General features: G+C 66.6%; 57 protein-coding genes and 1 pseudogene (1 of these 58 running past the window's edge). 28 read left to right on the top strand and 30 right to left on the bottom strand.

The genetic code is table 11. The annotated features are described in order from the left end of the window. Positions 1 to 20 precede the first annotated feature (20 nt). From K3U96_RS03615 to K3U96_RS03595, 5 genes are all read right to left on the bottom strand, one after another. Positions 21 to 1046: an NADP-dependent oxidoreductase gene (locus tag K3U96_RS03615; RefSeq protein WP_220692103.1), complete on the bottom strand. Its 1026-nt coding sequence runs from the start codon at positions 1044 to 1046 to the stop codon at positions 21 to 23. A gap of 72 nt (positions 1047 to 1118) precedes the next feature. Beyond that, positions 1119 to 1532, bottom strand: a complete 414-nt coding sequence (locus tag K3U96_RS03610; protein WP_220692102.1) for a hypothetical protein — start codon at positions 1530 to 1532, stop codon at positions 1119 to 1121. A 77-nt stretch (positions 1533 to 1609) separates the two neighbouring features. Then, on the bottom strand, positions 1610 to 1948 hold the full coding sequence (locus K3U96_RS03605; protein ID WP_220692101.1) for a hypothetical protein: 339 nt from the start codon (positions 1946 to 1948) through the stop codon (positions 1610 to 1612). Positions 1949 to 2367: 419 nt separating this feature from the next. After that, positions 2368 to 2880: a MarR family winged helix-turn-helix transcriptional regulator gene (locus K3U96_RS03600; protein ID WP_069407279.1), complete on the bottom strand. Its 513-nt coding sequence runs from the start codon at positions 2878 to 2880 to the stop codon at positions 2368 to 2370. A gap of 652 nt (positions 2881 to 3532) precedes the next feature. Further along, on the bottom strand, positions 3533 to 4801 hold the full coding sequence (locus K3U96_RS03595; protein ID WP_220692100.1) for a spinster family MFS transporter: 1269 nt from the start codon (positions 4799 to 4801) through the stop codon (positions 3533 to 3535). Positions 4802 to 4854: 53 nt separating this feature from the next. On the opposite strand from K3U96_RS03595, the gene K3U96_RS03590 reads away from it, so the two are divergent. The 3 genes from K3U96_RS03590 (at position 4855) to K3U96_RS03580 (ending at position 8048) form a co-directional block, all read left to right on the top strand. Further along, a complete protein-coding gene (locus K3U96_RS03590; protein ID WP_069407281.1) occupies positions 4855 to 5220 on the top strand; it encodes a hypothetical protein in 366 nt (121 codons plus the stop codon). Between the two features lie 220 nt (positions 5221 to 5440). Next, on the top strand, positions 5441 to 7570 hold the full coding sequence (locus K3U96_RS03585) for a glycoside hydrolase family 183 protein (protein WP_220692099.1): 2130 nt from the start codon (positions 5441 to 5443) through the stop codon (positions 7568 to 7570). A gap of 4 nt (positions 7571 to 7574) precedes the next feature. Beyond that, complete coding sequence (locus K3U96_RS03580) at positions 7575 to 8048, top strand: hypothetical protein (protein WP_220692098.1); 474 nt, start codon at positions 7575 to 7577, stop codon at positions 8046 to 8048. Here K3U96_RS03580 and K3U96_RS03575 read toward each other — a convergent pair. Then, the gene (locus K3U96_RS03575) at positions 8045 to 8743 is read right to left on the bottom strand and encodes a M15 family metallopeptidase (RefSeq protein WP_220692097.1); all 699 of its coding nucleotides are present in this window, start codon (positions 8741 to 8743) and stop codon (positions 8045 to 8047) included. The genes K3U96_RS03580 and K3U96_RS03575 overlap by 4 nt on opposite strands. Positions 8744 to 8923: 180 nt before the next feature. Here K3U96_RS03575 and K3U96_RS03570 point away from each other — a divergent pair, with 180 nt between their 5' ends. The 5 genes from K3U96_RS03570 (at position 8924) to K3U96_RS03550 (ending at position 14532) form a co-directional block, all read left to right on the top strand. Further along, a complete protein-coding gene (locus K3U96_RS03570; protein WP_220693382.1) occupies positions 8924 to 10045 on the top strand; it encodes an XdhC family protein in 1122 nt (373 codons plus the stop codon). A 147-nt stretch (positions 10046 to 10192) separates the two neighbouring features. Further along, positions 10193 to 12499: a xanthine dehydrogenase family protein molybdopterin-binding subunit gene (locus tag K3U96_RS03565; RefSeq protein WP_220692096.1), complete on the top strand. Its 2307-nt coding sequence runs from the start codon at positions 10193 to 10195 to the stop codon at positions 12497 to 12499. Positions 12500 to 12507: 8 nt separating this feature from the next. Beyond that, complete coding sequence (locus K3U96_RS03560; protein ID WP_069407285.1) at positions 12508 to 13197, top strand: SRPBCC family protein; 690 nt, start codon at positions 12508 to 12510, stop codon at positions 13195 to 13197. Further along, complete coding sequence (locus tag K3U96_RS03555; protein ID WP_220692095.1) at positions 13194 to 14069, top strand: FAD binding domain-containing protein; 876 nt, start codon at positions 13194 to 13196, stop codon at positions 14067 to 14069. Before K3U96_RS03560 ends, K3U96_RS03555 begins: the two co-directional genes overlap by 4 nt. Further along, on the top strand, positions 14062 to 14532 hold the full coding sequence (locus K3U96_RS03550; RefSeq protein ID WP_220692094.1) for a (2Fe-2S)-binding protein: 471 nt from the start codon (positions 14062 to 14064) through the stop codon (positions 14530 to 14532). The genes K3U96_RS03555 and K3U96_RS03550 overlap by 8 nt, the downstream gene beginning before the upstream one ends. Positions 14533 to 14551: 19 nt before the next feature. Here K3U96_RS03550 and K3U96_RS03545 read toward each other — a convergent pair whose 3' ends face one another. Together K3U96_RS03545 and K3U96_RS03540 are read right to left on the bottom strand one after the other, a co-directional pair. Then, positions 14552 to 15376: an SDR family oxidoreductase gene (locus tag K3U96_RS03545; protein ID WP_205870977.1), complete on the bottom strand. Its 825-nt coding sequence runs from the start codon at positions 15374 to 15376 to the stop codon at positions 14552 to 14554. A gap of 39 nt (positions 15377 to 15415) precedes the next feature. Further along, positions 15416 to 16351 carry an enoyl-CoA hydratase gene (locus tag K3U96_RS03540; protein WP_069404437.1) on the bottom strand — a complete coding sequence of 312 codons (936 nt, stop codon included), beginning with the start codon at positions 16349 to 16351 and terminating at the stop codon, positions 15416 to 15418. A gap of 165 nt (positions 16352 to 16516) precedes the next feature. On the opposite strand from K3U96_RS03540, the gene K3U96_RS03535 reads away from it, so the two are divergent. From K3U96_RS03535 to K3U96_RS03515, 5 genes are all read left to right on the top strand, one after another. Further along, positions 16517 to 16867: an intersectin-EH binding protein Ibp1 gene (locus K3U96_RS03535; RefSeq protein WP_230982356.1), complete on the top strand. Its 351-nt coding sequence runs from the start codon at positions 16517 to 16519 to the stop codon at positions 16865 to 16867. 63 nt (positions 16868 to 16930) lie between these two features. Continuing rightward, positions 16931 to 17278 (top strand): hypothetical protein, encoded by a 348-nt coding sequence (locus K3U96_RS03530; RefSeq protein WP_069404435.1) that lies wholly within the window; start codon positions 16931 to 16933, stop codon positions 17276 to 17278. 73 nt (positions 17279 to 17351) lie between these two features. Beyond that, positions 17352 to 17741: an intersectin-EH binding protein Ibp1 gene (locus tag K3U96_RS03525; protein ID WP_308206788.1), complete on the top strand. Its 390-nt coding sequence runs from the start codon at positions 17352 to 17354 to the stop codon at positions 17739 to 17741. A gap of 50 nt (positions 17742 to 17791) precedes the next feature. Beyond that, positions 17792 to 17956, top strand: a complete 165-nt coding sequence (locus K3U96_RS03520; RefSeq protein ID WP_110917271.1) for a hypothetical protein — start codon at positions 17792 to 17794, stop codon at positions 17954 to 17956. Further along, complete coding sequence (locus K3U96_RS03515; protein ID WP_220692093.1) at positions 17957 to 19429, top strand: alpha,alpha-trehalose-phosphate synthase (UDP-forming); 1473 nt, start codon at positions 17957 to 17959, stop codon at positions 19427 to 19429. Here K3U96_RS03515 and K3U96_RS03510 read toward each other — a convergent pair. The 12 genes from K3U96_RS03510 to K3U96_RS03455 form a co-directional block, all read right to left on the bottom strand. Continuing rightward, positions 19416 to 19898 (bottom strand): Rv1363c family protein, encoded by a 483-nt coding sequence (locus K3U96_RS03510; protein ID WP_220692092.1) that lies wholly within the window; start codon positions 19896 to 19898, stop codon positions 19416 to 19418. The two genes, K3U96_RS03515 and K3U96_RS03510, sit on opposite strands and share 14 nt — an antisense overlap. Next, entirely contained in the window at positions 19898 to 20590 is a 693-nt protein-coding gene (locus K3U96_RS03505) for an Rv1363c family protein (RefSeq protein ID WP_220692091.1), read from the bottom strand. Before K3U96_RS03505 ends, K3U96_RS03510 begins: the two co-directional genes overlap by 1 nt. After that, entirely contained in the window at positions 20591 to 22312 is a 1722-nt protein-coding gene (locus K3U96_RS03500; protein WP_220692090.1) for a virulence factor Mce family protein, read from the bottom strand. It abuts the gene before it with no gap. Continuing rightward, the gene (locus tag K3U96_RS03495; protein WP_220692089.1) at positions 22313 to 23473 is read right to left on the bottom strand and encodes an MCE family protein; all 1161 of its coding nucleotides are present in this window, start codon (positions 23471 to 23473) and stop codon (positions 22313 to 22315) included. After that, positions 23470 to 24870, bottom strand: a complete 1401-nt coding sequence (locus K3U96_RS03490; RefSeq protein ID WP_220692088.1) for a virulence factor Mce family protein — start codon at positions 24868 to 24870, stop codon at positions 23470 to 23472. Before K3U96_RS03490 ends, K3U96_RS03495 begins: the two co-directional genes overlap by 4 nt. Continuing rightward, positions 24867 to 25925 (bottom strand): virulence factor Mce family protein, encoded by a 1059-nt coding sequence (locus tag K3U96_RS03485; protein WP_220692087.1) that lies wholly within the window; start codon positions 25923 to 25925, stop codon positions 24867 to 24869. Before K3U96_RS03485 ends, K3U96_RS03490 begins: the two co-directional genes overlap by 4 nt. Beyond that, positions 25918 to 26955, bottom strand: a complete 1038-nt coding sequence (locus tag K3U96_RS03480) for an MCE family protein (RefSeq protein ID WP_220692086.1) — start codon at positions 26953 to 26955, stop codon at positions 25918 to 25920. Before K3U96_RS03480 ends, K3U96_RS03485 begins: the two co-directional genes overlap by 8 nt. 64 nt (positions 26956 to 27019) lie before the next feature. Then, positions 27020 to 28219 (bottom strand): MCE family protein, encoded by a 1200-nt coding sequence (locus tag K3U96_RS03475; RefSeq protein ID WP_220692085.1) that lies wholly within the window; start codon positions 28217 to 28219, stop codon positions 27020 to 27022. Between the two features lie 9 nt (positions 28220 to 28228). Next, positions 28229 to 29071 carry an MlaE family ABC transporter permease gene (locus K3U96_RS03470; RefSeq protein ID WP_220692084.1) on the bottom strand — a complete coding sequence of 281 codons (843 nt, stop codon included), beginning with the start codon at positions 29069 to 29071 and terminating at the stop codon, positions 28229 to 28231. A 28-nt stretch (positions 29072 to 29099) separates the two neighbouring features. After that, positions 29100 to 29864, bottom strand: a complete 765-nt coding sequence (locus tag K3U96_RS03465; protein ID WP_220692083.1) for an MlaE family ABC transporter permease — start codon at positions 29862 to 29864, stop codon at positions 29100 to 29102. Positions 29865 to 30128: 264 nt separating this feature from the next. After that, positions 30129 to 31055 carry a 3-oxoacyl-ACP reductase gene (locus tag K3U96_RS03460; RefSeq protein ID WP_220692082.1) on the bottom strand — a complete coding sequence of 309 codons (927 nt, stop codon included), beginning with the start codon at positions 31053 to 31055 and terminating at the stop codon, positions 30129 to 30131. Positions 31056 to 31068: 13 nt separating this feature from the next. After that, positions 31069 to 31260 (bottom strand): ferredoxin, encoded by a 192-nt coding sequence (locus K3U96_RS03455; RefSeq protein WP_069404425.1) that lies wholly within the window; start codon positions 31258 to 31260, stop codon positions 31069 to 31071. 125 nt (positions 31261 to 31385) lie between these two features. On the opposite strand from K3U96_RS03455, the gene K3U96_RS03450 reads away from it, so the two are divergent. The 4 genes from K3U96_RS03450 to lpqN all read left to right on the top strand — a co-directional run bounded on the left by K3U96_RS03450 (position 31386) and on the right by lpqN (position 36020). Then, positions 31386 to 32567: an acyl-CoA dehydrogenase family protein gene (locus tag K3U96_RS03450; RefSeq protein WP_220693379.1), complete on the top strand. Its 1182-nt coding sequence runs from the start codon at positions 31386 to 31388 to the stop codon at positions 32565 to 32567. A gap of 11 nt (positions 32568 to 32578) precedes the next feature. Beyond that, a complete protein-coding gene (locus K3U96_RS03445) occupies positions 32579 to 33679 on the top strand; it encodes an acyl-CoA dehydrogenase family protein (RefSeq protein WP_220692081.1) in 1101 nt (366 codons plus the stop codon). A 2-nt stretch (positions 33680 to 33681) separates the two neighbouring features. Continuing rightward, positions 33682 to 35217: a long-chain-fatty-acid--CoA ligase FadD17 gene (gene fadD17, locus K3U96_RS03440; RefSeq protein ID WP_220692080.1), complete on the top strand. Its 1536-nt coding sequence runs from the start codon at positions 33682 to 33684 to the stop codon at positions 35215 to 35217. Positions 35218 to 35330: 113 nt separating this feature from the next. Next, positions 35331 to 36020: an envelope biogenesis lipoprotein LpqN gene (lpqN, locus tag K3U96_RS03435; protein WP_220692079.1), complete on the top strand. Its 690-nt coding sequence runs from the start codon at positions 35331 to 35333 to the stop codon at positions 36018 to 36020. Here lpqN and K3U96_RS03430 read toward each other — a convergent pair. Together K3U96_RS03430 and K3U96_RS03425 are read right to left on the bottom strand one after the other, a co-directional pair. Beyond that, on the bottom strand, positions 36017 to 37138 hold the full coding sequence (locus K3U96_RS03430; RefSeq protein WP_220692078.1) for an NAD(P)H-dependent flavin oxidoreductase: 1122 nt from the start codon (positions 37136 to 37138) through the stop codon (positions 36017 to 36019). The genes lpqN and K3U96_RS03430 overlap by 4 nt on opposite strands. Further along, entirely contained in the window at positions 37138 to 38790 is a 1653-nt protein-coding gene (locus K3U96_RS03425; RefSeq protein WP_220692077.1) for a medium/long-chain-fatty-acid--CoA/3-oxocholest-4-en-26-oate--CoA ligase, read from the bottom strand. The genes K3U96_RS03430 and K3U96_RS03425 overlap by 1 nt, the downstream gene beginning before the upstream one ends. Before the next feature lie 71 nt (positions 38791 to 38861). Between K3U96_RS03425 and K3U96_RS03420 the strand changes: the two genes are divergently transcribed. Continuing rightward, positions 38862 to 39671, top strand: coding sequence for a crotonase/enoyl-CoA hydratase family protein (locus tag K3U96_RS03420; protein WP_069406206.1), 810 nt, complete (start codon positions 38862 to 38864; stop codon positions 39669 to 39671). 72 nt (positions 39672 to 39743) lie between these two features. Then, entirely contained in the window at positions 39744 to 40616 is an 873-nt protein-coding gene (locus K3U96_RS03415) for a type IV toxin-antitoxin system AbiEi family antitoxin (protein ID WP_220692076.1), read from the top strand. 22 nt (positions 40617 to 40638) lie between these two features. Here the strand turns inward: K3U96_RS03415 and K3U96_RS03410 are convergent, their stop codons facing one another. Genes K3U96_RS03410 through K3U96_RS03400 form a run of 3 tightly spaced genes read right to left on the bottom strand, consistent with a single transcriptional unit; the run spans position 40639 to position 43631 of the window. Then, complete coding sequence (locus tag K3U96_RS03410) at positions 40639 to 41829, bottom strand: cytochrome P450 (RefSeq protein ID WP_069406204.1); 1191 nt, start codon at positions 41827 to 41829, stop codon at positions 40639 to 40641. After that, the gene (locus K3U96_RS03405; RefSeq protein ID WP_220692075.1) at positions 41826 to 42545 is read right to left on the bottom strand and encodes an acetoacetate decarboxylase family protein; all 720 of its coding nucleotides are present in this window, start codon (positions 42543 to 42545) and stop codon (positions 41826 to 41828) included. Before K3U96_RS03405 ends, K3U96_RS03410 begins: the two co-directional genes overlap by 4 nt. Positions 42546 to 42599: 54 nt before the next feature. Further along, positions 42600 to 43631, bottom strand: coding sequence for an LLM class F420-dependent oxidoreductase (locus tag K3U96_RS03400; RefSeq protein WP_069406202.1), 1032 nt, complete (start codon positions 43629 to 43631; stop codon positions 42600 to 42602). An 84-nt stretch (positions 43632 to 43715) separates the two neighbouring features. Between K3U96_RS03400 and K3U96_RS03395 the strand changes: the two genes are divergently transcribed. The 5 genes and pseudogenes from K3U96_RS03395 (at position 43716) to K3U96_RS03375 (ending at position 48178) form a co-directional block, all read left to right on the top strand. Then, the gene (locus K3U96_RS03395) at positions 43716 to 44720 is read left to right on the top strand and encodes a Zn-ribbon domain-containing OB-fold protein (RefSeq protein WP_220692074.1); all 1005 of its coding nucleotides are present in this window, start codon (positions 43716 to 43718) and stop codon (positions 44718 to 44720) included. 9 nt (positions 44721 to 44729) lie between these two features. Further along, positions 44730 to 45794, top strand: a complete 1065-nt coding sequence (locus K3U96_RS03390; protein ID WP_220692073.1) for a thiolase family protein — start codon at positions 44730 to 44732, stop codon at positions 45792 to 45794. A gap of 31 nt (positions 45795 to 45825) precedes the next feature. Next, the gene (locus K3U96_RS03385; RefSeq protein ID WP_220692072.1) at positions 45826 to 47004 is read left to right on the top strand and encodes a thiolase family protein; all 1179 of its coding nucleotides are present in this window, start codon (positions 45826 to 45828) and stop codon (positions 47002 to 47004) included. Further along, positions 47001 to 47879, top strand: a complete 879-nt coding sequence (locus tag K3U96_RS03380; protein ID WP_220692071.1) for a TIGR03619 family F420-dependent LLM class oxidoreductase — start codon at positions 47001 to 47003, stop codon at positions 47877 to 47879. Before K3U96_RS03385 ends, K3U96_RS03380 begins: the two co-directional genes overlap by 4 nt. A 3-nt stretch (positions 47880 to 47882) precedes the next feature. Continuing rightward, a pseudogene (locus tag K3U96_RS03375) lies at positions 47883 to 48178 on the top strand (nuclear transport factor 2 family protein). Here K3U96_RS03375 and K3U96_RS03370 read toward each other — a convergent pair. Beyond that, the gene (locus tag K3U96_RS03370) at positions 48175 to 49158 is read right to left on the bottom strand and encodes an MOSC domain-containing protein (RefSeq protein ID WP_220692070.1); all 984 of its coding nucleotides are present in this window, start codon (positions 49156 to 49158) and stop codon (positions 48175 to 48177) included. The pseudogene K3U96_RS03375 and the gene K3U96_RS03370 overlap by 4 nt on opposite strands. A 117-nt stretch (positions 49159 to 49275) precedes the next feature. Between K3U96_RS03370 and K3U96_RS03365 the strand changes: the two genes are divergently transcribed. The 3 genes from K3U96_RS03365 (at position 49276) to K3U96_RS03355 (ending at position 51714) form a co-directional block, all read left to right on the top strand. Then, positions 49276 to 49878 carry a hypothetical protein gene (locus K3U96_RS03365; protein ID WP_220693378.1) on the top strand — a complete coding sequence of 201 codons (603 nt, stop codon included), beginning with the start codon at positions 49276 to 49278 and terminating at the stop codon, positions 49876 to 49878. Between the two features lie 226 nt (positions 49879 to 50104). Further along, a complete protein-coding gene (locus K3U96_RS03360) occupies positions 50105 to 51262 on the top strand; it encodes a 3-ketosteroid-9-alpha-monooxygenase, oxygenase component (RefSeq protein ID WP_069406195.1) in 1158 nt (385 codons plus the stop codon). Further along, a complete protein-coding gene (locus K3U96_RS03355; RefSeq protein ID WP_220692069.1) occupies positions 51259 to 51714 on the top strand; it encodes a hypothetical protein in 456 nt (151 codons plus the stop codon). Before K3U96_RS03360 ends, K3U96_RS03355 begins: the two co-directional genes overlap by 4 nt. A 34-nt stretch (positions 51715 to 51748) precedes the next feature. On the opposite strand, the gene K3U96_RS03350 is transcribed toward K3U96_RS03355, so the two are convergent. The 3 genes from K3U96_RS03350 to K3U96_RS03340 are packed head-to-tail and all read right to left on the bottom strand — an operon-like array spanning position 51749 to position 54791. Further along, positions 51749 to 52891: a sulfotransferase family protein gene (locus K3U96_RS03350; RefSeq protein WP_069406193.1), complete on the bottom strand. Its 1143-nt coding sequence runs from the start codon at positions 52889 to 52891 to the stop codon at positions 51749 to 51751. Next, entirely contained in the window at positions 52891 to 53664 is a 774-nt protein-coding gene (locus K3U96_RS03345; RefSeq protein ID WP_220692068.1) for an SDR family oxidoreductase, read from the bottom strand. Before K3U96_RS03345 ends, K3U96_RS03350 begins: the two co-directional genes overlap by 1 nt. Then, positions 53664 to 54791 carry a hypothetical protein gene (locus K3U96_RS03340; protein ID WP_220692067.1) on the bottom strand — a complete coding sequence of 376 codons (1128 nt, stop codon included), beginning with the start codon at positions 54789 to 54791 and terminating at the stop codon, positions 53664 to 53666. The genes K3U96_RS03345 and K3U96_RS03340 overlap by 1 nt, the downstream gene beginning before the upstream one ends. Positions 54792 to 54874: 83 nt before the next feature. Here K3U96_RS03340 and K3U96_RS03335 point away from each other — a divergent pair, with 83 nt between their 5' ends. Next, the gene (locus tag K3U96_RS03335; RefSeq protein ID WP_220692066.1) at positions 54875 to 55804 is read left to right on the top strand and encodes an IclR family transcriptional regulator; all 930 of its coding nucleotides are present in this window, start codon (positions 54875 to 54877) and stop codon (positions 55802 to 55804) included. 70 nt (positions 55805 to 55874) lie between these two features. On the opposite strand, the gene K3U96_RS03330 is transcribed toward K3U96_RS03335, so the two are convergent. After that, positions 55875 to 56092, bottom strand: partial view of a heme-binding protein gene (locus K3U96_RS03330; RefSeq protein ID WP_220692065.1) — the 3' portion only. It continues 193 nt past the right edge of the window; the window shows 218 of its 411 coding nt (coding positions 194-411); the start codon falls outside the window, past its right edge — the gene reads right to left on this strand; it ends in the stop codon at positions 55875 to 55877.

Genomic DNA, 56092 nt, shown 5'->3' with positions numbered 1-56092 from the left:
AAACCACGGCGTTGCGGGACTCATCCGGCCGTGCTGGGTTCGCTGACCTTCACCAGCATCTTGCCGATGTTAGCGCCGGTGAATAGCCCGTTCAACGCGTCGACACACGACTCGATGCCCTCGAAAATCGTCTGGCGGTGAACAAGGCGGCCGTCCTGCGCCCATTGGCGAAGCGGGCCGAACGCCTCCTCGAACCGGCCCCACTCGTCCAGCGCGTTGAACCCCTGCATCAACGCCGTGCGCGACAGCAGGTTCACGTAGTTGGCCGGCCCGGGATGCTCACCGCTCAGATAGCTGGAGATGACGCCGCAGAGGACGACGCGCGCCTTGGGGGCCAACCGGCCCAGTACCGCATCTAGGATCGGACCGCCGACGTTGTCGAAGTAGACGTCGACGCCCTTCGGGCAGTGCTGTTTGAGGCCCGCCTTGAGGTCGTTCTCGCGGTAGTCGATGCACGCGTCGAAGCCGAAGTCCTCGACCACCGCCCGGCACTTTCGGGGGCCCCCGGCAATGCCGACGACGCGCGCACCGGCGATCTTGGCGATCTGCCCGGCGACCGACCCGGTCGCGCCGGCGGCAGCGGACACCACGACCGTCTCCCCCGGTTGCGGTCTGCCGATGTCGTGCATGCCGAAATACGCTGTCGCACCGGTCGGGCCGTACACACTCATGACCGCAAGCTGGTCAACGGCCGGCCCAGGCACCGGCGTGGTGAACAGATCGTCGCGGCTGATCACGTATTCCTGAAACCCGGTCAGCGTGGTGACGACGTCCCCCACCGCATAGGCGTCGCAGCGCGACGCCACCACCTCGCCGATCCCGGCTGCGCGGATGACCTCGCCGAGTTGCACGGGGGGCAGGTAACCGGGCTGGTCGTTGAGCCAGGTGCGCGCGGCGGCGTCGATGCCGATGTAGGTGGTGCGCACGAGCGCCTCGCCGTCAGCGGGTTCGGGCGCCGGCATGGTGACCAACTCGGTGTCGTGGGGTTGCACCAACCCGCTGGGCCGGCGTCGCAGTACGATCTGGCGATTCATCAAGTCGGCCACGGTCGCGAAACTACCGGGTTTGGTCGCACTTTGGTCAGAAGGCGGCCGGGCAGCGATTCGCCCGCGGACCCGCTATGGTCGCGAAACTCCGAAATCGTCGGCGGTGCGCGGCACCTTCGCATAGTCCGGGCCGACGACCACAGGAGGAACGGCCAGATATACATGCAGTGCACCGAAGATGGCGCCCGCTAACAGCGGCATGGCCACCAGCGGGACGCCGGCGATGAACAGCATCACCGAGACGGCCAGAAGTACCTGTGAGCCGAACACCCACGCCCATCGGTGAGGCATATCGCGAATGTCGCTGTGGATGGCTTGCATTCGCCACTCCCGAACGAAATCGGTGTAGTCGAGCAACCCGTCTCGTCCCAGGGCATCCGATGCGGACCCGCACCAGTCGATGTAGGCCAGCGCCCGCTTGCGCTGTAGGACGAGGTCGTCGGCGTACGCGCGTGAGCGGCGGCGCACGAGCCATTCAGTGGCCACTGCTGCGTCCCGACGCAATAGATCCTGCAACTGCGCGCAGGTGACGTGCTGGCCGGTGGGTCGCATGGCGCCGGCGCTCACGCCGAGTCGACGTCCCACAGAAGATCCGCGCAGAACTCACGCCCGAAGTCACTCGACAGATGGGTCAACCGGTCGGCTTCGTTGCACGCGTCGGCGAGGGTCCAGATCAGCTCGTGGACGTCGGCGATATCGAGTTCTACCTGTTCGTTTCCGATACGGATCATCCGGGCGATGACCGCGCCGTCGACGTCCTGCAAGCCGGCGATCTGGACGGGCACCTGTTCGCCCCGGCGGGTGCCGAGGAAATGCCGTTCGATCTGACCGTCGTGGTTCTCCCAAGGACCGATGTCGGTGGCGTCGAGTGGAGGGGGCACGCAGTATTCATCCGAGTTCATCAGGAATGGCTCCGTTCTGGCCCGAAAACGAACACAGCGGCACCCGGAGATGTTGCCGCGCGAGCCCCTGACGTAGCGTGCCGTCGGGTGGTATAGCCAACGCAACTCCCCCTGGTGGTAACACGCCAGAAGATACCGAAAACCTGCAGGCCACCGACTATATTTCGGTGGTGGTTCACGGATTGGTCAGGCTCGTTGCAAGCCGGGCAATTTGACCGGTAGGCGAATCTGCTGGGCAGTCCATTGGCGTCAGTGACCGGCAAAATAACGGCAGCGTCAGACAGTTTCAAGCCGAAACTAACTCGTCACATGCAACCATGATGCCTACCCTGCCTTCGAGGGGTTTGCCACGAGCTTTTCAGAGGGGGTCAGCCGGCGAAAATTGCGACTTGGCCATTGCGGCGCGAACACCGTAAAAGCTAACTGCGGGTGGATTTCGCCGGGGCTTCCTGCTGTCGCAACGGTGTGCCGACGCGTCGGCAACTGTCGCCGAAACCCGTCATCTGTTGGCGCGTCAAGGAATTCAGGTACAAGGCGCGAACACCCTTGGCGTATGTTGCGAGGGCCGGTTTCAACCGGGCCCGTCCCTCGCGGGTGATGCTGGCGATGACGACCCGCCGGTCCTGTTGGCTCTTGCATCGGCGCACCAGCGCTTGGGCTTCCAATCGGCGCGTCTGCTGACTGACCCTGCTGGGAATCACGGCGAGGACTTCGGCGATCTCGCCCATCCGCGCGCAACCGTCGCCGGAGTTGGCGAGGAAACGCAGCAACATGACATCCCACAACGTGAGCCCGTGCGCCTCGACCAGTTGGCGGTTCAACGCGGCACAGAGTGCTGTCGCGGTCTCGCTGAACACCTGCCAGCACCGTTGCTCGGTGTCGTCGAGTCCCGGCAATCGACCAGTCGACGACTCGGGAGTGCTGTGCTTCACGGCGGGCAATGGTATGGATGCCGGTTGTCCATCATCGGAGCCTTCAAGGGCGATTCCGGCAATCGTCACAGATCCGCCCAGCCACGTTGAATCCTGGCAATGGGCGGTCTCGCCTCGATCGCCTGTTCATCGGTGTGTCGACGAGACGTCAGAAAACCCCCTCCGCGGCTGAAATACTTCAAATCACAAACGGCACCCCGGCGCCGATTGCAACGTGTTCTATACGTTACTAGTTGTTGTCTGACACCGTCGAGTTTCGCCTAAAACCGCAGTCCGAGCCGGTAACCTGATTTATTCAAATGTTTGCTACAAGTCCTAGGAAATGAACGTGTCTACGTCTTTGCCGACCAACCAATTGGTTGGTTGCGTTCGGTGGGGAGCAAATTCAATCCACAGAACTCGCGAATGCGGTCGTCTCTCGGTCGAGTTTGCAAGGAATGGCGCGCATCCGCTGCGCCATACCGATGAAAAGCATTGCCATCGTTGTCGCGAAGGTATCTGCCAGGGCAATCGAAAATGGACACCGGGCTCTTCATGTCGAGCCGGCGGAGCGCACCGCGTCAGCCGCCGCATCGAAATCAGCAAATGGTGCCGGCTCCGTCAACGGCGACCGGGTCCGCGCTGAAGCCGGGCGCCCCGCCCGAAATGCCGGTCAGTTACTGGTTGCCAGCTCCGGCGCGTCGAGGATCTCGCGGACGAAACGCCCGCTCGCCGCCGCGTAGCATCCGATCGCGACGATCTGGGCCACCGGCACGATCAGCAGGGCCCGCCCCAGCGACATCACGCCCATGTCGGCCGTCAGCGCGTCGCTGATGACACCGGTCAGAAACGGACCGGCGCTTCCGATGATGGCGCCGAAGAAGAGGAACACCGCGGACGCTGTCGCGCGCTGCTCGACGCGCACCAGCCGCTGAATGGCCGCGATCGACGGTGCCATGTAGGCCGTGCCGATCACGTAGCTCATCGCGATGAACAAGATGCACAGCGCCCGGTCCTGCACCACGAACGCCAGCGCCGAAAACGGCAGCAGCGCAGCGATCATCACCCCTACCAGCCAGAGCAACCAGCGAGGATCCCTGGCCGACAGGCGGTCAGCGATCCGGCCGACGACCAGCAGGCCGACGATCCCGGTCAGGCCGCTCGCCACCCCGTACTGCACGCCGACCTCGCCCAGCGACATTCCGCGGGTCCGCACCAGATACGCAGGCGCGAACGCCGTCAGCGAGTAACCCGCGAACGAGACACATGCCCCTCCCCCGACGATCAGCAGAAACGCCGGCTTCTTCAGCAGGTCCCACGGGTTAGCCGCGGGCGCCCCGTGCTGCGCCGGCTCCGAAGGCATCGTCTGGCGACGGCCCAGAACCAGCAGCACCAACGGTGCGAACAGCACGCTGATGGCACCCATCACCACGAAAGTCGTTCGCCAGCCCAGTGACTGGGCCAGCAAGCCACCGCCGACCAGGCTTGCCGCACTGGTCAGCGGGATGGCCAACGTGATGACGGCCAACGGGGCCGCGCGCCGTTCCGGCGCGAAATTGCGGGCCACGTAGGCATGTGCGGCCGGGGTGCTGCCCGCTTCTCCTATCGCGACGCCCACGCGGGTGAGCACCAGCTGGAACCCGGACTGCACCGCGCCGCCCAGCATCGTCATCGCGCCCCACAGGGTCAGACACACCGAGATCACCAGACCGAACGCGCCCCGGTCGGCGATCCGGGCGATCGCGATGCCGAGCACGGCATACACGACGAGAAAGCCGAAGCCGTTGATGACGCCGATCATCGTGTCCGACAACACCAGCTCTTGTTTGATCGGCTCGGCCAGCACGGCCGGCAAGAACCGGTCGGCGTAGTTCAGCGTGCCGACGATCGCGAGCAGCACCACCGCTGCCCACGCGCGTGGGGGCTCATGGCGTTGAAGCATCCAAGGAGGGTCGCACGATTGGCCGAACGCCACATGTGGTGTAGAAGGAAGCAATGGCCGAAGCAGGATTCTGGATCGCTTGGGGGATTCCCACGCCCGGGCGTGAGCCGCAGGCGCTCGCACTGCTGCGGGAGACGACCGGCTACCTCGACCGGTTGGCGCAAGAGGGCAAGTTCGAGCGCTTCGACGTCGCCATCCTCAAACCGCAGAGCACCGAACTGGGTGGCTTCATCCTTATCCAGGGCTCGGCGGCGCAGATCGACGCACTGCGCCGCGACGACGACTTCCAGGTCTGGTTGAACCGGGCGCAGCTGTTCGCCGACCGGGTCGGCATGGTGGACGCCTGGGTCAACGAGGGCCTCAGCGAGGCCACCGACCTCTACGAACAGGCGCTGCGCGAGGCCGGCATCACGCCCTAGTGGATGGCGGTGCCCGCTATTTCTGCCGTCCACGGTGCGATCACCTCGACAATCATTGCTCGTCGATTCCGGTGTCGGCTAAAAGCCCATCAAGATCATGACCACAGGGTCTGATGAGGTTTATGAGACATTTGCCTCTTTTGCTGTGATCATTGTCCGGGTTCGCTTTAATGCCTGTAGCGCAAATCTCTCGGGGGAGAAGTAACTGGAGGGTGAGTTCATGGCAGCCGCAGCTCAGATCGGCCGCGTCGGGGGACTGGCCGTCGCCCTGGGCGTCGGAACGGCAATCGCCACCGGCCACGGGGTGGCGCTGGCCGACGAAGGAGCCGGATCGACCGCTTCGACGTCGTCGGAACAGAGCACGTCGACCACGTCCGCCACCGAGACGTCCGAGACCACCGACACGTCACGGAGCACCGAGAAGCCCTCGCAGAACGAAGAGACGACCGACGACGCTCCCGCGACCACGACCGGCGTCGTGCAGGCCCAGACCAATACCGGCACTGGGGTCGAGACCGAGGACCCCGAGGCCGAGGACCCGGACACCGACACCGACACCGACACCGACACCGACACCGACGAAGTAGACGAAGAAGAACCGCCTGCGGTCTCCGAGACGCCGGACCCTGAGCCGACCGAATCCGAGGAGCCGGCGCAGTCCGAGAACCCGCCCGCCACCGACGATGACCCGACGCCCAAGCCCTCGTCGCACTCGACGAAGTCCAGCAGCACGGCGGCGCAAACCACCGTGACCACATCGGCGCGCACAGTGGAAACGCTCGACGAGCCGTCCGCACCGGTTCGCAGCACCGCGGCGGTCGCCCAGTTCGTCGACGCGCGCGTGCTGGCCGCGGCCTCCCCGATGATGATGTCGCCCAAGATGGCCGCACTGTCCGCCGAGGTCACCGAGGTCCAGTCGGTGGACTCGGCGCCCAAACCGCAGGAAGATCTGCTCGCTGCGGTGACCACCGTGGTCTCCAGCGTCGTGAACTGGGTGCTGAACCCGCTCGCGGGCACCGCGCCGACCGCACCCACCCAGCCGGTGTTCATGTGGGGCCTGCTCGCGTTCGCACGCCGCGAGTTCGAGACCTTCCTCACCGGGTTGAGCGGCCAGACGTCGACGGAATCGACGCTGCCCGCCCAAACCACCACCAGCCTTGCCCTGGCCGCCGTGGCCGCCAACCCGAGACCGCGCTTTCCGACGCCCGGTCAACAGTTCAGCGCGTCCACCAAGTTCGTGGACTGGGTGACCGGTAACTATCCGACGAACAACACCGCCGACCGGTTCGGCGTGTACGGCACCGACGTCGGCGTCATGTGGGACAACGGCATGGTCGACGACCCGTCGACCCCGTACAACGAGCACCAGATCCTCATCGCGGTCGGCGACACGTTCAGCGGCCCCAACATGTCCGGGATATGGCGGCTCAACACGCTGTTCCGCAGTTCTGACTACGACCTTGCCGACGGTATGACGATTCCCGACGGAGAATGGTTCAACGGCAACATGTTCGGCGGCGCACCGCTGTCGAACCCGACGTTCGCCAGGCAGATCATTCACCCCGCACCCGGGCTGCCGACCGGGGTGACGCTCATTCCGACCGCGGGCATCGCCCTTCCGACCCCGGGCACCCAGTTCGGGGTCACCCAGTACGTCAGCTTCATGTCGGTGTCGCAGTGGGGTTCGCCGGGGCGCTGGACCACGAACTACTCGGCGATCGCGTACTCGACGGACAACGGCGAAAACTGGACCGTCGCACCGACTTCCGTGCGCTATAACGACCCGTGGAGCGGGCAGAAGAACTTCCAGCAGTCGGCTTTCGTCCGCGGCGACGACGGCTACGTCTACATGTACGGCACCCCCAACGGCCGCCAAGGCGCCGCGTACCTGTCCCGCGTCGCCGAGAAGGACATCCTGGACGTCAGCAAGTACGAGTACTACAGCGCCGGAAAGAAGAGCTGGTTCTCGAGCACTCCGGCCGGCTGGTACAAGAACGATCCCGGCAAGGCCACCCCGGTGTTCGGGGTGGACAAGGGCGCCTGCGGAGTCGCCAAGGTCGGTAACCAGGTCAGCGAGATGTCGGTGCAGTACAACGAACATCTGGGCAAGTACGTCGTGCTGCACGGCGACCAGTTCAACAACATCGTGATGCGCACAGCCGACCGCCCGGAAGGCACGTGGTCGAGCGCGAAGGTGTTGATGAGCCAGCAGAACGGCGGCATCTACGCGCCGATGATGCATCCGTGGTCACCGTCCACCCAGGGCACCGGCTCGGAGCTGTACTGGAACCTGTCGCTGTGGTCGGAATACAACGTGATGCTGATGAGCACCGATCTCGACAAGGTGTAGTCCGGTGCGTGGCAACGTAATCGCATTCGTGGCGGCGGCGACCCTGCTGTCGGCGCCTGCCGTCGCGGCCGCCGACCCCGCCGTGCCGCAACCGGACAGCCCCTGCCCGGCCGAGCTGTCCGACGTCGCGACCGTCGCACCGGGTGCCACCATGCCGCTGACCTGTCGCGACGGCCGGTGGCAGTCCGTCGCCACCCCGCAACCGCCGAACGACAGGTGGTTGAGCTACGGGCCGGAGATCACGCTGCGTGGACAAGGTAGGCGCAACCCCGAAGTCGCCTCGGGCGATTGGACGGCAACCCCGCAGGATTCGGAAAGCCGCTGTCGCGCGGTGCTGTCGGAGGTGGTGAGCGCCGGCGTGGTCGGCGCGCCTGAGGCGGCAGAGGGCGAACCGGGGGCACCGCTCTCGATCACCGTGCCGCCCAGGATGTTCGAGGCCGACCTGAGTGGGAACTGCCTGTGGGAAAAGGCGGATTAGTTCACTGGCGCGTCGAGAATCGGATGGTTGACGCCGGCGTTCGGAGCGTCGAAGTGCCACCACTCTCCCGAATACACCGAAAGCCCACCGGCTTTCATCGCCTCGCGTAACCGGGCCCGGTTTCGCTGGGCGGCCGCGCTGACGCCGTCGGTCGCATACGCGTTGGCGCGCGTCGTGAACTCGTCGAAGCCGGTGCCCATGTCGACGTAGGCGCCGTCGCGCGCCAATGTGACGTCGACCGACAGACCGGCTTCATGGCTGCGCGCGTAGGGTCCTGGCCGCGCCACCCAACCAGAGTCCGATACCGCCTCATACATCCGCACCTGCACATCGTGGGGCCGGTAACAGTCCCAGAACACCAGCACGTCGGGGCGCAGCGCTTGAGCCGCCGTCGCAAGACCCGCGGCGATCGACTCGTGCACCAGACAGCGCGCGTCGCTCGGGTACAGCTGTTCGCCGACGAAGTTGTCCGGTGTGGCGTAGCGCAGGTCGATGACCGCATCCGGGACGACCGTGCGCACATCGACCAGACCCGCTGCCCTTGCCGCATCCGATACCGGCGGCACCGGGGAGGCGAGCGCGACCGCGGGCGTCGCGCACCACGCAAACGCCACGAACAGGCCCGCCACGATCCTCTTCGCCGCGTTGCGGTAGTGCTGCACTACGCTGGCCCGCTTTCCTTCCGGATCGAGCATCGAGGTGTCAGCGCGATTTTCGAGGAGACCGACATGAGCCTTGCTGCCACCGACCGTCGTCTGCCCACCGTGTTCGAGGCGAAACTACCCCAACTCGACTACGTAAACGCACCGGGATCGAGTTCGACGTCGGCTGAGCATCTGCCTAGCGGCGGCGCACATCCGGCCTACACTGCGAGCGTGCGCGACGTACTCGACCAGCTGCTGTCGGTGTGGAAGGCCGGCGGAACCGCGGGCGTGGCAACCGTCGTGCGCACGATCCGGTCGGCACCGCGCGAACCCGGCGCCGCGATGATCGTCGCTCCCGACGGCTCGGTCGCGGGCTCGGTGTCGGGCGGCTGCGTGGAGGCCGCGGTGTACGAGCTGGCCAACGAGGTCGTCGCCTCGGGCCGGCCGGAACTGCAGCGCTACGGCGTCAGCGACGACGACGCGTTCGCGGTCGGGCTCACCTGCGGCGGCATCATCGACATCTTCGCCGAGCCGATGTCGCGCGACACCTTCCCGCAGCTGCAGGAGATCGCCGACGACATCGCCGCGCACCGCCCGACGGCCGTCGCGACCGTCATCGCCCACCCCGACCCGCAGGTGGTCGGTCGCCGGCTGGTCGTCGGACCGGACGCGGCCGACGGGACGTTGGGTTCGGCGCGCGCCGACGCCGCGGTCACCGACGACGCACGTGGGCTGCTCGCCGCGGGGCGCACGACCGTGCTGTCCTACGGCCCCGACGGTCAGCGTCAGGAAACCGGGATGGAGGTGTTCGTCGCCAGCCACGCCCCGCGCCCCCGGATGCTGATCTTCGGTGCGATCGACTTCGCCAGCGCGCTCGCCCAACAGGCCGCACTGCTCGGCTACCGGGTGACGGTGTGCGACGCACGGCCGGTGTTCGCGACGCCGGCCCGCTTCCCCGCCGCCGACGAAGTCGTCGTGAAATGGCCCGACCGCTACCTGGCCGAGCAGGCCGAGCAGGGCGCCATCGACGCGCGGACGGCGATCTGTGTGCTCACCCACGATCCCAAGTTCGACGTGCCGGTGCTGCAGGTGGCGCTGCGGTTGCCCGAGGTCGGCTACATCGGGGTGATGGGGTCGCGACGCACCCACGACGATCGGACAGCCCGGCTACGCGAGGCCGGGCTGACCGACGCCGAGTTATGCCGACTGGCCAGTCCGATCGGGCTGGATCTGGGTGCGCGCACACCCGAGGAGACCGCAGTGTCGATCGCCGCGGAGCTCATCGCCCGGCGGTGGGGCGGCGGCGGTCGCCCGCTGACCGAGACGAGCGGCCGGATCCACCGCGACGGATGAGACAACTCATCCGATAATGTCGTTCTCCACTTCCGGCATTTCGTTTACCGAAGTAGGATAACGACACTCTCAAGCGGTCGGATTGGAGCGATAGCCGTGGCGTCCCCTACAGGTGGAACGGTCGCGACGCGGTATGCGGGCACCCGCATGGCGCGTCTGGAAGACAATCGACTTCTCACAGGTCACGGCACCTTTGTCGACGATGTGATGCGGCCGGGCATGCTGCACGCGTGCTTTGTGCGCAGCCCGTTCGCCCGGGCACGCATCCAGGGCATCGACGCATCGGCCGCGCTGGCCATGCCGGGTGTGCATGCGGTGTTCACCGCGTCCGACCTCAACCCCGACGTGAAGGAAGCCTGGCACGCGGTGGCGGGTAAGGACATGCCCGACACCCCGCGCCCGCCGCTGGCCGAGGGCGAGGCGAAGTTCGTCGGCGATCCCGTCGCGCTCGTCGTCGCCGACAGCCGCTACCTCGCCGAGGACGCCGTCGAGCGGGTGGACGTGGACTACGAACCGCTGCCCGCGGTCGCGGACTTCACCAAAGCAGTGGGCTCCGACGTGATCGTGCACGAGGCCTACCCCGACAACGTCGCGGGCGGCATGGGCGGCGCCCCGCCGGACGAGGAGACCTTCGCCAACGCCGCATACGTGGCCGAGGCCGACATCTATCAGCAGATCCATGCGCCGGTGCCGATCGAGACGCGCGGCCTGGTCGTCGAATGGGCGGCGTCCACCGGTGAGTTGACGATGTGGGCCTCCACGCAGGCGCCGCACGAGCTGCGGGCCTTCTGCGCCAGGCTGTTGGGCATCCCCGCGCAGAACGTCAGGGTCGTCATGCGCGACACCGGCGGCGCCTTCGGTCAGAAGGTCGTGCCGATGCGCGAGGACATGTGCATCATGTTGGCCGCCCGCAAGGTCACGGCCACCACGTCGAACGCGCGATCGGGCGTAGCGCTGAAGTGGATAGAGGACCGGCGCGAGAACCTGATGTCGGCCGGGCAGGCCCGCCACGTCGACGGCAAGGCGCGCATGGCGTTCGACGAGGACGGCAAGATCCTGGCCGCCGACATCGATTTCACCTACGACATCGGTGCCTACCCGACCCCGTATCCGGTGCTGACCACCGCCGCCGTCGGGATGTTCTTCCCGGGCCCGTACCGCGTCCCGAAAGCCAGCTTCAACTACAAGACCGTGTTCTCCAACACCGCGGGTCTGCACGCCTACCGTGGCCCGTGGCAGTACGAAACCCTGGCGCGTGAACTGCTTTTCGACATCGCCGCACGCCAGATGGACATGGATCCCGTCGAGCTGCGCCGGCGCAACATCCTTCGCGGTGACGAAATGCCGTACGTTAACCCCAACGGCATGCCGTACGACCATGTCGCGCCTGCGGACACCTTCGAACAGGCCGTGAAAATCCTTGACCACGAAGGCTTCCGCAAGGAGCAGGCCGATGCGCTGGCCGAGGGCCGCTACATCGGCCTCGGCTTCTCCGCCTACATCGAGCCGACGGGCGCCGCGACGGGGCACCTGGCCACCGAGGGTGCGACCATCCGGATGGAGCCGACCGGCAAGATCAACGTCTACGTCAACGGCGGGTCGACCGGTAACAGCCTGGAGACCACGGTCGTTCAGTTGACCGCCGACGCGCTGGGCGCAGACATCAACGACGTGTCGACCATCCAGGGTGACACCGCGGTGACCCCGTACGGCGCAGGCACCCAGGGCAGCCGCAGTGCGCCGATGACGGCGGGCGCTGTCAACGAGGCCGGCGCGATGCTGCGCGGCCAGATCCTGGCCATGGCCGCGCCGCGCCTGGAGGTCGACGAGTCCGAGCTGGAGCTGGTCGGCTCGCGCGCGGTGGTGCGCGACAACCCGGAAAAGAGCCTCAGCTACGCCGATCTCGCGTACCGCGCGTACTACGAGCCACAGCAATTGCCGCCGGGCGTGTCCGCATCGCTGGAGGCGACGGCGCGGTTCAACTCGCAGGCACCCATCCACTGGGCCAACGCCACGCACGTCTGCACATGCGAGGTCGATGTGCAGACCGGACGGGTCACGTTGACGCGCTACATCGTCAGCGAGGACGTCGGCCCGATGATCAACCCCAACGTCGTGGAGGGCCAGATCGCGGGCGGCACCGTGCAGGGCATCGGCGGTGCGCTGCTGGAGGAGATGGTCTACGACGACGACGGAAACCCGTTGTCGTCAACGTTCGTCGACTATCTGTTGCCGACCGCCACCGAGGTGCCGGCGATCGAGTACGGCCACGTCGAGATCCCCGGACCGGGCGTCGGCGGGTACAAGGGCTGCGGTGAAGGCGGTGCGATCGGCTCGACGCCCGCGGTGATCAACGCGATCAACGACGCGCTGGCCCCGCTGGGTGTGACGCTGACCCGGCTGCCTGCCAGCCCCGCCGCGATCGTCGACCTGGTCGAACAAGCCACGAAGTAAGGGAGAGAATGGAACTGAACAACGAGTTCCGCGTCGCGGTACCCGCCGCGAAGACGTGGGAGTTCCTCACCGACGTCGAACGCGTTGCGCCGTGCCTGCCGGGCGCGACCCTGCTTTCCGTCGACGGCGACGAGTTCACCGGAAAGGTCAAGGTCAAGGTCGGCCCGATCACCGTGTCGTATCAGGGCGAAGCGGCTTTCGCCGAAAAGGACGCGGCGGCACAGCGGATGGTGCTGAAGGCCAACGGCAAGGAAACCCGAGGCAACGGCAACGTCGCGGCCGTCATCACCGCACAGCTCAAGGACGACGGGGACGCGACCAGCGTGCTCATCAACACCGACCTGACCATCTCAGGCAAGGCCGCGCAGTTCGGTCGCGGCGTGCTCGCCGACGTGGCCGGGCACCTGATCGGACAGTTCGCGAACAGCCTGGAGTCCGAATTGCTCGGTGGTCCCGCACCTGCTCCGCAGGCACCCGCTACCGAAACCCCGAGCGCCACAACGGGTGCCGGCCGCGACGATGTCATCGATTCGGTGGCCCTGGTGAAGGCCGTCGCGCCGTCGGTGGCCAAGCGGTACGCACCGGTGGCCGCCGGGCTGGCGATGGGTGTGGTGATCGGCTTCCTCGTCGGCCGTCGCCGCAGGCACACCGCCCCCGCGGATGATCTGCAGGCCCTGTTGGCCAGGCTGGTCTCATGAAGCCCGCCCCGTTCGCCTACCACCGCCCCGCCTCGGTAACGGAGGCGGTGGAGTTGCTCACCGAGTACGGCGACGACGCGAAAGTCCTTGCCGGCGGCCAGAGCCTGGTGCCGATGCTGGCGATGCGGCTCACCCACTTCGAGAACCTCATCGACATCTCCAGGATCGAGGAGCTTCGCGGTATCGACCTGGTCGACGGCGCGGTGCGCATCGGGGCCGGCACACCGCACGCGTATGTCGGAATGGATGACGAAGTGGCGGAATCGGTTCCGCTGCTGACCTTGGCCACGCCACACATCGGCCACTTCCAGATCCGGACCAGGGGAACGCTTGGCGGGGCCATCGCGCACGCCGATCCCGCGGCCGAGTACGCGGCGGTGGCGGTGGCGCTGGACGCCCGGATGGACGTCACGTCGTCGCAGGGATCCCGCGAAATCGCCGCCAGGGACTTCTTCACCGGCCTGTGGGAGACGTCGCTGCGGCCCGCAGAGATTCTGACCGCCGTGCACTTCCCGGTCTGGGGCGCTCGCTCAGGTTTCGCGATGGAGGAGTTCGTGCGCAGGCACGGTGACTTCGCCATCGCGGGCGCGGCCGTCGCCGTCGAGCTCGATGACGCGGACCGGGTAACCCGCTGCGGCATCGGGCTGTTGGGCCTCGGTTCGACCCCGTTGCGCGGGACACCCGCCGAACAGGCCATCACCGGCCGGCCGGTCGGTGATATCAGCGTCGACGAGATCGGTGAACTAGCCCTCTCCGGTATCGACGACATCCCATCCGACCTGCAGGGGTCGGCCGCGTACCGAGCCAAGATCGGCGCCACGATGGTGGCGCGCGCCCTCTCGACTGCCATCACGGAGGCAACCAATGCATGAGCTGCCGGTCGAAATGACGGTCAACGGCCGCACCTACCGTGCGGTGGTGGAACCGCGCCTGACGCTCGCGGACTTCCTGCGCGAAAAGTGCGGTCTGACAGGCACGCATCTGGGCTGTGAACACGGCGCGTGTGGTGCGTGCACGGTACTTGTCGACGGTGACGCGGTCCGGTCGTGCCTGATCTTCGCCGTACAGGCCGAGGACACCGAGGTGACCACCGTCGAGGGCATCGCGGGCCCGGACGGTGAACTGTCACCGGTGCAGGCGGCGCTGAAGGAATGCCATGGACTGCAATGCGGTTTCTGCACTCCGGGTTTCGTCACGAGCATCACCGCGCTGCTGCGCGAGAACCCCAAGCCCACCGACGAGGAGATCCGGGAAGGGTTGTCGGGCAACTTCTGTCGGTGCACCGGGTATCAGGGCATCGTCAACGCCGTACACCGCGCCGCGGAGATGACCTAGCCGTCTTTTCCGCCGATGGTTAGGAAACGACGCCGCGCAGGCCGTCGGCGCCGAACAGCGGTTCGAGCATCGATGACATGTCCGGTCCGCGCCGCAGGCCGTGACCGCCGTCGACGTTGATCACCTGCCCGGTGATCCAAGCCGACGCGTCGCCGAGCAGAAACACCGCCGCGTTCGCGATGTCGTCGACCTCACCCACGCGCGGCAACGGCGTACACGAGGCGTAATCGGCGCTGATCTCCGGCGAGCTCAAGATGGGCTCGACCAGCTCGGTCCGGATCAGGCCGGGCCGGATGCAGTTGACCCGCACCCACGACGGGCCGAGTTCGTCGGCGGCCAGCATCATCAGATGGTCCACCGCGGACTTGCTCACGCCGTAGGCGCCGAACCACCGGTGGGTGTTGCTGGCCGCGATCGACGAGATGCCGACGAACGACCCGCCGCCGCCGCGCACCATCTCCCGCGCCGAGTGCTTGAGCACATACATGCTGCCGTTGACGTTGAGGTCCACCGTGCGCCGCCACGCCTCGGAGTCGATCTGGGTGATCGGGCCGATCGTCTCGCTGCCGCCGGCGCAGTGCACGACGCCATACAGTCGCCCGGTCCATGCCGTGGCGGCCTCCACCACGCGGGCCACTTCGTCCTCGTTGGTGACGTCGGCGGGTTCGTAGCGCACCGCACCGGTGCGGTCGGCGGAGAGTTCCTCGGCCGCGGCGGCCAACCGGTCGGCGTTGCGGCCGACGAGCATCGCGTTACCGCCCGCCGCTACCACCGCGGCGGCCACACCCTTGCCGATCCCGGTGCCACCACCGGTGACCAGTACTGTTCGACCCGCCAATGACACCGCACACTCCTTCGCTAAGCTAATTAGAACAGTTATACGTCACGGTTCGTCGCGGCGGGCGGGCTTCGGTGCGCCCAACGTGCGCCAGTCCGGAACGTTGGGCGGCAGCCCGACCGGATAGCGATTCTCGTTGTGCGCCGCCCAGTGCGCGTGCCCCAGTTCGTGAATGTGGAACGCATGGCGCAGGGCCTCGGTGAAGCCCATCGCGTCGGCTGCGGCGTTGACCGAATCCTTGACCAGCAGCGCCGCCATGGTAGGACGTTCGGCGATGCGCCTGGCGAATTGCAGCGTCTTGTCCTCGAGTTCGGCACGCGGGAACACCTTGGAAACCATGCCGAGGCGGTAGGCCTCCTCTGCATCGATCGAATCACCGGTCAGCAGAAGCTCTTTGGCCTTACGCGCACCGAATTCCCATGGGTGCGCATAATATTCGACGCCGGGCATGCCCATCCGGACGGCGACGACATCGCTGAACTTCGCGTCGTCGGAGGCGACGATCAGATCACACGCCCACACCAGCATCAGCCCCGCCGAGATCGCGTTGCCCTGCACCTGCGCGATGGTGATCTTGCGCAGATCCCGCCAGCGGCGGGTGTTTTCGAAGAAGAAGTGCCACTCCTGCAGATAGGTCCGCTCGGCGACCGCAGCGCGGGTGGCGCCGAGTGCCTGAAACGTCGGATGCTGATCTGGCCCCGGCTGGCGCTCGAGCATCGCCTCTTCAGAGCCGAGATCATGGCCTGCGGAGAAGTTCTTGCCCCGCGCGGCCAGGATCACCACTCGGACCTGGTCGTCGGCTTCCGCCCGGCCGAATGCCTCGTCCAATTGCACCAGCAATGTGCGCGACTGGGCGTTCTGCGCATCGGGCCGATTGAGCCAGATCCGCGCGATCTGGCCGTCCTCCAGTGTTTCGTACGTGACCTGCTGGGGCACATCCCCGCCAGCGGATTCCGTACTTGTCCTACCCGGGCTCGCCACCGCAGACCACCTCGCTCAGCTTCGTTCGACAGCGTGCACATTACGGTGCCTGCCGATCACTTCTGTCAGCGGTGCCGCAGCCATCTTCCAGCTGCTTCACAGCTCGACGAACAAGAATTGCCCGATACGGTATCCACGCCGGCCAGCAATACGAGAGAAGCCAAGATGACAGCACCGCGGCGCACCGCCACACGCGTCATCGGCCTCGGGTTCGCGATGACCACCCTTGCCGCACCTGCGGGCGCCACGCTCTTCGCCTTCACTGCGCCGGCATCGTCGATCGCGGCATGCCCGGCCGGTGAATCCGAAGACCTTTACAGCACAACATGCGTCCCCGACCTGGTGCCCAACTCGTCCAGCCCGTACACCACGATCCCAGGCAACCCAAATATGCCGGCGATCGACGGAATCCCCTGCGGTGGTCAAAGTTCGGGCTCGTGCATCGGGTTGGCCGAGGAACAACAGTCCCAAACACCGTTGGTGCAGCCCCACACGTCCGTGCAATCCAGCCCGTAACCCGCGCGACGGGAACCTGGCGAAGACCCACGTGAGGGCCTGTCGGGTCTCTAGAATCGCGGAATGACTTCATCGTTCGCCGTTCGGCGGCAGTTCGTGATCGGCGCTTTCATCGTGGCGGCGGCCACCGCGCCGGTCGTAGCGGCCTATTCCGCGCCGCAACCCGGTGATCGGCTGGCTCAATGCTCTTCGGGTGAAGAGGCCGACACCTACACCACGACGTGCGTGCCGTTCATGGTGCCCACCTCGCCACCGCTGTTCAGCACCACCGCGGCCAATCCCGATGTCCCCGAGATCGACGGCATCCCCTGCATCGGGCACAACGCCGGAGGGTGCATCGGTTTGGCCGAAGACGCGGAGATGGAAGGCCCGCCCGCGCAACCCCGCGTCACCATCAACTCCAGCCCCTAGGGGTTCTCAGGTAACCCACGGAAGTTGTGCAGAAAGCTGGCAGCTTCAATAGAATCTTGCCTCGACACGGTTGATGACCACAGAAAGCGTGACGATGGCGACCTTTCAGCTTTCAACTCGACGACTGCTTCTTGCCGGTGGGTTCGCGGTCGCTGTTGCCGCCGCACCGGTGATGGCCGTCGTCTCAGCGCCCGGCGCCGGTATCGCGCCGACGGCACAGGGATGCCCGGCCGGCGAAGAAGCAGACCAGTTCACCGGTGTGTGCGTCCCCCATACGGTGCCCAACGCCGGTTCGGTGTTCAGCACCACGCCGGGCAACCCGGATGTCCCCGAGGTGATGGGGGTGCCCTGCATCGGCGAGAACTCCGGCCAGTGCTTCGGCCTGGCCCAGGAGCAGGAGGCCATGAGCGTGGCCCCTCCGCCTGACCCGGTCGTCAGCCACAGCCCGACGGTGACGAACTGATCGAGAGCTGGCGCTGAGCAGCGGCGACGCTGCGCAGCTAGAGTCGTCATATGGCAACTAAATCTGATCACTCTGAGCTCGGCGACGTCGAGCCGCTCGCCGACAGCACCGCCCGCCAAGCGCGGCGTGTTGTCGCCGCGTATGCAACCGACGCCGACGAGTGCCGGGTCTTCCTGTCGATGCTGGGTATTGGACCGTCGAAACACGAGGCGTAAGTGAGCCCGCGGGCCGGCTCGGGGAACTCTGACTTCGTCGTCGTGGCCAACCGGCTGCCAATCGACATGGAACGGCTGCCCGACGGCAGCACAACCTGGAAGCGGAGCCCCGGCGGGCTGGTCACAGCCCTGGAGCCGTTGCTGCGTCGCCGCCGCGGAGCATGGATCGGCTGGCCCGGTGTACCCGACGCCGACGAGGATCCGATCGAGCAGGACGACATGGTCCTGTATCCAGTCACCCTGTCCGCATACGACGTCGCCGAGTATTACGAGGGCTTCTCCAACGCCACGCTGTGGCCGCTCTACCACGACGTCATCGTCAAACCGATCTACCACCGCAAGTGGTGGGACTCCTACGTCGATGTCAACAGGCGCTTCGCCGAGGCCACCGCGAAGGCCGCCGCGCAGGGCGCGACCGTGTGGGTGCAGGACTACCAGCTGCAACTGGTGCCGAAGATGTTGCGGACGCTACGTCCCGACCTCACTATCGGCTTCTTCCTGCACATCCCGTTCCCGCCGGTGGAGCTGTTCATGCAGATGCCGTGGCGGACCGAGATCGTCGACGGCCTGCTCGGCGCCGACCTGGTCGGCTTCCATCTGTCCGGCGGTGCGCAGAACTTCCTCATCCTGGCCCGCCGGCTGGCGGGCGCGAACACCTCGCGCGGTTCGGTCGGCGTGCGGTCCCGCTTCGGCGAAGTCGAACTCGAGGACCGCACCGTGCGGGTGGGCGCGTTTCCGATCTCCATCGATTCGACCTCGCTGGACCAGCAGGCGCGCACCAAGGCGATCCGCAAGCGCGCCCGCGAGCTGCGTGCCGAGCTGGGAAACCCGCGCAAGATCCTGCTCGGTGTCGACCGGCTGGACTACACCAAGGGCATCGACGTTCGGCTGCGGGCGTTTTCGGAGTTGCTCGCCGAAGACCGGGCCAGCCGTGAGGACACCGTGCTGGTGCAGCTCGCCACGCCGAGCCGTGAGCGCGTCGAAAGCTACATCGAGATGCGCGAAGACATCGAACGCCAGGTCGGGCACATCAACGGCGAGTACGGCGAGGTCGGCCACCCGATCGTGCACTATGTGCACCGGCCGGTCCCCCGCGACGAGCTGATCGCGTTTTTCGTCGCCGCCGACGTCATGTTGGTGACCCCGCTGCGCGACGGCATGAACCTGGTCGCCAAGGAGTACGTCGCATGCCGCAGCGATCTGGGCGGCGCGCTGGTGCTCAGCGAATTCACCGGCGCCGCAGCCGAACTGCGGCAGGCCTATCTGGTCAACCCGCACCACCTCGAGGGCGTCAAGGATGCCATCGAGGCCGCGTTGACCCAGACTCCCGAGGAAGGTCGCCGGCGGATGCGCGCGTTGCGCAGGCAGGTGCTCGTGCACGACGTCGACCGCTGGGCGCGCTCGTTCCTCGATGCACTCGCCGCCACGGACGCCGGGTCCGAGCGGCGGTCGGGCAAAACTAGATCGGACTGATGTATTGGATCAGCCACTTGCCGTCGACCTTCTGATAGTCGACGCGTAACCGGCTGCCGTCGTAGATCGGCTCCTTGCCTTTGTCGGTGATCGTGCGGTTCATGTACACCATCACCGACGCCGACGTCCGTTGTGCCGTCATAACTCCCACGCCGACCACATTGGCCTGGCTGACCAGCTGACGTTCCCGTGCCTGCGGGATGATGTCCTTGGCCGCGCGGTCCTGGAACTCCTGGCGGTAGGCGGGGGTCAGCATCGGGTACACCTCGTTGAGGCTGCGCTCGACGGTCTGGTAGTCGTAGCCGAACACCTGCGGAATCTGCTTCTCGGCCAACGGCGCAAGCTCGGCGCGGGCGGCTTGTTCACCGCGCAACTCCACCCGCTTCCAGTACATGGCACCGCCCACCCCGGCGACCGCGACGAAGGCCACCGCCAACAGCGCGCACAGCGCACCGACCAGCCTGCGCATCAGTTACCGCCGTCGGGGTATTTGAGGTCGTAGGCCGTCATGTGACCGTTGCCGTCCTCGTGGACGATGACCCGCAACCGATACGGCTGCGATGGCTGGTTGTTGCCGTCCAGGTCGGTCACCGTCACCCGCGCCGACACCAGCACCGCGGCGTTGTCGGCGATCTCGTCGATCTTCTCCAGCGCCGCCCCGTTGATCACGGCCTCGGCGCTGGCGTTGGTCTCCCGGAAGATCATCTTCAGGTTCTCGGTGTTGTTTCCCTCGGTCATCATCGCGCGCAGCGGGCCGCTGGTGCTGTTGACGAACCGCTCGACGCTCTCGTCGATGGACTCCTGGTCGTAGCTGAACATGTTGACGACCAACTGCGCGGCGGTGTCGACGAACCGCTGCTCGCGCGCGAACGTCTCTTCGGTGTCGCGCTGCTGGACGTACATCAGCGTGGCCAACCCGACCAGCACCGCCACCGCGACGAAGGCCGTCGCGGCGAAGACGAGCGCCACCAGCCGACGATTCGGTTCCCGCCGGGGCGGCGGGCCGGGTGGCCGGGGCAGCCGCACCTTGATCGTGGGTGGCGCCGCGACCTTGACGGCCGTCGCGGTGGCATCACCGCTGGCCGGGCCCGCGGCGCGAGACGCGCGCCGACGCCGGGTGGGCCTCGGCGAAGGTTCCGTCGAAGCCGTTTCTTCCGTCATTTACGCCTGCCTTGGAGCCAACATCAGATCAACCCAGTTCTCTGCTGGCGCCAGTTTGTCAGTTGCGTCCGCAAGCACGCCAGTTCCGCCGGCTGGGTCGACGAACTTGCCGTCGGCGTCGTAGGTCGTGTACTGGGCACCCGAGGCCATCGGCACTTCCGCGGGCATCGGCGGGCCGCCGGGAGCCGGCGGCACCGGCGCGGGCGCGGGCGGCGCTGCCGGCGGGGGAGGCGTTCTGCCGTACGGCGGCACCACCTGATCATGCGGCGCGAAGAACGGCCACGCCGGCGGCAGGGTGGGCTGCACCTCGTTGGGCGGCACCGGAAGGGGGAACGGTGCGTGCGGCGCCGGGCCGGGCCCCGGCGGGACACCCGGCGGCAGCTGCACCACCGGCGGGCCCGGATCCGGGTCGACCTGCGGTGGGATGTACGGGAACTTGTTGGGCGGCAGGATGTTGCGCCCGATCTCGGTGGTGTCGTCCTCGCGGGTGTCCATCGGCGTGCCCAGCGGAACCGGCGGCCCGCGCCACGGGTTGTTGCCGATCGGAACATAACCCTTGGGGTCGCGGCACAGCTGGACCGTCGGCGCCCGCTTACCGGGGAACTCCTGGCACGGGTAGTTACGCGCCCCGCGCACCACGGCGGGATCGTTGTGCGGGGTCTTGCAGTACAGATCCTTGGGGAGTTCGCGCAGCGTCTCGTCGGCCGGTGAGCGCATCTCCGACGCGGGGATGAACCCGGTCAGGCACGGCGGCGGATCCTGCAGGTCGATCTTGAAGTCGAGCTTGCCGCCCTCGTTGGCCGGCACCCCGCCGCCGACGGTCAGCAGGGCCGCCATCAGCGCCGGGAAGACCACCAGGGCGTGCTCGATCGACTTGCGGTAGATCACCCCGATGCGGCCGAAGTTGGCCAGGTTGGCGGCCAGGATCGGGAACGACGGCCGGATGCCGCTGAACAGTTCGTTGGCCTCGGCCGTGGCGCCGGGCACCGTCTGCAGCGTGGTGCGCAGCTGCGGGTCGGCGTTGGCCAGCTCGGCGGTGAACCGGGCCAGCCCGTCGGCAAGCGACCGGATGTCATCGCCGCTGCGGATCTGCGCGTCCAGGAACGGACCCGCCTGGTCGATGAGCTGGTTGACCTGTCCGTAGTTGGCGTTGGCCTCATCGACGAGAAGACGCGACGACTGGATCAGCCTGGCCAGTTCGGGGCCGGACCCGTTGAACGCCTTGAACGTTTCGCTCAGCAGTTCTTGCACCCTGCTGTCGCCGATGCTGGAGACCAGCTTTTGGGCTTCGTCCAGCAGGCCGGCGACGTCCTGGCCGACCGCGGTGCGCGACACGTCGATGTTGGCCCCGTTACGCAGCTTTTCCTGCGAGGCGTTCTCCGGGGGCACCAGGTCGACGTACTGCTCACCGACCGCCGAGACGCTCTTGACCGTCGCGGTGACGTTCGCGGGCACCGGGGTGCCGCTGTTGAGCCGCATGTGGGCGACGACGCTGTCGTCGGACAGCCCGACCGACTCGACCCGACCGACGGTCACGCCCCGGTAGGTGACGTTGGCGTTCTCGTAAAGACCGCCTGCGGCAACGAAGTTCGCGGTCACCTTGTAGGACCCGATGCCGAGCGTCGCAGGCACGTGCAGGTAGAAAATCGATATCGCGCTGACCGTCAGCACCGTGACGATCGCGAAGATCCCGAGTTGGATTCGGGTCAGCCTGTCCATCATCTACGGTGCCGCCTCGTGCTGCGTGGCCGTGCCCGGCGGGATCTTGAACGGGTCGGCCGCCTGGCCGGACAGGTTCGCCAACGCCCCGGTGAGGAACTCCGGCGGGGTGATGAGCTCTTGCATCCGCTTCATGTTCGGGTCAAACCCCCATGAGGTGGTCAGTACCGACTCGCCGACCCGGCGCAGCGTGAGGTCGAAGGTGGTGTACACGTTCAGGTAGTCACCGCGGACCGCGTTGCGCAGGTACTTGTAGTGGAACGGGAAGGTCGGCAGGAACTCGAGATCCTTGATGAGGAAGTCGACGTTGTCGTTGAGCGACTTGATCACCGGGTACAGATCCTTGAAGTTGGCGGCGAAATCGTCCTTGGTCTCCTGCAGCACGTGCGAGGCGACGGTGGCAAAGCTGCGCAGGGCGCCGAACGCGTCGACGATGTTGGCGCGGTTGTTGTTCAGGACGGTCAGCGCTTCGGGCAGGCTGTCGAGCGTGCGGCCGAGGTTGTCCTTGCTGCGGGCCAGGATGCCCGCGAACCGGTCGAGTCCTTCGGCGGCGGCGACGATGTCACCGGTCTGACGTTCCAGTGAACTGGTCAGCTCGGCCAGTCGCGGAACCAGGTTCTCGAAGCTGCCATGCCTGCCGGCCACCGCGTTGTAGGTCTCCTCGGTGATGTCTTGCAGCGCACCAAGATTGCCCTTGTTCACCACGACACCCAGCGAAGACAACACTTCTTCGGTGGTCGGATAACGGCCGGTGCGGTCGAGCGGGATGTTGTCGCCGTCGGCCAACCGGCCGACGCCGGGCTCATCGACCGGTTCGGCGAGTTCGATGTGCTGTGAGCCCAGCAGCGAGGTCTGCGCCACCTGCGCGGTGGAGTTGGCGGGCAGGTCGACGTTGCGGTCCAGGGACAGTTGCACGGCGGCGTAGAACGTGCCGTCGGATCGCTGCACGGCGTCGATGCCCGACACACTGCCCACGGTGACGTCGTCGACCATCACCGGGGAGTTCTGCGGCAGCGTCGCCACGTCCGGCAACTCGACGGTGATTTTGTAGGAGCCCGCACCGTGCCCGGCGGTGCCGGGCATGTTCAGCGAGTTCAGCCCACCGAACTGACAGCCGGCCAACAGCACGGCCAGCGACGAGATTCCCAATGCCCTGCGGATCATCGGCCACCTGCTTCGGCGGGTAGTGACGCTTCGGGTGCGGGCGCTGCCGGACCCGCGGGGCCTCCTGCGTGCGACGACGACGTCGGCGCTGCCGGGCTTCCCGGCGCGGGCGGCACGAACAGCGAGCTGAGGTCCATGTCGGCCGACACCGGTGGCGGCGTCACGCCCGGTGCGGGCTGCCACTGCAGATACGGCACCGGCGTCTTGGCCTTGGCCTCGGTTTCCGGTGTGTCGTAGATGATCTGGCCCTTGTAGGCGGTGATGCTGTTGATCGGGTGGAACAGCAACGGCGGGAAGTTCATCGCGATGCGCTTGAACACCGGGCCCATGCGCTGGCGGCAGATCTCGGTCCGCTTGTAGTTGTCCGTGGACGCCCCGGCCTCGAACGTGCCGCCGCAGATGAACTGCACCGGGTTGGCGAAGTTCGGCAGGGTGAGCAGGCCGCCGACGGTGCCCTGGGCGGGGTTGTAGATGTTGTAGAAGTTCGACAGGCCGTTCGGGGTGATGTGCAGGATCTGCTCGATGTCTTCGCTGCGCTCGGTCAGGATGCTGGTGAAGTCGGTGAGCTTGGTGACCTGATCGATCAACGCCTGGTTGGAGTCGCTGAGGAATCCGCGCACATCGCCGAGCGCCTGGTTGAGCGTGCCGAGCGTGTTGTCCAGGTCGGCCGAGCTGTCGGCCAGCACCTGCGACACCGACGCCACGTGGTTGGAGAACTGCACGATCTGCTCGTTGCTGTTGGACAGCGCGTCGACGAGCACCTGCAGGTTGCGGATCGTGCCGAACAGATCGGTGCGCGAGTCACCGAGCCGGCCCGCCGTCTGCGAGAGCTCCCGCAGCGCCTGGCGGAACGAGTCACCGTTACCGTCGAACGTGTCGGCGGCCTGGTTGACGAACTCGGTCAGCGGTCCCTGCACCGAACCCGGCTGCGGACCCAGCTGCGCGCTGAGCGCAGTGAGCTGTTCTTTGACCTCGTCCCATTCCACCGGCACCGCGGTTCGATCCAGGCCGATCTGGGCGCCGTCGCCGAGTTCGGGACCCTCGGTGTATGCGGGGGTGAGCTGGATGAACCTCGCCGACACCAGATTCGGCGAGATGATGAGCGCCTTCGCCTCGGCGGGCACCTTGATCCCGTTCTGCAAGGTCATCGAGACCTTCACGTCGTTGGCGCGCGGTTCGATCGAGTCGATGGTGCCGACCGGAACCCCGACGATGCGCACGTCGTCGCCGGGATAGAGGCCGACCGCCGAGGTGAAGTAGGCGGTCAGCTTGTCACCCGTGCGCGACGGCCAGACCAGGTACACGCCCGCCACGAGCGACACCACCAGCAGGGCGGCCAGCATCATCCGCAGCCAGCGGCTGCGGCTCAGGTTCGGGTTCGCGTTCGCGTTCGTCATGGTGACTTCGGCCTGATGATCAGTCGTTCGGAAATGTAGCCGCGCAGCATGTCAGACAGGCTGTCGGGCAGCTTGCCGGGCTGGAAGTAGACGTCCAACAGCACCTCGGCGATCGGGGCGGGCGGCAGGCCGTACAGGTTGATCTGGAAGCCGGGTCCGGAACCGACCACCTCTCCCAGCGCGGTGGCGTAGGGCGGCAGCCGCTTGATGGCCTCGCTGATGTGCTCACGACGCTCGAGCAGGTTGTCCATCACCAGGTTGAGCTTCTCCAGTGCCGGCTTGAACTCGCGGCGGTTGTCGGCGACGAAGCCTGAAAGCTGTTGGGACACATCGTCGATGCCGGCGACCAGGTTGCTCAACGCCTGGCGGCGCTCATCGAGCGCGGCGAACAGCATGTTGCCGTCGACGATGAGCTGGTTGACCTGGCCTGCACGCTCAGCGAGGGTGTCGGAGACCCGCTTGGCGTGACCGAGCAGTTGGTCGAGGGCTTCATCGCGCTTGTTGAGGGTGCGCGAGAGGTTGGCGATACCGTCGAGCGCGCCACGCAGCTGAGGGGTGGCTTCGTGCAGCGAGGCGGTCAGGGTCTGCAGCGCCTGCTCGAACCGCGGCTTGTCGAGCTCGCTGGCGTTCTGGCCGAGGTCTTGCAGCGCGGTGTTGAGAGTGTAGGGAGTCGTGGTGCGGCCCAACGGGATCACCGTCGAACTACCGCTGCCCTGCGGTGTCACCGCCAGCGACTTCTCACCGAGCACGGTGTCGGTCTTGATCGCGACCAGCGATTGGTCACCGACCTTCACATCGCGGTCGACGGTAAAAGTCACCTTGGCAGTGTCCCCGGCCAACGCGACACCGGTCACCTTGCCGACCTTGATGCCCGACACGTTGACGTCGTTGCCCGGCGAGATCCCGCCGGCGTCGGTGAAGTACGCCTCGTACGGCTTACCCTGCGGAAAGAACGGCAGGGTGGTGTAACCGAACGACACCAACACCAGACAGGCGATGAGGAAGATGCCGAAGATCCCGGTCCGCAAGGGATTCGACTCGTCAGGTCTACTCATCGATCGGTGCACACCTCCCCTTGGACGGATCCGGCGGCCCACCGAAGGGGATCAGGATATCGCTGCCCGCGGGACCGCTGATCTTTATTCGGGTGGCGCAGTAGAAGATGTTGAAGAACGAGCCGTAGGCGCCGAGCGCGTTGAGCCGCATGTAGTTTTCGGCGAGCGGTTCGATCACCTTGTTGACGTCGGCCTTGCGTTCGTCGAAACGCTGGGCGAACGGGCGCGCGTTCTCGATCACGCCCTGCACCGGTCTGCGCGACTGCTGCAGCATGTCGGTCAGGTCGTTCTCGGCCGACGCCAGCGGGCCGATCGCACCGGCGATCGGGTCGCGGCCCTCGGCCAGGCCGGTGATCAGCTTCTGCAGTTGGTCGACGCTGGCGTTGAACTGCGCGCCCTTCTCGTCGACGGTGCCGAGCACGGTGTTGAGGTTGGTGATGACATCACCGATGAGCTGGTCCCTGGCGGCCAGGCTCTGAGTGAACGCGCTGGTGCTGGACAGCAGGTTCGACAACGCGCCGCCCTGGCCCTGCAGCAACTCGATGACCGCGTTGCTCACCTCGTTGACCTTCTGGCCGTCCAGCCCCTTGAGCACGGGCCGCAGGCCGCCCAGCAGCGCGTCCAGATCGAGCGCCGGCTGGGTGTTCTGCCTCGGAATGGTCGAGCCCGCAGGAAGTTTGCGTAGCTCGCCCGGTCCTGAGGTGATCTCGAGATAGCGGTCACCGACGAGGTTCTCGTAGCGCACCACCGCGCGCGTCGAGGTGTACAGCTGGTAGCGCTCGTCGACGTCGAATGCGACGTCGACGGTGTTGTCGGGGTTGAGCTTGACGTCGTTGACGGTGCCGACGGGAACACCGGCGATACGCACATCCTGGCCGGCCTTCAGCCGCGACGCATCGGTGAACGTCGCGTGGTAGCCGCTCTCCGGGGCGAACCGGAACTCGCCGAACACCACCACGAGCATCCCGGCGACCAGCAGCATCACCACGGTGAAGATGCTGACGTTGATCAGCGTGCGATCGCCCCGCATCAGCGTCGACTCCTCGCGCAAGCGCTCGTCATTAGTAGTCGACTCCTCGCGCAAGCGCTCGTCATTAGAAGTCGTCCCTCTCCGCGAACGCCCCGTTGAACAGCCACTGCAGCGTCGACGGCGCGTCGAACTGCAACTCGGTGTTGGGCTGATACGGCACGTAGGCGTTGTCGGTGACCAGGAACGGCGTCCGGTACCACGATCCGCCGAACTGCTTGCTCGGCACGTTGGGCAGGCCACGACAGTTCGGGCCGCCCGTCGCGCCCACGATCGGCAGGCTCTCCGGGTACGTGTAACCGGGTGAACCTGGCAGGAAGTTCGACGAGACGAACAGGCCGGGCCGGATGCCGCCGATGACGGGGGCGAACCGGTCCACCGCCAGGGCCGTGCCTTCCAGGATGCAGCCGAACTCCGGTGAGTACTCGGCCGCCACGCTCAGCGGTGCCCGCAGCCGCTGCATCGCCGCGATGTAGTCGTCGGCTCCGGGCTCCAGTGTCGCGGTTCCGTTGTTGGCCAACCCCGTTGCGGCCAGCAACGTCGCGTTGAGGTTGTCTTGTTCGTCGACGATCGTCTGGCTTATCGTCGGTGCGCTGTCGAAGATGCGCGCGAGATCGGGGCCGGCGTCGCCGTAGATATTGGCCACCACCGCCGTCTTCTGCAGGTCTTCCTGCAGCGTCGGCAGCTTCGGATTCAGTTGCTCCAGATAGGTGTTCAGGCCGGCCAAGGTGGCGCCGAGGTCATCGCCGTTACCGCGCAACCCCTCCCCCAACGCGCTCAGCGTGGCGTTCAGGTTGATCGGGTCGACCTTCTGCAGCACGTCGGTCAGCGTCTGAAACAGCGTGTTGACCTCGAGTTGGACGTCCTTGGCGGCCACCGTGGTTCCGGGCTTGAGCTGTCCGACCGGCTGATCGGGCGGCAGGAACTCCACGGCTTTCGCACCGAAAACCGTTGTGCTGCCGATGCGCACCAGCGCGTTGGACGGGATGTAGCGCATCTCGCCGCTGTCGATCGAAAGCGTCAGCTTGGCCTGGTCCCCGGTGTATTCGATCTTTTTGACCTTGCCGATCTGCACGCCCCGGTACTTGACCTTGGCGTCGCGTTCCATCACCAGGCCGGCGCGCGGCGAGGTGACGCTGACGGTGTCGGTGGGGGTGAACGCGGCGGTGTAGAAGAGATAGGTGAATGCAGTGGCGGCCAACAGGATCGCAGCCAGGATCGCCGCAGCGATCCGCACATGGCTGCGCTTGGCGTCACCGTCTGCCATCGTTCCCGCCTAACCCGAGAGGTTGAAGTTGCCGGACGCGCCGTAGACGGCGAGTGAGATGAACAGGGTGATGGTCACGACGACGATCAGCGAGGTGCGCACGGCCTGGCCGACCGCGATACCGACGCCGACCGGGCCGCCGGATGCGTTGAAGCCGTAGTACGTATGCACGAGCATCACCGCGATCGCCATCACGATGGCTTGTAGGAACGACCACAACAGATCGGTCGGCACCAGGAAGGTGTTGAAGTAGTGGTCGTAGAGTCCCGCCGACTGGTCGTTGATGAACACCGTGGTGAACCTCGCCGCGAAGAACGCCGCCAGCACCGACAGTGAGTACAGCGGGATGATCGCGATCAGCCCCGCCATCAGCCGGGTGGACACCAGGTAGGACACCGAATGCACGGCCATCGACTCGACGGCGTCGATCTCTTCGGCCACCCGCATGGCGCCCAACTGCGCGGTTGTGCCCGCGCCGATGGTGGCCGCCAGCGCGATGCCCGCGATGACGGGCGCCACGATGCGCACGTTGAGGAACGCCGAGAGGAAGCCGGTCAACGCCTCGATGCCGATGTTGCCCAGCGACGAGTAGCCCTGCACGGCGATGACGCCGCCGGAGGCCAGGGTCAGGAACGCCGCGACACCGACGGTGCCGCCGATCATCACCAGCGCGCCGGTGCCCATCGTCATCTCGGCGATCAGCCGGATGGTCTCCTTGCGGTAGCGGGTGACCGCGTTGGGCACATACCGGATCGTCTGGCCGTAGAACAGCGCTTGCTCGCCGACCGTGTCGACCATCCTGGGCACGCCGCGGAAGAACCGGCGGAAGCGAACCGTCACGTCGTAGCTCATGATCGTCTGGACTTCCCGCAAGCGCCCATCACCGCTCCAGCACCCGGACCCCGACGGCCGTCATGATCACGTTGATCACGAACAGGCAGATGAACGCATAGACGACGGTTTCGTTGACCGCGACCCCCACTCCCTTGGGCCCGCCCTTCACCGTCAGGCCGCGATAGCACCCGACCAGCCCGGCGACGACACCGAACAGCAGCGCCTTGATCTCGGCCATGACGAGCTCACCCAACCCGGTCAGCACCGTCAGGCCGTTGATGAAGGCACCGGGGTTCACCCCCTGCAGAAAGACGGAGAAGACGTACCCGCCGGACAATCCGATGAGGCACACCAGGCCATTGAGCAGCAGCGCGACGAACGTCGACGCCAGCACACGCGGCACCACCAGGCGCTGGATCGGGTCGATGCCCAGTACCCGCATCGCGTCGATCTCCTCGCGGATGGTGCGCGCACCGAGGTCGGCGCAGATCGCGGTGGCGCCCGCACCCGCCACCACCAACACCGTGACGACCGGGCCCAGCTGGGTGATGGTGCCGAACGCCGTGCCCGCGCCGGACAGGTCGGCAGCGCCGATCTCGCGGAGCAGGATGTTGAGGGTGAACGCGACCAGCACCGTGAACGGGATTGCCACCAACAGCGTCGGCACCAGGGAGACCCGCGCGATCATCCACGTCTGCTCGAGGAACTCGCGGAACTGAAACGGACGCCGGAAGATCTTGGCGAAAGTGTCGAACGACATTTCGACGAACCCGCCCACGGCCCGAGCCGGTGCCGCGAGCTGTTCGATCAACCTAGGCTCCATTCTGGCGATGGGTGATCTGGATGCCTTTTTGGCGAAGAGTTCCAAACTCTTTGCCGCCGAGGTCTTCCCACCCCTGGTCTAAGCGATGCTCTTAGTGAGCCGGCTCATACTAACTAGAACAAGTTCGCAGTGTCAAAGAACTGCAAAAACAGGCCAAACTGTTATATATGTCCTGCTCAGAGGCGGTGTGACCTGCGTCATTGTAGAACGTGTTCTAGTGGCCTGGGCCGGTTCTCTGAAAGACCCTCGGTCCTATTGACCCATCAGTTCGGTGGCCGAGAAACTCCGGCCCGGATCCCGGCCAGCAAAGTAGTTATGCAATGTGGTCGACAATTCCGTCGTGTCCCATGCGTCGGCCTGCGCAGTGAACTGCGCTTCGACCGTCGGCGCTGCCACCAGCGTCACCGTGGGACCGTAGACGATGAACAGCTGTCCGTTGACCCCTTCCGATGCCGGGGAAGCCAGGAACCGGACGAGTTTCACGACGTGCGCGGGCGACAACGGATCAACCTGCCCGTCGGCGAGTTCGGGTGCATCGCCGAATACGTCGGCCGTCATCGCCGTACGGGCCCGCGGTGCGATCGCGTTGGCGCGCACCCCGTAGCGTTCCAGCGCCCGGGCCATCGACAACGTCAGCGCCGTGATGCCGGCTTTGGCCGCACCGTAGTTGGCCTGACCGACCGGGCCCACCAGCCCCGCCTCCGAGGAGGTGTTGATGACCCGGCCGTAGACCTTGCCGGCCCCGTCCTCTCCACCGGCCTTGGCTTTACTGCGCCAATAGGTGGCCGCGTTACGGGTCAGCAGAAAGTGGCCCCGCAGGTGCACGGCGATCACCGCGTCCCAGTCCTCGTCGGACATGTTGAACAGCATCCGGTCGCGGGTGATGCCGGCGTTGTTGACGACGATGCTCAACCCGCCGAGCCCGTCGGCGGTCTCGACCAGCTCGTCGGCCGTCGACCGCGCCGAGATGTCGCCGGCCACCGCCACGGCCTTGGCGCCGGCGGCGACGATCTCGTCGACGACATCGGATTTGTCCAGCGCAGGGGCGATGTCGTTGACCACGATCGTCGCACCGGCCTTGGCGAGGCCGATGGCCTCCGCGCGGCCCAGCCCGGCCGCGGCACCGGTCACCACCGCGACGCGTCCGGACAGATCGGTTGCGGAATGCTCAGTCGTCAATTTATGAATACCTCTAGTCTCGGCGTTTCAGGGCGGCGCGCGGGCATTCGGCAATGGCCTGCTCGGCGCGCTCCTCGTGGTCGGCGGGGACCGGGTCGATCTTCACCACGGCATAATCTTCGTCGTCGAGCTCGAACAGCTCCGGGTCGATTCCCACACAGATCGCGTTACCCTCACACCGGTCACGATCGACTTCCACTCGCATGACAACCTCCTGCCACTCAGGTGCCTCCACCCTGGACCACCAGACTAGAACGTGTTACAACCGGAAATGAGCTCAGGGTGCACAGGCACCCAGACTACGGCGCGCAGATTAGTGAGGACGACGCAATGCGGATCGGCTACACCCCTGAACAGGAGGAGCTACGTCGCGAACTGCGTGCGTACTTCACCAAGCTCATGACGCCCGAGCGCGCTGAGTCGCTGGCGTCCAACGACGGCGAGATGGGCCGCGGCAACGTCTACCGCGAGACCGTTGCCCAGATGGGCAAGGACGGCTGGCTGACGTTGAGCTGGCCCAAGGAGTTCGGCGGTCAGGAGCGCCCGCCGATGGACGGGCTGATCTTCAACGACGAGGCCGCGCTCGCCAACGTCCCGGTCCCGTTTCTGACCATCAACAGCGTCGCGCCGACGATCATGGCGTTCGGCACCGACGAGCAGAAGAAGTTCTATCTGCCCAAGATCGCCTCCGGCGATCTGCATTTCTCGATCGGTTACTCCGAACCGGGTGCGGGCACCGACCTCGCCGCGCTGCGCACCACCGCCGTGCGGGACGGCGACGACTATGTGATCAACGGCCAGAAGATGTGGACCAGCCTGATCGCCTACGCCGATTACGTCTGGCTGGCGGTGCGGACCAACCCGGAGGCCAAGAAGCACCGCGGCATCTCGATGCTGATCGTGCCGACCACCGCCGAGGGCTTCTCCTGGACCCCGGTGCACACCATGGCCGGCGTCGACACCAGCGCCACCTACTACCAGGACGTGCGGGTGCCCGCGACGAACCTGGTGGGCGAGGAGAACGCCGGCTGGAAGCTGGTCACCAACCAGCTCAACCACGAGCGGGTCGCCCTGGTGTCGGCCCAGCCGATCTTCTTGGCGCTCAACGGGGTGCGCGAGTGGGCGCAGAACGTTAAGGACGTGCACGGCAACCGGCTGATCGATTCCGAATGGGTGCAGCTCAACCTCGCCCGCGTGCACGCCAAGGCCGAGGTGCTCAAGCTGATCAACTGGGAGCTGGCCTCCACTGAGGATGCCGCACCGTCCCCCGCTGACGCGTCGGCGGCCAAGGTCTACGGCACGGAACTGGCGACCGAGGCCTACCGGCTGCTGATGGAGGTGCTCGGCACCGCGGCCACCCTGCGGCCGGGTTCGCCCGGTGCGCTGCTGCGTGGCCGGGTCGAACGGATGCACCGCAGCTGCCTGATCCTGACCTTCGGCGGCGGAACCAACGAGATCCAACGCGACATCATCGGGATGGTCGCGTTGGGCCTGCCCAGAGTGAACCGGTAAGGACGGATCCCATGGACTTCAAGACAACCGAAGCCTCCGACGACCTCGGCGGGCTGGTGCGCACCATCGTCGACTCGGTGTGCACGCCCGAGCACCAGCGTGAGCTCGACGGCCTCGACGAACGGTTCGACCGCGACCTGTGGGCCAAACTGATCGAGGCCGATGTGCTCTCGGCCGCCGCGCCGGAGACGGTGGGCGGCGGCGGGTTCGGCGTGCTCGAGCAGGTCGCCGTGCTCACCGCACTGGGCAGGCAGATGGCAGCGGTGCCCTACCTCGAATCGGTGGTGCTCGGCGCGGGCGCCCTGGCGGCGTTCGGCTCCGAGGGCCTGCGACAGCAGTGGGCGGCGCCCGCGGTCAATGGTCAGAAGATCCTCACCGTCGCGCTCGACGGCGAGATGGGTGACGGCCCGGTGCGGGCGCAGTCGTCGGGGTCGGGCCGATACCGGCTCACCGGGTCGCGGACGCAGGTGCCCTACGGGCCGGTCGCCGACGCGTTCCTGGTCCCGGCCGAAACCGACTCCGGGACAAAGCTGTTCGTCGTCGCATCCGATGACGCCGGGGTGACGGTCGAGTCGCTCGACACCACCGGGCACGGCAGCATCGGGCATCTGCAGCTGCAGGGCGTGGAGATCGACAGCGAGCGCGCCGTGGGTGGTGACGAGGTGCCGTCCTGGGTGACCACCCGAGCCACGTTGGGCCGCAGCGCATTCCAGCTCGGCGTGGTCGAGCGTGCGTTGGAACTCACCGCCGGGTACGCACGCGAGCGCGAGCAGTTCGACCGCCCGATCGGCAGCTTCCAGGCCGTGTCGGCGCGGCTGGCCGACGGCTATATCGACGTCAAGGCGCTGCGCCTGACGCTGACCCAGGCGGCGTGGCGGCTCGCTGAGAACATTCCGTCCGAGGTCGAGGTCAACACCGCGGCGTTCTGGGCCGCCGAGGCCGGCCACCGCGTGGCGCACACCGCGGTGCACGTGCACGGCGGCGTCGGTATCGACACCGACCACCCGGTGCACCGGTACTTCCTGGCGGCCAAGCAGGTCGAGTTCGCGGTCGGCAGCGCGACTGGACAGTTGCTTCGCATCGGCAGGGAGTTGGCGGACTCCCCGGCCTAGCCGTGAGCGAACTGCCCACCGTCGCGGCGCTGCTGAGGCCGCTGGCCGACGTCGACGACCGCGGGGTGTATTTCGCCGATGAGCCGCTTGCGCGAAGAGAAAAGGCCTCAGTCTCGTTCGTCAGCTGGCGAGATCACCTCAGGCACGGCGCGGCGCTGGCCGCCGCGCTACGGGCGCGGATGGACCCTGACCGGCCGCCCCACGTCGGCGTGCTGATGCAGAACACCCCGGTGTTCTCGGCGCTGCTGGTGGCCGCCGGGCTGACGGGCATCGTGCCGGTGGGCCTCAACCCGGTGCGCCGCGGCGCGGCGCTGCAGCGTGATATCACCCGTGCCGATTGCCAAGTGGTGCTGGCCGATTCGGCCTTCACCGACATGCTCGGCGACATCGAGCACGTCGACGTCGACTCGCCGCAGTGGGCCAAGGAGATGGCCGCGTACGCCGGCGAACCGGTGCACGCCTACGACGCCGAACCGACCGATCTGTTCATGCTGATCTACACGTCGGGCACCAGCGGTGATCCCAAGGCCGTCAAATGCAGCCAGGGCAAGGTCGCGATCGCCGGGGTGACCATGACCGGTCGGTTCGAGCTGGGCCCCGGCGACGTGTGCTACGTCGCGATGCCGCTGTTCCATTCCAACGCAGTGCTCGTCGGCTGGTCCGTCGCACTGGCATCGCGAGGCTCGCTTGCGTTGCGCCGCAAGTTCTCTGCGTCCCAGTTCCTGCCGGACGTACGCCGGTACGGCGCGACATACGCCAACTATGTCGGCAAGCCGTTGTCCTACATCCTGGCCACCCCCGAACGTCCCGACGACGCGGACAACCCGCTGCGGGCGGTGTACGGCAACGAGGGCGCCCCTGCCGATGTGCAGCGGTTCGCGCGGCGGTTCGACACGGTCGTGATGGACGGGTTCGGGTCGACTGAAGGCGGCATCGCGATCGCCAGCACACCCGACACCCCGCCTGGTGCGCTCGGCCCGCTGCCGCCCGGCACCGAGATCGTCGACGTCGACACCGGGCGACCGTGCCCGACGGGAGTGACCGGCGAGTTGGTGAACGTCTCGGACGCCGGACGTTTCGAGGGCTACTACAACGACCCGCAGGCCGACGCCGAGCGGATGCGCGGCGGGGTATATCACAGCGGCGATTTGGCCTATCGCGACGAGAACGGCTACGCGTACTTCGCGGGACGGCTCGGCGATTGGATGCGGGTCGACGGGGAGAACCTCGGCTCGGCGCCGATCGAGCGGGTGCTGCTGCGCCATCCCGACGTGGTCGAGGTGGCGGTGTACGGCATCCCGGCACCCGATGTCGGCGATCAGGTGATGGCCGCGCTGACGCTGGCCGAGGGCGCCGCGTTCGACCCCGACGCGTTCCGGAGGTTTCTGGCCGAGCAACCCGATCTGGGTCCGAAGCAGTGGCCGTCGTTCGTCAGGGTCAGCCCCGCACTCCCCCGCACCGAGACGTTCAAGGTCGTCAAGCGTCACCTGGCCGCCGAGGGTCTCGACTGCGCTGACCCGGTGTATCCAATTCGCTGACGCCCGAGAAAATTTGCCGTTCTCGCGTTGAGCGTGATGAATATACTTTGTCCAGCTTGATCGGCTGTTGGTCTCTCTTTGCTGACACCGACCTGGGCAGACGGGAGCCACTTATGGGAGCCACGGCGATCTCGGGGACCGCCGTAATGGTCACGGCATTGGGACTGGTGTTGACGGGCTGCGGGTCGGGCGGTGACACCGCGACCGAGCCGGCGACCAGCGCACCGGCGGCGGCGCCGTCGACGGCTCGCATCGCGCCACGCGAGGGGGACGCACCGGGACCGCACCCCACGATCGCAAGCTACATCGCCGAGCACGGCATCCAGGAAACCCCGGTCAAGCGGGGCGATCCCGGCGCGCCCGTCCTCGATCTGCCAGTGCCCTCAGGGTGGGAGGACGCGGGTGACAGCACGCCGGAGTGGGCGTACCGCGCCATCATCTACACGGGTCCGGAGGCCGCCGAGTACACCCCGAGCATCGTCGCGCTGGTGTCGAAGCTGACCGGAGACGTCGAACCGCAGGCCATCATCCACCTTGCGCCAGGCGAGCTGCAGAACCTGCCCGGCTGGAGCCCCTTGAACGAGGGCGAGGCCAGTTCGCTCGGCGACTACCCGGCCTACCAGCTGGGCGGCACGTGGGACTCGGAGGGTAAGACGAAGGTCGTCGCACAGAAGACGGTCGTCATCCCCGGCGACGACGGGCTGTACGTGTTGCAGCTCAACGCCGACGGGTTGGTCAGCCAGGCCGAGATCGTCGGCGCCGCAACCACTGTGATCGACGATCAGACCACGATCAGCTTCTAGTCACCGCGGATGTCGTCGAGGCGGCGGGTGGCGGCCTCGAAACCCTCAACCAGTTCGGCGATGATCTCGGCGACCGGGCGGATCTCGTTCATCCTGCCGACGATCTGGCCCACCGGCATCGCCACGGTGTCGGGGTTGTCCGAGGCGTTCATCCGCTGATGCGCCTCGGACACCAGGATGTTCTGCAGCGGCATCGGCAGCGGCTCCGGCGCGTCGGGCGCATCCCAGGCGTCGGTCCACTTGCTCTTCAGCAGCCGCGCGGGTTTGCCGGTGTAGATGCGCCGCCGCACGGTGTCGCTGGACTCCGCGCGCAGCAGCGCCTGCTGGATCGTCGAAACGCCGCTCGGATTGCGGTGGCCGAGGTCGTATTCGGCCGCGGTCAGGAACGCCGAACCCATCCACACCCCGGACGCGCCGAGCGCCAACGCCGCGGCCACCTGCCGTCCGGTGCCGATACCGCCGGCCGCCAGCACAGGTGCTCGGTCGGAAACGGCGTCGACGATCTCCGGCCACAGCACCACCGAACCGATCTCACCGGTGTGGCCGCCCGCCTCATGGCCTTGGGCGACAACGATGTCCACCCCGTTCTCGACATGGCGCTGCGCATGTTTGGCGCTGCCCGCCAGCGCCGCCACCGGAACACCGGCCGCGTGGGCCTGGTCGATGACGTCCCGTGGCGGCGAACCGAGTGCATTGGCGATCAGCTTGATGGGGTGCCGCAGCGCGACCTCGACGTGTGAGCGGGCCACCGAGTGCAGCCAGCCGAGCACCCCTTCGTTGCGCGCGTCGTCATCGGGCAGCGGCGGAACACCAAGATCGACAAGGGTTTTGTCGACGAACTCGCGGTGGCTCTGCGGGATGAGCTTGTCGATGTCGACCGCGGAGCCCTCCTGCGGCACCTTGGCCGGCATCACGATATCGACGCCGTACGGTCTGCCGTCGGTGTTCTCGTCCATCCACTGCAGGACGCTCTCGAGGTCGTCGGCGTCGTTGAAACGCACGCAGCCCAGCACGCCGAGCCCGCCGGCCTTGCTGACCGCGGCCGCCACCTTCTCCGATGGCGTGAAGACGAAGATCGGATAGTCGATGCCGAAGCGGTCACACAGCTCGGTCCGCATCAAGTGGCGGTCCCCACGTGGTTGGCGTTCACTTCGTCGGCGGGCCGCTGCTCGGTCTGGTCCTTGGCCCACCGGTAGTCGGGTTTGCCCGCTGGCGAGCGCTTCACTTCGTCGACATACCAGATGCTGCGCGGCACTTTGTATCCCGCGATCTCGTTGCGGATGAACGCGTCGAGTTCGGCGAGTTTCGGCCGGGCGCCTTCGCGCGGATGCACGACGGCGGCGACGTGCTGGCCGAAGCGCGGATCGGGGACGCCGACCACCAACGCGTCGAACACATCCGGATGACCCTTGAGCGCGGCCTCCACCTCTTCGGGATAGATCTTCTCGCCGCCGCTGTTGATCGACACCGAACCGCGGCCGAGCATCGTCACGCTGCCGTCGGCCTCCACCGTCGCGTAGTCGCCGGGGATCGCGTAGCGAACACCGTTGAAGGTTTTGAAGGTTTCCGCCGTCTTCTTCTCGTCCTTGTAGTAGCCGACCGGGATGTTGCCCTTCTTGGCGATGACGCCTCGCACACCGGAGCCCGGCTTGACCTCGTTGCCGTCCTCGTCGAGCACGACGGTGCGGTGATCGATGGTCACCCGCGGACCGCCTGCGTGCGGCTGGCCCTTGGCCACGATGCTGGTGCCGCCGAAACCGGTCTCCGAGGAGCCGATCGAGTCGGTGATGATCCGGTTGGGCAGCAGTTCGAGGAACTTCTCCTTGATGCTGGTGGAGAACAACGCGGCGGTGCTGGCCAGCAGGAACAGCGACGACAGCTCGTAGTCCTCGCCTTTTTCCTGGTGCGCGAGCAACGCGTCGAGCAGCGGGCGCGCCATCGCATCACCGGTGAAGAACAGCAGGTTCACCTTGTGCTTCTCGACGGTGCGCCATACCTCGCTTGGCTCGAATTCCGGTGCCAGCACGGTTGTCTGGCCGGAGAACAGCGACATCCAGGTGGCCGACTGGGTGGCACCGTGGATCATCGGCGGGATCGGGTAGCGGATCATCGGCGGGTTCTCGGCTGCCGCCTTGGCCAAGTCGTACTCGTCCTTGACGAACTCTCCTGTCGCAAAGTCGGTGCCGCCGAACAACACCCGGTAGATATCTTCGTGGCGCCACATCACGCCCTTGGGGAAGCCAGTGGTGCCGCCGGTGTAGAGCAGGTAGATGTCGTCGGCGCTGCGCTCGCCGAAATCGCGCTCCGGTGACCCCTGGCTCAGTGCTTCGTAGAACTCCACGCCGCCGTAGCGCTGGAAGTCGTCGTCACTTCCGTCCTCGACCACCAGCACGGTTTTCACGTCGGGGGTCTGCGGCAACACGTTGGCGACGCGGTCGGAGTAGCGGCGCTCGTGCACCAGCGCGACCATGTCGGAGTTCTCGAACAGGTACTTCAACTCGCTCTCGACATAGCGGTAGTTGACGTTGACGAGGATGGCGCCCGCCTTCACGATGCCGAGCATCGCGATCACGATCTCGTTGCGGTTGCGGCAGTACAGGCCGACCTTGTCGTCCTTCTTGACGCCCTTGTCGATGAGGTAGTGAGCCAGGCGGTTGGCCCTCTCCTCCAGTTGCGCGTAAGTCAGTTCGTTGTCGCCACAGATCAGGGCAACACGGTCTGGTACGGCGTCGATGGCGTGCTCGGCGAGATCAGCAATGTTCAGGGCCACAGCACCTAAACTAGAACGTGTTACATTTTCATTCAAGTCTGTGCTATCGACGCTGGGAGGCGGGCTAGTTTGTGAGCGACGACAAGAATTCGGCGAAGAGCCCCGACGCCCTCATTGAGCAGCGCGGACACACTTTGATCCTGACGCTGAACCGGCCGGAGGCCCGCAACGCGCTTTCCACCGAGATGCTCTCGATCATGGTCGAGGCGTGGGACCGCATCGACAACGATCCAGAGATCCGCAGCGCGATCCTCACCGGCGCCGGCGGGTACTTCTGCGCAGGCATGGACCTCAAGGCCGCGACCGCCAAGCCGCCGGGCGACTCGTTCAAGGACGGCAGCTATGACCCGTCGCGCATCGACGCACTGCTGAAGGGCAGGCGGCTCACCAAGCCGCTGATCGCCGCGGTCGAGGGTCCCGCCATCGCAGGCGGCACGGAGATCCTGCAGGGCACCGACATCCGCATCGCGGGTGAGAGCGCGAAGTTCGGCATCTCCGAGGCGAAGTGGAGCCTGTATCCGATGGGCGGGTCCGCGGTGCGTCTGGTACGCCAGATTCCCTACACCGTCGCCTGCGATCTGCTCCTGACCGGTCGGCACATCACCGCCGCCGAAGCGCGCGACATGGGCCTGATCGGCTACGTGGTGCCCGACGGTTCGGCGCTGGACAAGGCGCTGGAGATCGCCGAGGTGATCAATAACAACGGCCCGCTCGCGGTGCAGGCCATCCTCAAGACCATCCGCGAAACCGAGGGCATGCACGAGAACGACGCCTTCAAGATCGACACGCAGATCGGCATCAAGGTATTCCTGTCCGACGACGCCAAGGAAGGCCCGCTGGCGTTCAAGGAGAAACGCGCCCCCAACTTCAAGATGCGCTAGGCGCGCGAACCTGCGCATCCACGGTGGCCACACACTCGTCGAAGTGTCGGTGACCGTCGGCACACTACGGCCATGGGGAAGCCATTCATCGGCAGCGAGGCCCTGGCAGCCGGTGCGTTGACGCCGTACGCGCTGCGTAGCCGGTTCACGGCAATGCATCCCGATGTGTACGTCGCGCCCGGCATCGAACTAACCGCCCCCGCTCGGGCCGCGGCGGCGTGGTTGTGGTCGCGGCGGCAAGGAGTTGTGGCCGGCCAGTCCGCGGCGGCCATACACGGCGCCAAGTGGGTCGACGCTCGCCGGCCTGCCGAACTGTTGTGGTCGAATCGGCGGCCGCCCAAAGGCATCCGCGCGTGGTCGGACGGTTTCCTCGACGACGAGATCGAGTTCGTCGACGGAATCCGCGTCACAACGCCCGCACGGACGGCCTTGGACCTCGCGCGTCGCTACCCGTTGGACAAGGCGGTCGCCGCCATCGATGCACTCGGCCGTGCGACCCAGTTCAAGATGGGCGACGTCGAGCTGTTGGTCGAGCGCTACAAGGGCCGGCGCGGCATCCGCGAGGCCAGGAAGGTTCTCGCGCTCGTCGATCCTGGCGCGGAGTCGCCGAAGGAGACGTGGCTACGGCTGATGGTCCTCCGCCACGGCTTTCCACCGCTGACGACGCAGATCCCGGTGTACAACGAGTACGGCGTACTCGTCGCGGTCCTGGATATGGGGTGGGAGGACATCAAGTTGGCCCTCGATTACGACGGCGCGCATCACCGCACCCCGGCCCGCTTCAACACGGACATCCGCCGACATGACGAAGTCACGCGGCTCGGGTGGTCCGACATCCGGGTCACGTCGTTGGATACCGAAGCCGTCATCATCGCCCGGCTAACAGACGAGTGGAATCGCCGAACGTGCAGTCAGCGCGAAAATCCGACCGGATTTTCGCAGTGAGCGCACGTTCGCGGAGTGGGCGCTAACCGACCGGCTTTGTCGGGGTGAACACCACCGGCATCTTCTCCAGCCCGCTGACGAAGTTGGCCGGCCGCAGCGGCAACTCGGCGTCGGAGGCTAGCCGCATATCGGGCAGCCGCTGCAGCAGTCGGGTCTGCATGATCGACAGTTCGAGCCGGGCCAGCTGGTTACCCAGGCAGAAGTGGGTGCCGAAACCGAACGACAGGTGGTTGTTCGGATACCGCTCGATGTCGAACGTCTCCGGATCGTCGAACACCGTCTCGTCGAAGTTGGCCGATTCGAACAGGAGGATCATCTTCTCGCCCTCCTTGAGGGCGGTGCCGTGGAATTCGGTGTCGGCGGTCAGCGTGCGCGCCATGTTCTTCACCGGCGCGGTCCAGCGCAACATCTCCTCGATCGCGTTGGGCAGCAAGCTCAGGTCCTTGGCGAGACGCTGGTGCTGGTCGGGGTGCTCAAGTAGCTGGCGGGTGCCGCCCGACAGCGTGTGGCGGGTGGTTTCGTCGCCGCCGATCAGCAGCAGCAGCACCTCGGTGACGATCTGATGGTCCTCGAGCTTGCTGCCTTCGACCTCGGCATGCACCAGGACGCTCACCAGATCGTCGGTCGGCTCGTCCTTGCGGGCGTTGATCATGCCCATCATGTATTCGCTGTAGGCCGCGAACGCGTCCATGGTCAGCTGGAACTTCTCCGGGTCCGCGGTGCTGCTCAACGCACCGACCAGATCGTCGGACCAGCGCAGGAACATCTCGCGTTCCTCTGGACGCACACCGAGCATGTCGCCGATGACGGCCATCGGCAACGGGGCCGCCAGGTCCCAGACGAAGTCGCATTCACCGCGTTCGCACACCGCGTCGATCAGCGAATCACAGAGGGCCACAATCGAACCCTCCAGATCCTTCACCCGTTTACGGGTGAACCCGGAGTTGACCAGTTTGCGCCGCAGCAGGTGTTGCGGGTCGTCCATCTCGATCATCATCTCGACGCCGGGCTGGTCGGGCCGGATTCCGCCGGCGTTGGAGAACAGCTCGGGGTTGCGCTCGGCCTCGATCACCGCGGCATAGGTGGCCGCGGCGGCCAACCCGTTGCGGTCACGGAACACCGGTTCGTTCTCCCGCATCCACTTGTAGACCGGTCGCGAGTCCCCGGCGTAGAAGGTGCCGTCGGTCAGGTCGACGTCCGGTCTGGTTGTCATGGGTGGACCTCCTGGGCATCTGCGAACGACATCTGTACGTTCCCCGCGGAACTCGACACGAGCGCGCGCTTCGGGAAGCCGAGCGACGCGAGCTCTTTGGCGTAGGGGTGTTCACCGAGCCGCACGCGGGCGCCGCCCGGGCGGTAGCGCACATCGCTGAGTGTCATCTCGCCGACGGTGCTCCGCACCACCCCGTCGCGGTAAGAGTAGGTGGGGTGCGCCTGGGGCTTGGACGTGAACCGGGCCGGGACGGGCAGCCCCTTCCCGAAGTCCATCCCGACGACGAACTGGCCGTCGATGGTCACGTCGAAGGAGTACGTATGTCCATCGCGGATCGTGAAGTCCGCCATGACTTTCGGATAACCCCAGATCTTGGTTCCCGCCTCGAGGGTGAACGCCTGGTCGACGGGTAGGTGGTGGATGAACGCACCCGCCGACTGCAGCGCGCGCGGTCCGGTGGCGGTCGAACCGGGCGGGTTCACCATCACGTTGGTGCCGTACTCGTAGTACTGACCGAGGTCGCCGTCCTCGTAGCGCATCAGCATCAGCACGACGATTGCGCGGCCGGGCAGGTAGCGGCAGACCGTCAGACCGCTGTAGTCGATCAGGCGCTGGGCGGCGTCGGCGTCCACCGAGAACATCGCCATGTGCTGGTGCGCCTTGCGGATCTTTACCGGCATCGTGAGCACGGTGCCTGCGATGGTGTGCTGGGTCATCGCGTCAATCTAGAACGCGGGTAGACAACTAGCAAGGAAGTGTCTAGTCCGGTTCTACACCAGCGCCGCGAGGTCCCGGATCTGCTCGGGCGAACGCGCACCCACCACCATCATCGTGACGCCCGCGGCCTCCCACGCCTTGATCTGTTCCTGGACATGGCCCAGGTCCCCGACGATCGCGGAGTCGTCGACCAACTCGTCGGGGATGATCTTGGCCGCTTGATCTTTGCGGTCGCTGCGGAACAGCTTCGTCACGTCCTCGACCACCTCGGCGTAGCCCATCCGGCGGTAGACGTCAGCGTGGAAGTTGGTGTCCTCGGCACCCATGCCGCCCATGTACAGCGCCAGGTGCGGCTTCATCAGCTCCATGATCTCGGCGCGGTCGTCGGTGACCACCACCTGCGCCGTCGCGCAGATCTCGAAGTCCGCACGGCTGCGGCGCGCACCCGGACGGGCGAAGCCTTCGTCGAGCCACTCGTTGTACATGCCTGCGATGCGCGGCGAATAGAAGATCGGCAGCCACCCGTCGCAGATCTCCGCGGCCAGCGCGACGTTCTTGGGGCCCTCGGCGCCCAGCATCACCGGGATGTCGGCGCGCCGCGGATGGGTGATCGGCTTGAGGTTCTTGCCCAGGCCCGTGGTGCCCTCGCCGGTCAGCGGCAGCGGATAGTGCGGGCCGTCGCTGCGCACGGGGGCTTCGCGAGCCCACACCTGGCGCAGGATGTCGATGTACTCGCGAGTGCGGGCCAGCGGCTTGGGGAACTTCTGGCCGTACCAGCCCTCCACGACCTGCGGTCCGGACACTCCCAGCCCGAGGATGTGGCGGCCGCCGGAGAGGTGGTCGAGCGTCAGCGCCGCCATCGCGCAGGCCGTCGGGGTGCGCGCCGACAGCTGCACCACCGACGTGCCCAGCCGCATCCGGGTGGTTTCGCGGCCCCACCAGGCCAGCGGCGTGTACGCGTCCGACCCCCAGGCCTCGGCGGTGAACACCGTGTCGAAACCGGCTTCCTCGGCGGTGGCGACCAGTTCGGCGTGGTTGTCGGGCGGCTGGGCGCCCCAATACCCCAACTGAAGTCCTAGCTTCATTGCCACCACCCCGCCCGTACTTTCATTAGCTCGCCTCTCCACCCGTCCTTGAAACCATTGTTAGAACCTGTTCTACTCGATGCCGTGACCACCAGCCATAGCAGCCCGGTGCAGATCGATCCGCATGAGCCGCCGCTTTCAGCACCGCTGAGGCTCTCATTCGACTACACCCGTTCAGTAGGGCCACTCCTGTCCCAGTTCTTCACCGCCCTGCGTGAGCGACGCATCGTCGGCGTGCGCGGTTCCGACGGGCGAGTGCACGTGCCGCCTGCGGAGTTCGACCCCGTCACCTACGAACGATTGACCGAAATCGTACCGGTGAGCGCGGTCGGCACCGTCCAGTCCTGGACGTGGCAGCCGGCCCCGTTGGCGGGCCAGCCGTTGGACCGCCCGTTCGCGTGGGCGCTGATCAAGCTCGACGGGGCCGACACCGCGCTGCTGCACGCAGTCGATGCCGAATCGTCGGATGCGATCAGCACCGGCGCGCGGGTGTACGCGCACTGGGTCGACGAGCCGGTCGGCGCGATCACCGACATCGCGTACTTCAAGCTGGGTGATCGGGCCGAACCGGAGGGTCAGCCCGACGACCGCGAGCCGGTCACCGTGCAGGTGAGCCCGTCGTCGATCGAGATCCAGCACACCGCGTCGCTGCCGGAGAGCGTGTTCCTGCGCGCCCTGGAGGAGGGCAAGCTGCTCGGCGCGCGGACCAAGCGCGGCCGCGACGGCAAGCCGGGCAAGGTGTACTTCCCGCCCAAAGAGGCCGATCCAGCCACCGGCCTGGAACTCGACGAGTTCGTCGAACTGCCGGACAAGGGCACGGTCACGACCTTTGCGGTCATCAACATCCCGTTCGCCGGGCAACGCATCAAGCCGCCCTACGTCGCCGCCTACGTACTGCTCGACGGCGCCGATATCGCGTTCCTGCACCTGGTCACCGAGATCGATGCCGCCGACGTTCGGATGGGTATGCGCGTCGAGGCGGTGTGGAGACCCCGCGAGGAGTGGGGCCTTGGCATCGACAACATCGACCACTTCCGGCCGACGGGTGAGCCCGACGCCGATTACGACTCCTACAAGCACCACCTGTGAAGGCCTGAAATGACATTGGCAAGAGATGTAGCAGTCGTCGGCTTCGCGCACGCGCCGCATGTGCGCCGCACCGACGGCACCACCAACGGCGTCGAAATGCTGATGCCGTGCTTTCATCGGCTCTACGACGAACTCGGCCTGCAGCAGACCGACATCGGGTTCTGGTGCTCGGGATCCTCGGATTACCTTGCCGGGCGCGCGTTTTCGTTCATATCGGCGATCGACTCGATCGGCGCGGTGCCGCCGATCAACGAATCGCACGTCGAGATGGACGCGGCGTGGGCGCTGTACGAGGCCTACATCAAGGTGCTGACCGGCGAAGTGGACACCGCGCTGGCCTACGGCTTCGGTAAGTCCTCGGCCAGCGTCCTGCGCCGGATCCTTGCCCTGCAGACCGATCCGTACAGCGTGGCGCCGCTGTGGCCGGACTCGGTGTCGATCGCCGGCCTGCAGGCGCGGTTCGGGCTCGACGCCGGCAAGTGGACGGCCGAGCAGATGGCGCAGGTGGCGCTGGATTCCTTCGCCGTCACCGAGCGCACCGATTCGGAGAAGCCGGCCAACACCGTCGCCGAACTGCTCGAGCGGCCGTACTTCGCTGATCCGTTGCGCCGCCACGACATCGCGCCCATCGCCGACGGCGCGTCGGTGGTGGTGCTGGCGGCCGGCGACCGGGCACGCGAACTGCGGGAGCACCCCGCATGGATCACCGGCTTCGAGCACCGGATCGAGACGCCGGTGCTGGGCGCGCGCGATCTCACCGCGTCGGCGTCGACGGCCGCGTCGGCCCAGGCGGCGACCGGCGGTGACGTCGGCTCGATCGACGTGGCCGAGATCTACGCTCCGTTCACCCACCAGCACCTGATCCTCACCGAGGCGATCGGGCTGTCGTCGTCGACGAAGGTGAACCCTTCGGGCGGTGCGCTGGCGGCCAACCCGATGTTCTCGGCCGGCCTGGAGCGGATCGGTTTCGCCGCGCAGCACATCTTCAACGGATCCGCGCAGCGGGTCCTCGCGCACGCCACCAGTGGCCCTGCGCTGCAACAGAATCTGGTATGCACCTTGGAGGGGCGATGAGCGCTTGCGCGAAGAGCAAAGGACTGAGCTGATGGCCAAGAATCTCGCCGCTGTGCTGGGCACGGGGCAGACGAAGTACGTGGCCAAGCGCCACGACGTGTCGATGAGCGGGCTGGTCCGCGAGGCCATCGACCGGGCGCTGGCCGACTCCGGTTCGACGTTCGACGACATCGACGCCGTGGTGGTCGGCAAGGCGCCCGACTTCTTCGAGGGCGTGATGATGCCCGAGTTGTTCATGGCCGACGCCGTGGGCGCCACCGGTAAACCGTTGATCCGCGTGCACACCGCCGGGTCGGTCGGCGGGTCGACGGCCATCGTGGCGGCCAGCCTGGTGCAGTCGGGCAAGTACCGCCGGGTGCTGGCGATGGCGTGGGAGAAGCAGTCGGAGTCGAACGCCATGTGGGCGTTGAGCATTCCGGTGCCGTTCACCAAGCCCGTCGGCGCGGGTGCGGGCGGTTACTTCGCACCGCACGTGCGCGCCTACATCCGTCGCTCGGGGGCACCGACGCACATCGGCGCGATGGTGGCGGTCAAGGACCGGCTCAACGGGGCCCGCAACCCGCTGGCGCATCTGCACCAGCCGGACATCACGCTGGAGAAGGTGCTGTCCTCCCAGATGCTGTGGGACCCGATCCGGTTCGACGAGACCTGCCCGTCCTCTGACGGCGCCTGCGCGTTGGTGATCGGCAACGAGGAGATCGCCGACAAGCGGGCCGCCGACGGCCATCCGGTCGCATGGATCCACGCCACCGCGTTGCGCACCGAACCGTTGGCCTACTCGGGCCGCGACCAGGTCAACCCCCAGGCCGGCCGCGACGCCGCCAAGGCGTTGTGGGCGGCGGCGGGGATCACCAGCCCGATCGACGAGATCGACGCCGCGGAAATCTATGTGCCGTTCTCGTGGTTCGAGCCGATGTGGCTGGAAAACCTCGGTTTCGCGCCGGAGGGCGAGGGCTGGAAGCTCACCGAGGCCGGTGAGACCGCGATCGGTGGCAGGCTTCCCGTGAACGCTTCGGGCGGCGTGCTGTCGTCGAACCCGATCGGCGCGTCGGGCATGATCCGGTTCGCCGAGTCGGCGATCCAGGTGATGGGCAAGGCAGGTGATCACCAGGTGCCCAATGCCCGCAAGGCGTTGGGCCACGCGTACGGCGGCGGGTCGCAGTACTACTCGATGTGGGTCGTCGGGGCGGACAAACCGGGCCGACGATGAAGTACACCTGCGCGGTGCCGATGTGTCAGATCGACCAGTTGATCGGGATCGCCAAGACCGCAGAGGAGGTGGGCTTCACCTCGATCGCGCTGCCTGACTCGATCTTCTACATGGAGAAGCAGTCGGCGGATTACCCGTACACGCCGGACGGTTCGCGGATGTGGGACGCCGACACGCCGTGGGTCGATCCGCTGATCGCCGCGGGTGCGATGGGCGCGGTCACCTCGACACTGCGGTTCTACACCAACGTGATGAAGCTGGGCTCGCGCAACCCGCTGCTGCTGGCGCGTCAGGTCGGCTCGGTCGCCAACGTCACCGGCAACCGGTTCGGTTTCGGCGTCGGGATCGGCTGGGCGCCAGAAGAGTTCGAATGGTGCGGGCAGCCCTACGCCAAACGCGGTAAACGCGTCGACGAGATGGTCGAGGTGATCAGACTTGTACTCGGCGGCGGCATGGTGGAGTACCACGGCGAGTTCTACGACTTCGACAAGCTGCAGATGAGCCCCGCGCCCAGTGCGCCGGTGCCCTTCTACGTCGGCGGCCACACTGACGTCGCGCTCAAGCGGGCAGCCCGTGTCGGCGACGGCTGGACCAGCGCGATGATGACGGCTGCCGAGCTGGCCGAAACGATCGGCAAGCTCACGACGCTGCTCGCCGAATTCGGCCGCGACGATGTGCCGTTCGAGTTCCAGGCCGTGTGTATCGACAAGTTCGACGTCGACGGACACCGTGAGCTCGCCGAGGCGGGCGTCACCGACAACATCGTGATGCCATGGGTCTTCGAGGGCCTGGGCTTCGACGCCCCGCTGGAGAAGAAGCAGGACGCGATGAAACGCTTCGCCGACACCTTCATCCACTCGGGCTGGCAGGACTGACCCGTGGCGGTGACCAACCCGCAGGCCCCGGTTCACCTGGCCGGCAAACGATCCCGCGAGACCGCGATAGCCCACGACAAGCAGGCCTGGCTGGACAACTTCGCCGAGGATGCCGTCATCGAGGATCCCATCGGACCGTCGCGGAGGCCAACGTCGGCACCATCGTGATCCGCTCCGCCGGTTACGAAGTCACCGCCGAAGGGGTGTTCACCTACCGCGTCAACGACGACGGCAAGCTGGTCGCGTTGCGCGCGTACTGGGAACTGGACCGCGCGACCGCCAGCGCGCGAAAGATCTAGCGGGAGAGCCGTTCCACCGCAGCGGCGCCCAGGCCGAACGTGAACCGCTTGGCGCGCCGGGCCGCGTCGGCGAGCAGTCGCCGCGGGACCGGCACCGAACCGACCGTCACCGCATCGCCGACCCGCACGGTCCCGGCGGTGTCGACCCAGCAGTACACGCCGAGACAGCGCCCGGCCCGTTCGGCCACTGCCCTGGTGATCCTGCGGTCGACGTCGATGCCCGGCTGCGCGCGGCTGGGTACGACGCAGCGGATCGTCGGCATCGTCACGGTCAGTACCGCGGCCCCGAGCGTGAGCCGCCCGCCCAGCCAGTTCGACTCCGGCAGGCTCCCATCTGGATCACCCAGTTCCAGAAGAACATTCGGCCGGAACCGGCGGACATCGAGGCCCGCCTCGAGCTCTGCGCCGACGGTGGCGATGCTGGTCTTGGACAGCACATGTACCGGCGCGGAGTCGACGAAGCTGCCCGGCGGCGTCGAGTAGCGCGCCTGGGTGGCCAGATCCGATATCCGCATCATCGAGAAGTCGGGCAGTTTCTCCCCTTCGGCGAGGCCCAGGTCGCTGCGCACCGACGCGATCGACGTGTGGGCACGCTCGGCGCGGCTCAGCCGGTGCAGGCTGGTGTCGTCGGCGGGCGGCAGCGCCGTCAACCGGACCTCCCGGCCTGCCAGTTCGGACAGCTTGGCGTGCACCTGGCCGTCGTTGCTGGACAGCACGGTGCCATCGGGAAAGGTGATTTCGACTTCCGGGGCGTTGCCCGCGCCCGCGTCGGCTGGCACGGCGCCGGCGTAGCGCGCGGTGGCGGTCAGCAACGCCGGTATCCGTCGCGCCGACGCGGTGACGTCACGTTCGACGTCGCGCACCGCCCACAACCGATCGCCGTGCACACCGCGGGCGCGGATATCGACGTGCTCAACCGGCCCGCCGCCCAGCGACTTCACCGGATAGCGCCACAGTTCGGCGACGTGCCCGTTTGTCATCTCGACACCGTAGCGCCGCGCGGCTTCAGTACGTTGGGCAGTGACCGCTGATCGAGCCATCAACCCGAAACTCCAGTCACAATGCTTACAGCTGTGAAATCGACATCAGCCGCCGCGATGGCGGCGCTGCTGTGTGCTGCCGTGGTCGGTTGTGAGGCGGCCGGCCCCAACCCGGATGCGCCCGGTCAGGGCCCGTCGGCGTCATCGACGACATCGTCGACGCAGCCCGCTCCCACGACCAGCGACACCGACAAAGCCGACCCGGCCACCGACTACGCCCACCTGCTGCTTCAGCCATCCGATCTCAGCGATGACGAAGACACTTTCACCGTGCAATCGACGAATCCGGGCCCCAACGGCCTGCCAGGGGCCAGCGCATTGTTCGTCAACGAGGACGACACCCGTGCGATCGCCGACACGATCGTCATCTATCCCGACGCCGAGACGGCGACCACGACGCTGCGCGAGGCGCTGCCCCGGATCGACACGGTGGTCGCGGACGCAACACCGAAGTCGGCGCCGGTCGGCACCGACGGCACCATGGCCGTCGGGACCTCGCCTGACGGCAGCAAAGCGGCCACGCTGCTGCTGTTCACGCACGGTCCGGCCCTGGTGCGCTTGGAGTTCCAAAGTGCGCTCGGGGACGCCACCACCGACGAGTACGTCATCAACGTCGGCAAAATGCAGCAGATCGCCCTTCGCACCGGCCTGCCGCAGTGATGTTCCACGCGGACTACTCGACGCGCTGCAAACCCGTCGCGTAGCGGCGGGCCAACTCCTGGTAGGCGCCGGGGTTGATGTTCACCCACATCTCGGTCTGGCTATACAACAGTTGACTAGCGACGAGCGCATGTGCGAACAGGCCAATTACCTGCTTATATTGCGCGACCGACCGGAAAAACTGTAACGTGTTCTAGTTAGAGACACAGAATCGGGAGGCCCAACCGTGAACACGGAAACCGCGGGAGTCCGCGAGATAGATACCGGCGCCCTGCCCGACCGGTATGCGCGCGGCTGGCACTGTCTGGGGCCGGTAGAGAACTACCGCGACGGCAAGCCGCACGGCATTGAGATCTTCGGCACCATGCTGGTCGTCTTCGCCGACTCCAAGGGCGATGTGAAGGTGCTCGACGGGTACTGCCGTCACATGGGCGGCAACCTGGCCCAGGGCACCATCAAGGGCGACGAGGTCGCCTGCCCGTTCCACGATTGGCGCTGGGGCGGCGACGGTAAGTGCAAGCTGGTGCCCTACGCCAAGCGCACCCCCCGGCTGGCGCGCACCCGCGCGTGGCACACCGACGTGCGCGGCGGTCTGCTGTTCGTCTGGCACGACCATGAGGGCAACCCGCCGCAACCCGAGGTGCGCATTCCCGAGATTCCGGAGTTCGAGAACCCGGAGTGGACGGACTGGAAGTGGAACTCGATTCTGATCGAGGGCGCCAACTGCCGCGAGATCATCGACAACGTCACCGACATGGCGCACTTCTTCTACATCCACTTCGGCCTGCCGACGTACTTCAAGAACGTCTTCGAGGGCCACATCGCCTCGCAGTACCTGCACAACGTCGGGCGGCCCGACATCACCGACATGGGCACCAGTTACGGTGAGGCCCACCTCGACTCCGAGGCGTCCTACTTCGGTCCGTCGTTCATGATCAACTGGTTGCACAACAACTACGGCGGATACAAGGCCGAGTCGATCCTGATCAACTGCCACTACCCCGTCACACAGAACTCGTTCATGCTGCAGTGGGGCGTGATCGTCGAGAAGCCAAAGGGACTCGACGAGAAGACCACCCAGCGGCTGGCCGACGTGTTCACCGAGGGTGTCAGCAAGGGCTTCCTGCAGGACGTCGAGATCTGGAAGCACAAGACCCGCATCGACAACCCGCTGCTGGTCGAAGAGGACGGCGCCGTCTACCAGATGCGCCGGTGGTATCAGCAGTTCTACGTCGATGTCGCCGACGTCACGCCGGATATGACCGACCGCTTCGAAATGGAGGTCGACACCACCGCGGCCAACGAGAAGTGGCACGTCGAGGTCGAGGAGAACCTCAAAAAGCAAGCCTCCGAACAGGAAAAGGCCGAGCAAAGCTCGTCATGAGCCCGCGCGAGGACGCACCTGACGTCGACCGGCTGGCCCGGGCGATGTTGATGCTGCACGGCGCCCACGACGACGACGATCATCCGGTCGGTGACGGCCGTAGCGGCGGCACCTGGTCCAAGGCGCGGGTGTTCGGTGCCGAGCGGGCCGCTGCGCTGCAGGAGGCCACCCAGCGTGACCGTGAGCGGTATCTGACCTCGGGCCTGGTGTCAGTCGACTGCCGGTTCTGCCACGTGTCGGTCGATGTCAAGAAACTCGGGCCGGCCCACACGTCGGTGCAGTGGAACACCGAGGCGTCACAGCGCTGCGCGGTGTTCGCCGAAATGCGCGCCGCCGGTGAGGATCCGGCCCGCGCCCGGTCCTGTCCCCGATTGGCCGACAGCATCAAACATGCGGTCGCCGAGGGATGTCTGGAGGAGGCGTCCTCAGCACCTGCCCCCGGCGACGGTTGAGAGCCCAGAGGGACTCTGTCTGCGCCGGGTGAAGTTACAGGCCCTTGAACCGTTCCTTGACCTGCTCGTCGGTCAGCCCGTAGTCGGCCAGCGAATAGGTGTGCTTGGGCGCGCGCGGGCCCTGCTGGCTTTCGGCGAAGCGGTGCTGCACCGCCGCACGCGCCGCGTCGGTGAACTCGATGCCGAAATACCGATAGATCTCTTCGACGCTGCTGACCGGGTCCTTGACGAACTCGAAGTAGTCGACATCGCAGAACTGCGCCGGATCGTGCTCGGCCCGAACGGTGGTGAACCGCCGCAGGCCGCGTGACCAGGTTTCCATCGCGTCTTCGCCGATCCGGGCGCCGACAAACGAGTCCGACCAGCCCGCTGTGGTGTGCTGCGCCAGCGAGCACATCGACGCCATGATGGTTTCGGCGGGCCGGTGACACTGCACGACCAGCGCATCGGGATAGGTTTCGAGCAGCGCGTCGAGCGCGAACAGGTGGCTGGGATTCTTGAGCACCCAGCGCTTCTCGGCGTCGTTGAGACCGATCAACTGCAGGTTGCGCCGGTGCCGCTGATACGGCTTGGTCCAGTCCTGCTTGGCCAGCCACTGCGAGTACGTCGGCAGGTGCGCCAGCGTCTCGTAGGACACCGAGTGCAACGACTGGCGCAGCAGCTGCCAGCACTCCTCGACCTCGTCGGCGGTCATGTAGTGCAACCCGGTGTAGTCCGGGTTCTCGTCGTGGGCCTTCTTGAACCGCGCGTCGAGCTCGGCGAAAGCCGGGTTGTCCGGCCAGGTTTCGCGGGGCGGGCGGGGTTGGGGGAATTCGGCCAGCCAGAGCTCCAGGCCCTGGTGCGCCGGGTCTGCGGTGAGCAACCGGTGAATGGCGGTGGTCCCGGTGCGCGGCAGGCCGGTCACGAAGATGGGCCGCTCGATGACGACGTCGGCGTGCTGGGGGAACTGCTTCCACGCCGCCTCGGAAAGTAACCGGGCGACCAGTGCGTTGCGGACGAAGAACCGCTGCATCTTGCTGCCGAACTCGGTCAGGTCCGCGTCGCGTTTGAACGACTCCAGCAGGACGGCCAGCGCCTCCCGGTAGTTGTCGTCATCGGTGCCGAAATCGTCCAGACCGCACGCCTTGGTCGCTGAAGCGTGCAGGTCTTCGACGGTGCCGACGTCGGTGCGCGCCATCAGGCTTTGTACTCCCCGCAGTTGACGTCAAGCGCCTGGCCGGTGATACCGCTGGACAGGTCGCTGGCCATGAACAGGATGGCCGAGGCCACCTCGTCCTCCGTCGGCAACCGCTTGAGGTCCGACGCGGCGGCGGTGGCGTTGTAGATCTCCTCTACCGTGGTTCCGTACTTGCCGGCCTGGTGGTTGAAATAGCTTTCCAGCGTGCCGCCCCAGATGTAGCCGGGCAGTATGGAGTTCACCCGGATGCCTTGCTCCCCCAGTTCCGTGGCCAGCGACTGCGACATCGCCAACAGCGCGGACTTGGCCATCTTGTAGGCGCCGTACTTGGCCTGCGAGTGGCGCACCACCATCGAGTTGACGTTCACCACCGAACCCTTGGCCTCGGCCAGCGCCGGGGTGAAACCCTGGATCAACCGCAGCGCGCCGAACACCGTCAACTCGATGGCATCGCGCATGTGCTCGAACGTGGTGTCGGCCAACGGCTTCATCGACGGCACCCGAAACGCGTTGTTGATCAGCGCGTCGACGCGGCCGTACGCCTTCATCGTCTCCTCGACGAGGTTGTCCACCTGCGCGTCGTCGGTGATGTCGGTACCCACGGTCACCGCGCGACGTCCGGTGTCGGTCACCTGCTTGGCCACGTCCTCGAGTCGTTCGACGGTACGGGCGGCCAGCACCAGATCGGCGCCGGCCTGCGCACAGCGCCGCGCCAACGTGGTGCCCAACGCCGGTCCGACGCCGCTGATGACCACGACCTTGTTTTCCAGCACTACCCCACCATCCTGTCGCCGATCTGCTTCTGGCGCAGCGCGATCCGCGCGCGCCAATCCTCACTGGAGATCTTGTTCGATTCGTAGTACGGCAACGCGGCCGCCACCTTGTCGAGGTCGACCACCTCGACGGCGGGGCCGTCGGCCTCGGTCAACTCCCGCGACAGCCGCTGCCAACGGAACTGCAGATAGCCCTTGCTGTGCCCCAACGTCTCGCACCAGTTCGTCACGCCGGGATTACCGTCGGAAACCACGATCCGGACTTTGCCGTCCGGATCAGCTTGGGCCTGAGTACCGTTCAACGATGTCTGGTGGTTGATGTAGTCCAGCGAGATGTACCACAGGCTGCCCAGCTGAAAGCCGAGATACGGTGCGTCGGAGACGGGCAGCGTGATGATCATGGCCTGCTCCGGTGCGAGGTCGAAGTGCCCCACCGACGAGTACTGGGTGGCCAGCCCGCCCGGGGTGCGCCTCGGTGCGGTCATGGTGTTGACCGGAAGGTTGTCGTAGAACCACTGCGGAAACTGCAGCCACGTCTTGACCCGCTGCACCAACTGCTTACCCGCGACGGCGTAGCGCTTGTGGATCGTCTCGGGTGTCAGCGGTGGCGGCGCGGTGCCGGCGGTGTCGGTGCGCGCGATGCTGATGTGGCCGCGCTGCGCAGACCAGTCGTTGTAGACCTCGCGGATGACCAACTGCGCCGGGCTGTCGGGGACCACCCGCCATTCGAACGTGCCGTCGTCGGCGATGTCGAGTTCGCGGTCGTCGAACGCGGCCTGGCTCGGCGGGACGTTGTCGTCGGTGTACTCCCCGCCGATCATCTGGAACGCCAGATCGGTCGTGGTGCCGCGCTTACCGCTGATGACGTACTCGTGACCGGCGTGAACCCGGGTGCCGAAGTACAGCGCGTCGGGGTTGTCCAGACCCATCTTGGTGAACGGCCCCGTACCGGACTGCAGGAACGGGTGGTCCCGCTCGTAGTCGAACGCCAGGTGCGTGCACGAGGCAATGCACCCGGCGAGGTATTGCAGGCCCTCGAGGAGGTCGGCGTCGGATTGGATGAAGTGCGCCTCGACGACCAGCCTTTCGGCCTCGGCGATGGCGTCGATCAGTGGCTGCGAGTACACGCCTTGAAACTAGAACCCGTTCCAGGTGTAGTCAATATATCGACCGCTTCGGTACATATATGGAACGAGAGTAGGCTGCTGGCGTGTCCACGACGGAGTCTTCGGGCCGCGCGTCGCCACCGACCGACCGGGTGGTGCGCATCCTGGACTACCTGGCGGACCGTCCCGCAGAGCGCTTCGGCGTATCGGACCTGGCCCGGCGCGTCGGCCTGAGCAAGCCGACCTGCCTGGGCATCGTCACCTCGCTGTGCGACGCGGGCTATCTGGTGCGCGACGCCTCCGACAAGACCTACCGACTGGGCCCGTCGCTGATCACGCTGGGCCACCGGGCGCAGGAGTCGATGCGCGTCAGCCCGGCCGCCCGCGAGGAACTGCGCCGGCTCTCCGCGCGGTTCGGCGTCACCGCGGCGCTCTCCGGTGTCGTCGACGACCGGATCACGGTGCTGGACCTGGTGGCGCCGCCCGGCGCGCGGCCGGGCGTCGAGGTCGGCCAGAGCTATCCGTTCGCCCCGCCGGTGGGCCTGATGTTCGTGCTGTGGGACGACGAGGCCGAACGCGACTGGTTGGCCAAGGAGCCGACGATGCCGTTGCGGACGGACGCCGGGCGGCTGAGCCGGGTGATCGCCGAATGCCGCGCGGACGGTTACCTCGTGGAGCGGCTGACCCCGGGTGGACGACGGCTGTACTCGTTGATGGCGGGCATGTCCTCGGATCTGCCCGACGAACTGCGGGCGCTGCTCGGCGAATTGGTCTCCGGCATCGGTGAGCGGGTGTACCTGCGCGACGAGAACTCCGGTCCCCGCAGGCGCCATGACATCAGCGTGATCTCGGCACCGGTGTACGACCACTACCGACGGCAGGTCATGGTCGCCTCGATGCACATCGGAACGGCGCTGACCGACACCGAGATCACCGAGCGGGCACGCGCTTTGGTCGCGACGGCCGATGCCGTGACGGCCCAGCTGGGCGGGATGAAACCGCAACCGCAGTCTGCGCGTCCACGTCTACGCTGACCACGTGTAAGCCGGTGAGCGGCGACGCTTGTGGCGCCGGTCGAAACCGGCGCCACAAGGTCGTCACGGGTTAGGCGTCAGTCAACGCGGCCGAGATCGGCGTGGGCGTCACCTCGACACCACACTCGTTCGAGATCTCTGTCACCGGCTGGTTGATCGTCTTCAGCTCGGACTCGACCTGCGGGTTCTGCGCGAAGTAGGTGCGGAAACCCTCGGTCGCCTGCTCCTGCGGCTGCGTGGCGATCTTCGTCAGCGCCTCGTTGGCCTCGGGATTGGAGGCGAGGTAGG

It is taken from the genome of Mycolicibacterium holsaticum DSM 44478 = JCM 12374 (genome assembly GCF_019645835.1).
Taxonomy (GTDB): domain Bacteria; phylum Actinomycetota; class Actinomycetes; order Mycobacteriales; family Mycobacteriaceae; genus Mycobacterium; species Mycobacterium holsaticum.
This window is presented reverse-complemented; position numbering and strand designations above follow the sequence as displayed.

Bases quoted from the DNA above. Each gene is read 5' to 3' on its own strand.
- K3U96_RS03455 (WP_069404425.1), bottom strand. From the start codon at position 31,260: ATGCGAGTGGAAGTCGATCGTGACCGGTGTGAGGGTAACGCGATCTGT.
- K3U96_RS03590 (WP_069407281.1), top strand. From the start codon at position 4,855: ATGGCCGAAGCAGGATTCTGGATCGCTTGGGGGATTCCCACGCCCGGG.
- K3U96_RS03530 (WP_069404435.1), top strand. From the start codon at position 16,931: ATGACTTCATCGTTCGCCGTTCGGCGGCAGTTCGTGATCGGCGCTTTC.
- K3U96_RS03385 (WP_220692072.1), top strand. From the start codon at position 45,826: ATGGCCAAGAATCTCGCCGCTGTGCTGGGCACGGGGCAGACGAAGTAC.
- K3U96_RS03445 (WP_220692081.1), top strand. From the start codon at position 32,579: ATGGACTTCAAGACAACCGAAGCCTCCGACGACCTCGGCGGGCTGGTG.
- K3U96_RS03405 (WP_220692075.1), bottom strand. From the start codon at position 42,545: ATGACCCAGCACACCATCGCAGGCACCGTGCTCACGATGCCGGTAAAG.
- K3U96_RS03575 (WP_220692097.1), bottom strand. From the start codon at position 8,743: ATGCTCGATCCGGAAGGAAAGCGGGCCAGCGTAGTGCAGCACTACCGC.
- K3U96_RS03430 (WP_220692078.1), bottom strand. From the start codon at position 37,138: ATGCGGACCGAGCTGTGTGACCGCTTCGGCATCGACTATCCGATCTTC.
- K3U96_RS03450 (WP_220693379.1), top strand. From the start codon at position 31,386: ATGCGGATCGGCTACACCCCTGAACAGGAGGAGCTACGTCGCGAACTG.
- K3U96_RS03490 (WP_220692088.1), bottom strand. From the start codon at position 24,870: ATGACGAACGCGAACGCGAACCCGAACCTGAGCCGCAGCCGCTGGCTG.
- K3U96_RS03560 (WP_069407285.1), top strand. From the start codon at position 12,508: ATGGAACTGAACAACGAGTTCCGCGTCGCGGTACCCGCCGCGAAGACG.
- K3U96_RS03365 (WP_220693378.1), top strand. From the start codon at position 49,276: ATGGCGGCGCTGCTGTGTGCTGCCGTGGTCGGTTGTGAGGCGGCCGGC.
- K3U96_RS03400 (WP_069406202.1), bottom strand. From the start codon at position 43,631: ATGAAGCTAGGACTTCAGTTGGGGTATTGGGGCGCCCAGCCGCCCGAC.
- K3U96_RS03585 (WP_220692099.1), top strand. From the start codon at position 5,441: ATGGCAGCCGCAGCTCAGATCGGCCGCGTCGGGGGACTGGCCGTCGCC.
- K3U96_RS03550 (WP_220692094.1), top strand. From the start codon at position 14,062: ATGCATGAGCTGCCGGTCGAAATGACGGTCAACGGCCGCACCTACCGT.
- K3U96_RS03555 (WP_220692095.1), top strand. From the start codon at position 13,194: ATGAAGCCCGCCCCGTTCGCCTACCACCGCCCCGCCTCGGTAACGGAG.
- K3U96_RS03505 (WP_220692091.1), bottom strand. From the start codon at position 20,590: ATGACGGAAGAAACGGCTTCGACGGAACCTTCGCCGAGGCCCACCCGG.
- K3U96_RS03410 (WP_069406204.1), bottom strand. From the start codon at position 41,829: ATGACAACCAGACCGGACGTCGACCTGACCGACGGCACCTTCTACGCC.
- K3U96_RS03370 (WP_220692070.1), bottom strand. From the start codon at position 49,158: ATGACAAACGGGCACGTCGCCGAACTGTGGCGCTATCCGGTGAAGTCG.
- K3U96_RS03520 (WP_110917271.1), top strand. From the start codon at position 17,792: ATGGCAACTAAATCTGATCACTCTGAGCTCGGCGACGTCGAGCCGCTC.
- K3U96_RS03380 (WP_220692071.1), top strand. From the start codon at position 47,001: ATGAAGTACACCTGCGCGGTGCCGATGTGTCAGATCGACCAGTTGATC.
- K3U96_RS03500 (WP_220692090.1), bottom strand. From the start codon at position 22,312: ATGATGGACAGGCTGACCCGAATCCAACTCGGGATCTTCGCGATCGTC.
- K3U96_RS03390 (WP_220692073.1), top strand. From the start codon at position 44,730: ATGACATTGGCAAGAGATGTAGCAGTCGTCGGCTTCGCGCACGCGCCG.
- K3U96_RS03350 (WP_069406193.1), bottom strand. From the start codon at position 52,891: ATGGCGCGCACCGACGTCGGCACCGTCGAAGACCTGCACGCTTCAGCG.
- K3U96_RS03355 (WP_220692069.1), top strand. From the start codon at position 51,259: ATGAGCCCGCGCGAGGACGCACCTGACGTCGACCGGCTGGCCCGGGCG.
- K3U96_RS03535 (WP_230982356.1), top strand. From the start codon at position 16,517: ATGACAGCACCGCGGCGCACCGCCACACGCGTCATCGGCCTCGGGTTC.
- K3U96_RS03605 (WP_220692101.1), bottom strand. From the start codon at position 1,948: ATGAACTCGGATGAATACTGCGTGCCCCCTCCACTCGACGCCACCGAC.
- K3U96_RS03415 (WP_220692076.1), top strand. From the start codon at position 39,744: ATGGGGAAGCCATTCATCGGCAGCGAGGCCCTGGCAGCCGGTGCGTTG.
- K3U96_RS03480 (WP_220692086.1), bottom strand. From the start codon at position 26,955: ATGCGGGGCGATCGCACGCTGATCAACGTCAGCATCTTCACCGTGGTG.
- K3U96_RS03525 (WP_308206788.1), top strand. From the start codon at position 17,352: ATGACCACAGAAAGCGTGACGATGGCGACCTTTCAGCTTTCAACTCGA.
- K3U96_RS03485 (WP_220692087.1), bottom strand. From the start codon at position 25,925: ATGAGTAGACCTGACGAGTCGAATCCCTTGCGGACCGGGATCTTCGGC.
- lpqN (WP_220692079.1), top strand. From the start codon at position 35,331: ATGGGAGCCACGGCGATCTCGGGGACCGCCGTAATGGTCACGGCATTG.
- K3U96_RS03475 (WP_220692085.1), bottom strand. From the start codon at position 28,219: ATGGCAGACGGTGACGCCAAGCGCAGCCATGTGCGGATCGCTGCGGCG.
- K3U96_RS03595 (WP_220692100.1), bottom strand. From the start codon at position 4,801: ATGCTTCAACGCCATGAGCCCCCACGCGCGTGGGCAGCGGTGGTGCTG.
- K3U96_RS03565 (WP_220692096.1), top strand. From the start codon at position 10,193: ATGGCGCGTCTGGAAGACAATCGACTTCTCACAGGTCACGGCACCTTT.
- K3U96_RS03495 (WP_220692089.1), bottom strand. From the start codon at position 23,473: ATGATCCGCAGGGCATTGGGAATCTCGTCGCTGGCCGTGCTGTTGGCC.
- K3U96_RS03470 (WP_220692084.1), bottom strand. From the start codon at position 29,071: ATGAGCTACGACGTGACGGTTCGCTTCCGCCGGTTCTTCCGCGGCGTG.
- K3U96_RS03510 (WP_220692092.1), bottom strand. From the start codon at position 19,898: ATGCGCAGGCTGGTCGGTGCGCTGTGCGCGCTGTTGGCGGTGGCCTTC.